Source organism: Streptomyces sp. NPDC003691 (assembly GCF_053981115.1).
On sequence record NZ_JBSFNQ010000057.1, the window covers coordinates 1 to 50,772 of the forward strand.

Sequence of the window (50,772 nt, forward strand, 5' to 3'; positions counted from 1 at the left end):
ATGTCGATCTCCTGCTGGGGCGCGTCCGCGCGGAGGCGGCGTTCCGTCTGGGCGATCGGCTGGAGGCCCGTACCCGAGGGTCCGGGCCGGGTGAACGCGATGGTCCGTCGGTCCGGCCCGGGCGGCGCCGGGCCGGGCCGACGGACCTCGCTCCGCCTCGAATCGTCCCTTCCGGACCCTTCCGGACCCTTCCGGACTCCGGTCCGGTCCGGGAGAAACCCGCTACGGCCGCAGGGTGGGCTCCCGCTCCAGCTCCTGCTTGTCGAGCCGGACATCGGCCTTCGACAGCCGCTTCGCCTTCGCCTCGTCCTGCTGGACCGCGGCCGGGGCGACGCCCGCCCACTTCAGGACCGACGCGGTCGCGGCGGCCCGCTGCTCGGCCGGCAGACCGTCGATACGGGCCCCGTGGTTGGCCCCGGGCACGGTGTGGACGAAGCTGTCGCGCGCCCCCTTGCCCAGCCGGAACGGCTCGGCGCTCCACGGGTCGTTCTCACCGTTGACGAACATCATCTGCCGGGCGTTGTTCCGCACCCAGTTGTCGATGTCCTTCATGGCGTTCTTCTTGAACTTCATCGGGATGTCCCGCGGCACGAAGTTCCGCGGCGGCTGGTAGCCGTACCGGCTCAGCCCGTCGAGGTGCGGCTGCTCGACGTCCGGCGAACCCAGCTCCGTACCGGCCTGGTAGTAGTACGGCGTGTACGGCGCCAGACCCTGGTCGGTGTAGAAGGAGAAGCCGGAGATGTCGTTGACGGTGTTCCAGAGCTCCTGGTCCGTCGCCGTCTTCGCGTCCGGGATCGTGCCGCAGTCGGCGACCATGCTGTACTGCCAGAAGGCCCAGGTGTAGTCGAGGACGACGGCCTCGAACGCCCGGTCCAGCGAACCCACCGTGGTGAAGGTGTAGTTGTTCGCGGCCGCCAGCTCCGCGTACTTCGCGGACAGCGCGTCCCGGCGGACCAGCGCCTCGCGCTGAACCCCGTTCAGCTTGTCGCGGCACTCCTGGGTGCCCACGTTCTCCAGGAAGTCGTCGTACGCCGAGTCCTCGTCGTTCCGGACGTCGTTCGGCGCCACATAGGCGACGACACCGTCCATGTCACCCGGGTAGAAACGCTCGTAGTACGTGGCGGTCATACCGCCCTTGGAGCCACCGGTGGAGATCCACTTGCGGTCGTAGATCTTCTTCAGCGCCCGGTGGATCCGGTGCTGGTCGCTGGCGGCCTGCCAGATGTCCAGCTTGGTCCAGTCGGCGGGAGCGGGCCGCGACGGCGTGAAGAAACGGTACTCCATGGAGACCTGGTTGCCGTCGATGATCGCCGTGGGCTCACTGCGCCGGGGGTTGGTGTTCAGCCCGTACCCGGAGGTGAAGAAGACGGTGGGGCGGCTGGTGTCCTTGTGCAGCAGGGTGATCCGCTGCTGGAAGGTCCCCTTGCGCGGATTGCGGTGGTCCACCGGCTGGGTGTAGTTGAGGACGAAGAACCGGTACCCCGGGGTCGGCTTCTCCTCGATGAGGCTCATCCCGGGTATCGCGAGGATCCGGTCCTTGATGTCCGCGGTCGCCGGTGCCCCGGCCGTCCCGGCCGCCGGCTCCGCGGCGGTGGCCGCACCTGCCGTCGCGCCGGTCGCACTCACGGTGCCGATGAGCAGCGTGAGAGACAGCACTCCTCTGAGCGCCTTACGCATGAACCCTCCCCTGGCTTCTACGTGGGTCGCCGTGAACCTAGCGGCGCGGACCCCGGACCCGCCAGACCCCAACGCCGATGACCAGGGAAAACTTTCCACGGAAGGCTCGTGAACCGGGATTTTTCACACCTCTTGGCGGCTTCCGGCGACAACTCCGGCGGCCCTGCGGCTCAGCACAGGATCCAGCCCGTCGAGGCACCGTGACCCGAGACGGAACCGGAGGCCCGGACACAGCGGTTGAGGGCGTGTACGGTCCGGGGGCCGGCGATCCGGCTGTACCGGCCGCGGTCGACGACGGGCCTGCCGCCATGCACCTGGATGGAGAGCGCCATCGGCCGCGGGGTGCCCGGGGACTTGGCGAGGGTGAAGGCGCAGGCGTACCGCCGGCTCTGGTAGACCCGCAGCTCCCCGGTACGGAACACAATCCTCCGGGCCAGTTTCCCGGAGCAGGGCCCGGCCGCGCGGACCTCGGCGGCGCCCGGGGCGGCCCCGGGAATCGCCCGGGCCGCGGTCCCGCCCCGGCCACGGTCGGAGTCCGCGGCCGCCGGGGACGACCCCGGACCCGCGAGGGTGAGCAGGGTGGCGGCCAGCACCAGCGCGAGCGTACGGGCGATCGTTCGCCGCAGCCGCCCCGCCGGACGGCGGCGTACGCCACCGGGGACTCCCGGCGGGGCCGGTGCCCCGGGGGGCCCGGAATCCGCGCGGAGCCTCCGGGCGGGCCCGGCCGCAGCCGCTCCGCCCGGCCGGGCCGCGGCCGCCCGGCCCCCACCGTCCCCCGTGCCCTTGCCGTCGCCCGTACTCCCGCCCGGGCCCGTGCCCTTGCCACGCGGTCCTCTGCCGGTTCCTCCGAGCGTCACCACAGCTGTCCCCCGCCTCTCGCGGCGTCGCCGCACATAGGTCGTATGTGCGTACGACGCTCAGGACCCGCGAAAGGGTTGTCGCCGCAGTGCGGGGAAACCGTGAAAGGCCGAAGACCCCCGGCGGAGAGCCCGGATCCGGCCGCCCGCGGGTGCCCGGCGGGGCCGGTGCCCGGCTGCCCCCGTGGGTGCCGGACCGCCCGCGGGTGCCCGGCGAAGCCGCCGGTGCCGGACCGCCCACGGCCGTTCCGTTCGTACGGCCCGGACCCACGCGGCACGGCACGGGTCCCGCGCCGGTGGGTCGGACCCCGCTACCGCACCGCGGCCGGAACCGGGTCGCCCTCGCCGTCCGGGCCGCCCCCGCCGGGCCCACCCGTCTCCCCCAACTCCTCCGCCTCACCGGTCTCGCCCGTAAAGGTGCGCCACAGTGTCGCGTACCGGCCGTCCCGGGCCAGGAGTTCGTCATGGGTGCCGTCCTCCGCCACCCGGCCGTCGGCCATCACCACGACCCGGTCCGCCCGGGCGGCCGTGGTCAGCCGGTGGGCGACGACCAGGGTGGTACGGCGGCCGGTGAGCCGGTCGGTCGCCTGGTTGACCTGCGCCTCGGTGGCCAGGTCCAGGGCGGCCGTGGCCTCGTCGAGCAGCAGGATGTCCGGGTCGACCAGCTCGGCACGGGCCAGGGCGATCAACTGGCGCTGGCCCGCGGACAGATTGCGTCCCCGCTCGGTGACCCCGTGCAGATAGCCGCCCTCCAGCGTGGCGATCATCTCGTGGGCGCCGACGGCCCGGGCCGCGGCCTCCACCTCGGCGTCCGACGCCCCGGGGCGCCCGTACGCGATGGCGTCCCGTACGGTCCCGGCGAAGAGGTACGCCTCCTGGGGTACGACGCCCAGCCGCCGCCGGTAGGCGGTCATATCGAGCCGGCGCAGGTCGACCCCGTCGGCCGTGACCCGGCCCTGCGTCGGGTCGTAGAACCGGGCGACCAGCTTCACCAGGGTCGACTTGCCCGCCCCGGTCTCCCCGACGAAGGCCACCGTCTGCCCGGCGGGTATCCGCAGGTCGATACCGGTCAGCGCCCGCTCGTCCGCACCGGGCGCGGACGGCGCGGCACCGCCCGCCAAAGCACCTCCCGCCGCGGCACCGTCCGCCAAAACAACTCCCGCCGCTGCACCACCCACCGGAGAGCCGTCCGCCGGGGAGCCGTCCGCCGGAGCGCCGTCGCGGCTGCCGTAGCCGAAGTCGACGCCCTCGAAGGCGATCTCGCCGCGCAGCTGCCGCACCGGTTCGGGACGGTCGGCGTCCCGGGTCGACGGCTTCTCCTCCAGCAGCTCCTGGATCCGGCCGAGGGAGACCGCGGCCTGCTGGTAGCCGTCGAAGACCTGCGACAACTGCTGGACGGGGGCGAAGAAGAGGTCGATGTAGAGGAGGTACGCCACCAGGGCGCCGGTCGTCAGGGTGCCCGCCTCGATGCGCTGGGCGCCGACGATCAACACGGCGACAGCCGCCACCGAGGAGAGCAGCTGGACGAAGGGGAAGTAGACCGAGATCAGCCACTGGCCGCGGATCCGGGCGCTGCGGTAGGCGTCGCTCCCGGCGATGTAGCGGGCCCGGCCTGCCTCCTCGCGCCGGAACGCCTGCACGATCCGCAGCCCGGTCACCGTCTCCTGGAGGTCGGCGTTGACCGTACTGACCCGCTCGCGCGCCAGCTCGTACGCCTTGACGCTCTCCCTGCGGAAGAAGTACGTGCCCACGATCAGCACGGGCAGGGTGGCGAAGACGACCAGGGCCAGCGAGGCGTCGATGACCACCAGGACCACCAGCACCCCGAGGAAGGTGACGACCGAGACGAAGGCCGTGACCAGACCGGTCTGGAGGAAGGTGGAGAGCGCGTCGACGTCGGTGGTCATCCGCGTCATGATCCGGCCGGTCAGCTCGCGCTCGTAGTAGTCGAGGCCGAGGCGCTGGAGCTGGGCGAAGATCCGCAGCCGGACCGAGTAGAGGACCCGTTCGCCGGTCCGGCCGGTGGCGCGGGTCTCGGCGGTCTGCGCGGCCCACTGCACCAGTACGGCGGCGAGCGCCAGCGCGGACGCGGCCCAGACCGCGCCCAGCGCCGCCTCCTCGACGCCCTGGTCGATGCCGTGCCGGATCAGGACCGGCAGCAGCAGTCCCATCCCGGCGTCGACGGCCACCAGGGCCAGGCTGAGCAGCAGCGGCAGCCCGAAGCCGGCCAGCAGCAGCCGGAGCCCGCGCCGCCGGGGGTCGGGCCGGACCGCCCGCTCCTCGTCGATATCGGGGGTGTCGTCGGCCGGGGGCAGTTCCGCGACCTTGGCGAGCAGTTCGGGCGTCGCGTCCGGAGCGGGCCGCGGGGTGACGGTCTCGTCCCGGACCCAGAGGCGGGGCGTGATGCCCCGCTCGGGGTCGTAGGCGGATTCGGCGTCGAGGCCGAGGGCCTCCCCGGAGCCGGGCGCGGGCTCCTCCTGCCCGGTGTCGAGCGCGGGCGCATGGCCCGGGGACACCCCGCCGAGCTGCTCCGGGTCGGTGAGCAGTCTGCGGTAGAGCGCGGAGCGCTCCACGAGTTCGTCGTGGGTGCCGATGTCGGTGAGCCGGCCGCCGTCGAGGACGGCGATGCGGTCGGCGAGGTTGAGGGTGGAGCGGCGGTGGGCGATGAGCAGGGTGGTGCGCCCGGCCATCACCGTGCGCAGCGCTTCGTGGATCTCGTGCTCGACCCGGGCGTCGACGGCGGAGGTGGCATCGTCGAGGAGCAGCAGCCGGGGGTCCGTGAGGATGGCGCGGGCCAGGGCGATCCGCTGGCGCTGGCCGCCGGAGAGGGTCAGGCCCTGTTCGCCGACGCGGGTGCCGTAGCCGTCGGGCAGTTCGGCGATGAAGCCGTCGGCCCGGGCCGCGCGGGCGGCGGCCGCGATCTCCTCGTCGGTGGCGCCGGGCCTGCCGTAGGCGATGTTCGCGCGGACGGTGTCGGAGAACAGGAAGCTGTCCTCGGGGACCAGCGCGATGGCGGAGCGCAGCGAGTCCAGGGTCAGCTCGCGGACGTCGTGGCCGCCGACGAGCACGGCCCCGCGGTCGACGTCGTAGAACCGGGGCAGCAGCAGCGAGACGGTGGACTTGCCGCTGCCGGAGGCGCCGACGACGGCGACGGTCTCGCCCGCGCCGATCTCCAGCGAGAAGCCGTCGAGCACCGGCGGCCGGCCGCTCTCCGTCCCGTAGCCGAAGGTGACGTCGTCGAACTCGACGGTGGCGGGGGCGTCCGCGGGCAGCTCCCGCCGGCCGTCCGCCATCGAGGGCTCGGTGTCGATCAGCTCCAGCACCCGCTCGGCGCCCGCCCTGGCCTGCTGGCCCACGGTGAGCACCAGGGCCAGCATCCGGACCGGGCCGACGAGCTGGGCCAGATAGGCGGAGAAGGCGACGAACGTGCCCAGGGTGATCTCGCCCCGGGTGGCGAGCCAGCCGCCGACGGCGAGCATCGCGACCTGCCCGAAGGCGGGGATGGCCTGCAGGGCCGGGGTGTAGCGGGAGTTCAGCCGGATGGTGCGCAGCCGCCCCGCGAAGAGCCGGCGGCCCGCGTCGCGCAGCTTGCCGGACTCCTGCTCCTCCTGCCCGAAGCCCTTGACGACCCGGACGCCCGACACCGCGCCGTCGACGACGCCCGCGACCTCGGCGGCCCGGCTCTGCGCGTACCAGGTGGAGGGGTGGAGCCGGGTGCGGCTGCGCCGGGCGACCCACCAGAGGGCGGGGCCGACGGCGAGGGCGATCAGGGTCAGCGGCAGCGACAGCCACGCCATGATCACCAGGGAGACGGCGAAGAGCAGGACGTTCCCGATGGTCATCGGGAGCATGAAGAGCAGGCCCTGGATCAGCTGGAGGTCGCTGGTGGCACGGCCCACGACCTGGCCGGTGGAGAGCTCATCCTGGCGGCGCCCGTCGAGCCGGGTGATCGTCGCGAACATCCCGGTACGCAGATCGTGCTGGATGTCGAGGGCGAGCTTGCCGCCGTAGTAGCGGCGGACGTATGTGAAGGCGTAGACGACGACCGCGGCGGCGATCAGCAGTCCGGTCCACAGGGCGAGGGAGCCGGATCCGGAGCCGCCCTCCCCGATCACATCGTCGATGACGATCTTGACGATGAGCGGGACGAGGGCCATGACGGCCATACCGCCGAGGGAGGAGCCGAGCGCGAGGACGACATGGAGGCGGTACCGCCAGGCATATCCCCAGAGCCGCCGCGCCCACCCCTGGGCGGGCCCGGACGCCGGGCCGGGCACAGCAGCTCCCCGGGCCTCTTCCGGACCGCGCTCGTCCGGCCGGTCCGCCGTTTTTCGTTCCGCCCCTCGGGCCGCCGCCACGTGATGCCTCCCCGTTCCGTTCCACAACGCTGGTGCCGGGCGGCCACGGGCCCGTGCGCCCCGGCCCGGAGGCCGGTCCGCACCGCTCGTCCGATGCCGCCGGATGTGGTCAACACGGACCGGTCCGGATTTCATCCCGTCGTAACAATCGGCGACCGCGGGTGACGAAGCGCGGCCGGGGACGCAAAAGCGCCCGGCGTGCGCGGAGGGCGCACACCGGGCGTGATGCGCCGGGGTGCCGGCGCGGGGCCGACCCGACCGCCGCGGGCGGGCAGCGTGACGAGCCGGCGATCAGGGGAGCGGCGGTCAGCGGGTCGCCGGAATCGCTTCCCTCGCCGCCAGCTCGGGCGTGGCGGGCACCGACTCGTACGGCACCGCGGTGGGCACGAAGGTGCTGCGGGGGGCGACGGCCGGGTTGATGTCCTTGTGGATCGCCCGGGCCACGGCCTGGATGGTGTTGACGCCGTCCTGCATCGTCTTGTTGTTGTGGGTCAGCACCACCATCGAGTAGTTGTGGCCGCCGCCCGTGAAGGCGCCGATGCTGTGGACCCGCCAGCCGAGCGTCTTCCGCGGCAGCCAGCCGTTCTTCACCTGGACGGCGGCGGTGCTCGGCGCCCCGGCCGGGGTGCCCCAGCGCTGCGAGCTGACGACGGCGCGCATCAGCTTCAGGGCGTAGGCCCGCGAGGCGTCCGTGAGCAGACCGTTCTTCTCGGTCAGCCGGCCCAGCAGTATCTGCTGGTCACGGGCGGTTATCTGGGTGAGGCCCCAGTAGCCGCCCGCACCGGGCACGGTCTGGGTCATTCCGGCCGCGGTCAGGAAGCGCTGGACCTTGGCGGTGCCGAGCTGCTTCCACAGGGTGGTGGTGGAGTTGTTGTCGGACTTGGTGATCATCGCGGTGGCGAGGCTCTTCTCACGGGCGGTGAGACTGCGCTTGGCCCGGTCCGCCTCGTGCAGCAGCACGGCCAGGACCGTGGACTTCACGATGCTCGCGGAGTCGAACTTCTGGGTCGCCCGCAGCTGGCAGACGGTCCCGCCGACCCGGTCGTTGAGGAAGATCGCCGTGGTCGACGTACGGCCCTTGAGCGCCGCGTTGATGTCCTTGGTGAGCTTGGCCGCGAGTCCGGCCTTCTTGGAGACGCAGGTGACCTGGGGCGTGGCGGCGGCGGCCGGTGCGGCCGTGGCGGTGAGCAGTGTCGGCACCATCGCTGCGGCGGCGATCGCCGCGGTGACGGCGGTGCGCTGGCGAAACATGGAAGGGTCCTCCCTGGGAGCCAAAGCGGCAGGCGCACACCCGTTCGGTACGTCCACCGTTGGAGAGGACAGCCGGGGGCCCGAATGGTTGCCCTCCCGGGGCGGCAAGGACCGAACAGTTACCTTTCGGTGACACACCCGTACGAATAGGGCGCGTCCGGCGACGGACGGTGATTCCGGCCCCGCACTCCGACAGCCCGGCAGCCAGGCGGCCCGGCAGCCGGACACCCCGGCAATCGGACGACCACGCGCGGTCGGTCAGCAGGCTCCGCGGTCCACCCCGGCCAGGCTCCGGTGCACCGCGCGGGACACCGCCTCCACCGCGGCGATACCGTCCCCCATCGCCGCGCCGCCCTCGGTCAGCACGGTGAGGCGGTAGGTGCACCGGCCGGTGGTGAAGACACCGCTGCTGTTCACCCGCCAGCCCTGCCCGGCCCGCGGCAGCCAGCCGTTCTTCAGCCGTACCTCCAGCCCGGCCGGCGCCCCGGCCGGGATCCCCCAGCGCTGCCCGTCCACCACCGCGCCCATCAGCCCGAGCGCCCGGCTCCGCGAGGCGTGCGTGAGTACGGGGCCGGGGGCGGTCAGCACGCCCAGCAGGGTGTTCTGGTCCCGGGCGGTGATCCGGGTCAGTCCCCAGTAGCCACCCTTGCCGAGGACCGTTCCGGTCATTCCGGCGGCCTTGCGGAACGCGTCGATCCGCCGGAGCCCGAGCGACTGCCACAGGGCGCTGGTCGCCTCATTGTCCGAGCGGGTGATCATGGCCCTGGCCAGAGATTCCTCCCGGGCGGTCAGCTCGCGCCCCTGCTTCTCGGCGGCCATCAGCAGGGCTCCGAGCACGGTCACCTTGACCACGCTGGCCGAGTCGAAGTGCCGGTCGGCGCGGAGTTCGCAGTGGGTACCGTGCGAGGGGTCGTCGACCTGGACGGCGACGGTCGGGGTCCGGCCGCGCAGGGCGCCGGACATGCCGTACAGCAGCGCGAAGCCGAGTGCGACGTCCGGGGTGGTACAGGAGGCGGTACCCCCGGCCACCGGCGCCCGTAAGACCGATGCCCGTACGACCGATGCCCGGACGGCCGCCTCCCGTACCGCCGGCGCGAGCGCCCCCGCCCCCGCCTCCGCAGCCCTCGTCTCCGTCACCGGTACGGGACCGGCCGCCGCGGCGGGCCGGGCCGGGCCGAGCAGCACGGGCAGCAGCAGCACCCCGAGCGGCAGCACCCGCCGCGCCGTGACCCCCGTCCGCGGCGCGGCCGGTCGCCGCCGTACTCCGTACCACCGCACTCCGTACCACCGGCCCCGCGGCACCGCCTCGCCCCGGGCACCGGCCCGGGGACACGGGTCCGCCGGGGCCGTCCGCGTACGCATCACAGGCATGCCGCGTATTCACCCACACGTTCCTGTGAACAGCCGTACGGATAACGGCTGTTGACGCCCGGCCGCCCCTCCGGCCGGGGCCACGGCCCGCGGGCTGGAGATGCGTGGGCTACAGATGCGTGGGCGCGAACATCCTGAGCAGCGCGGGCAGCACCACCACCGAGGGCCCCGGCTCCGCCAGTGCCTTCGCGAGATCGTCCGCCAGCGTCTCCGGCGAGGTCCGGACCGCCGGTACGCCGAAGGCCGCGGCGAGCGCGGTGAAGTCGGGCCGGGCCAGCTCGGTGGCGGTCGCCTCGCCGAAGGCGTCCGTCATGTACTCGCGCAGGATCCCGTAGCCGCCGTCGTCGACGATCAGCCAGGTCACCGGCAGGTCGTACTGCCGGGCGGTGGCGAGTTCCGCGATGGAGTACATCGCGCCGCCGTCGCCGGAGACCGCGAGCACGGGCCGGGACGGGTCGGCGGCCGCGGCGCCCAGCGCGGCCGGGAAGCCGTAGCCCAGGCCGCCCGCGCCCTGTGCGGAGTGCATGGTGTTGGGCCTGCGGGCGTCGAAGGCGGACCAGGCCCAGTAGGCGAGGATCGTCATGTCCCAGAAGCTGGGCGAGGTGTCGGGCAGCGCCTCCCGGACGGCGGCCAGCACCTGCTGCTCCAGCGTCCGGTCCTGGGCCGCGATCCGCTCCCGGACCCGGGCCAGCAGGGTCCGGACCCGCTCCGGCGCGGCCGGGTCGGGCCGCTCGGGCACGGTCTCCAGCAGGGCGGAGAGGGCGAGCCTGGCGTCCGCGTGGATCCCGACGGCGGCGTGGTTGGACTCCAGTTTGCCCGCGTCGGCCTCGATCTGGATCACCCGGCCGCGGGGGGCGAAGGTGTGGTAGTTCGAGGAGAGTTCACCGAGGCCGGAGCCGACGACGAGCAGCACGTCGGCGTCCTCCAGCAGATCGGTGGTGTGCCGGTCCTCCAGCCAGGACTGGAGCGAGAGCGGGTGCTCCCAGGGGAAGGCGCCCTTGCCGCCGAAGGTGGTGACGACGGGCGCGTTCAGCCGCTCGGCGAGCGCCAGCAGCTTCCCTGAGGCGTCGGCGCGGACGACCCCGCCGCCCGCGATAACCGCGGGACGTTCGGCACCGGCCAGCAGATGGGCGGCGAGCGCGGTCAGCTCCGGGCGCGGCAGGACGTCGTCCGGGGTGGCGTCGACGGCGGTGACGACCGGCAGCAGGGTCTCCGCGAGCAGGACGTCCTGCGGGATCTCGACCCAGACCGGCCCGTGCGGGGCGGTCAGCGCGGAGCGCCAGGCGTCGGCGATCGCGGACGGGATCTGGGAGGCCGTACGGGCGGTGTGCACCGATTTGACGATGTCCCGGAACGACGCCTGCTGGTCGCGGAGTTCATGGAGGTAGCCGTGGCGGCCGCCGCCGAGCCCGGCGGACGGCACCTGGCTGCCGATGGCGAGCACGGGCGCGGAGGCCGCGGCCGCCTCCTGGAGCGCGGCGAGCGACATCAGCGCGCCGGGCCCGGTGGAGAGCAGCAGCGGGGCGACCTGCCCGGTGATCCGGCCGTAGGCGTCGGCGGCGAAGCCCGCGTTGTTCTCGACGCGCAGTCCGACGTACGAGAGCGGGGAGCGCCGCAGCGCGTCGAACATGCCCAGGGCGTGCTGTCCGGGCAGGCCGAAGACGGTGGTGGCGCCGAGCCCCCGGAGGGTCTCGACGACGAGGTCGCCGCCGGTGCGGCCGGGCGGCGGGTTGAGCGCCGCCTCGGTCTGCCGGGCGGTCGGCTTCAGCACCACGTCGTGGTCGTGCGTCACTTCCCCGTCCTCCCGGCGGCGATCTGCCGGCTCATGATCGTGGTGAGTTCGTACGCCGTGTGGGAGGCGGCGACCGAGGTGATCTCGGCGTGGTCGTAGGCGGGGGCCACCTCGACGACATCGGCGGAGACCAGATTGCAGGAGGCCAGGCCGCGGAGGATCTCCAGGAGTTCGCGGGAGGTCATACCGCCCGCCTCGGGGGTGCCGGTGCCGGGCGCGTGCGCCGGGTCCAGGCAGTCGATGTCGATGGAGATGTAGAGCGGCCGGTCGCCGATGCGCTGGCGGAGCTGGTCGGCGACCTCGTCGGCGCCGCGCCGGTAGACGTCGGCGGAGGTGACGATGCCGAAGCCCAGCTTCTCGTCGTCGGTCAGGTCCTGCTTGCCGTAGAGGGGGCCGCGGATACCGACGTGGGAGAGGGCGGAGGTGTCGAGGATGCCCTCCTCGACGGCCCGCCGGAACGGGGTGCCGTGGGTGTACTCGGCACCGAAGTAGGTGTCCCAGGTGTCCAGGTGGGCGTCGAAGTGGAGAAGCGCGACCGGGCCGTGCTTCTTCGCCACCGAACGCAGCAGCGGGAGGGCGATGGTGTGGTCGCCGCCGAGGGTCATCAGCCGGGCGCCGGTGTCCAGCAGCTGCCCGGCGGCCTCCTCGATGGTCTCGACGGCCTCGTTGATGTTGAACGGGTTGGCCGCGATATCGCCCGCGTCGGCGACCTGGGCCAGCGCGAAGGGCGAGGCGTCCTGGGCCGGGTTGTACGGGCGGAGCAGGCGCGAGGCCTCGCGGATGGCGTTGCCGCCGAAACGGGCGCCGGGCCGGTAGGAGACCCCGGCGTCGAAGGGCACGCCGACGACGGCGACGTCGGCACGGCCGACCTCGTCGAGCCGGGGCAGCCGGGCGAAGGTGGCCGGGCCCGCATAGCGCGGGATCCGGGAGGAGTCGACGGGGCCGCGCGGCCCGTCGAGGCCGGTGCCGTTGGTGCCGTCGCTGTTCGGCGCAGTGCTCATGCCCGTATGCCCTCTTTCCTGCGTTCTTCCTGCGTGGGGGTGGCGCCGGTAGCGCCGGGTGGCCGCCGGCGGCCGCTTTACGCGGCCGTTCTTCCGCTGTCCGCGGCCGTACGTCCTGCCGGGCCGCTCGGCCGGCTTTCCATCCCTTGTGGGGGTCTATTGTCCATTTTTGCGATTTTCACGGGGTTCCCGTGTTTCCACGGTAACCAGCGGGCCGGGGTGTACGGCGGCCGGGCCCGGGGCCTGGTGGGCCCGGCCGCCGGGCCCCGGCCCGCCGGGGCTCAGACCGCGGCCCCGGTCCCGGGGGCCGCCGGAGCGCCCGCTCCGGCGTCCTCGCCGCCCCCGGCACCGTCGCCGCCGCGTCCCGCGAGGCGCTCGCGCCAGTGGGCCAGGATCGCCTCGTCCGTGGGCCGGGTCAGCAGGCTCACGACGACATACGCGGCGAGCGAGGCGAGCAGACCGTAGTAGACGGGCTCCGTGGCGAGGATGCCGTACGAGGCCATCAGCCCGATCACCGCGAGCCCGCCGACGGCGACCGCGGCCAGGGCGCCCTGGACGGTGCCGCGCTTCCACAGCAGCCCGCCGAGGATCGGCACCAGCAGCCCGCCGACCAGGAGGTTGTACGCCACGGTCAGCGCCTGGATCACATCGTTGAGCGCGATGGCGATCAGGATCACCGCGACTCCCATCACCAGGATGAACACCCGGTTGCCCTTGACCTCGTCGTGCGGTTCGTCCGCGGCGGGCCCCGACCCGGCCCCCGTAGCGCTCCCGGTCCCGGTATCGGTCCCGGCACCGCTCCCGCCCCCGGCGCCCGGGACCAGGCCCCGCAGCTTGGACCAGATGTCGTTGTTGGCCACCGTGGCACAGGCGATCAGCGCACCGGAGGAGGTCGACATCACGGCGGCGAGCGCGGCGGCCAGCACCAGCCCGCGGGCGCCCATCGGCAGCTCGTCCTTGACGATCAGCGCGAAGGCGTCGTCGGGGTTGGCGAGGTTCGGGTAGAGCACCTTGGCCGCGGTGCCGATCACGGCCCCGGCGACGGCGTACACCAGACAGTAGGTACCGGCCGCGGTGCCGCCCCAGCGGGCGACCTTGTCGCTGCGGGCGGTGAAGACCCGCTGCCAGATGTCCTGCCCGATCAGCATGCCGAAGGTGTAGATCAGCACATAGGTGAAGATCGTCTCGCCGCCGATGCCCAGCGGGGCGAAGTACTCGTCGGGCAGTTCGGCCCGCATCTCGCTCCAGCCGCCCGCCTTGACGACCGCGACCGGCAGCAGGATCAGCAGCACACCGACCGTCTTGACGACGAACTGCACCATGTCGGTCAGGGTGATCGACCACATGCCGCCGAGCGTGGAGTAGGCGACGACGACGGCGCCGCCGAGGACGATCGACAGCGTCCGGTTCACATCGAACAGGACATCGAAGATGGTGGCGTAGGCGATCGTCGAGGTGACCGCCAGCATCAGGGTGTACGCCCACATCACGACGCCCGAGATCAGCCCGGCCCGGCCGCCGTACCGCAGGTCGAGCATCTCCGAGACGGTGTAGACCTTCAGCCGGGCGATCCGGGCGGAGAACAGCACCGAGAGCGCCAGCAGGCCGAAGCCGATGGTGAGCACCATCCAGGCGCCGGAGAGACCGTGCTTGTAGCCGAGGCCGACACCGCCGATGGTGGAGGCGCCGCCGAGGACGATGGCGGCCATGGTGCCGGAGTACATCCCCGGGCCGAGCCGGCGCCCGGCGACCAGGAACTCGCTCTTGGACTTGGCGCGGCGCATACCCCACCAGCCCATACCGAGCATTCCGGCCAGATAGGCCACGATCACCGCGTAGTCGACAGCCATCGGCTCTCCCTCCCGCCTTCCGTTTCCCGTCCCCCGGGTCCCTGGACTTACGTGGCACGGCAGCGCGCCGCCCCCTGACCGTAGGTGGCCGGAAAGAAACCATGAAGTGTACGTTTCATCCATTCCTGATGGCCGCAATGGATGGAATGCCTATGCCGACCGTGCCGGAGTACATGCCGGAACCCCCCGGCGAGGGCGGTGCCGCGGCCGCGGGTACGCCGCCGACACCGCCCGTCCCGCTGGGCGCGCTGCTGGCCCGCGAGGACCTCGGGCTCCGGCAGATCGCGGGCCCCCGGGACCCGGAGCCGGTGGTGCACTGGGTCCACACCTCGGAGATGGCCGACCCGTATCCGTATCTCCTCGGCGGGGAGCTGCTGCTGAGCGCCGGGGTCCAGCTCACCGATCCGGACACCTATGTCGCCCGGCTGGTGGAGGCGGGGGCGGCGGCGCTCGGCTTCGGGCTGGCCCCGGTGCACGACACGGTGCCCGGCGGACTGGCCGAAGCCTGCGAGCGGTACGGGCTGCCGCTGGTCGAGGTCCCGCCGCGGACACCTTTCACGGCCGTCGCCCGGGCGGTCTGGCAGCTGATGGCCCGGGCCCGCCACCACGAGCTGCGCCGGGTGGCCCGGGCCCAGCAGGGCCTGGCGACCGCGGCCGCCCGGCCGGACCCGGTCCCGGCGGTGCTGGGGCAGCTGGCGTCCCGGCTCGGCGGCCGGGCGGTGCTGCTGGCGGCCGACGGCACCGAAATCGCCGCCGCCGGACGCCCGCCGTCCGCCGCGGCCCGCCGGGCCCTGGACCGGCTGGCGGCCGTGGTGCGGCCGCCGTCGCCGGACGGCCCGGCCGCCGGGCCGGAGGTCCGCACCTCCGTGCCCGGCAGCGGGGACGGCCCGTCCGCGCGCCGCGCCGCGCCCGGCGGGGACGGCGCCCTCCCGGCAGGCCCCGGCGCGAAGGGTGTCACCGCCGCCTCGGACACCGCCGACGGCACCCGGCTCGCCGCGTACGCCGTCGGCGGCCGCGGTCCCGGCCTCGTGCTCGGGCTGGCCACCCCGCACCGGGAACCGGGCGACCACACCGTCGCCGGGGTCGCCGTGGTCCTGCTCTCCCTGCTCACCGCCCCCGGGCCGGCCGGCGGGGGCACCGGCCGTGACGCCGCCCTGGTCCGGCTGCTGCTGGGCGCCGACCCGGCCGCCACCGCCGCCGCGCTCGGCGGCGACCGGTGGACCGCGGTCCGGGCCCGCCCCGGCCGCGGCACCACCACCCCGTTCGCGACGGCCGCCCTCGGTGCGGCCCTCGGCAGCCCGCTGGTCGATCCGGCGCCCGACGGGACCGTCCGGATCCTGCTCCCCTATGCGGCGGACGGCGTACCCCCGCAGCCGGGCTGGGTGCTCGGGGTCGGCGGACCGGCCGGCCCCGGCGGTCTCGCCGACTCCGACGCCCAGGCGGCCCGGGCGCTGGACCGGGCGGTGGCCGCCCGCCGGGACACGGCCGTGCACCGGCCGGGTCCGCTGAGCGAGCTGATCCCGCCCGCCGAGGCCGCGGCCCGGGCCCGGACCCTGCTCGCCCCGCTGGACGGCGCGCCCGCGCTCCGCGAGACCCTGCGCACCTGGCTGTCGCTGCACGGCGGCTGGGACCGGACGGCCGCGGCGCTCGGCATCCACCGCAACACCGTCCGCCAGCGCGTCGCGCGCTGCGCCGCCCTCCTCGGAACGCCCGCTTCCGGCGGAGCCCCGGCCGTACCCGCCGATCTGGACGACCCGGACGTCCGCGCGGAGCTGTGGTTCGCCCTGCGCGCACTGCCCTGAACCGCCGCCCGCCCGCCCCCGCCCCGCGCCCGTACCCCGCCCCCGTACCACCGCGGTACCAGTGCGGCACCACTGCCCGGAGGGCTCTGGACAGCTCGGTGACCACCGGGTAACTTCGGCCACGGCAGCATATGAGCAAGCGCTTAGACAGGGACCGTCGCAGCCACCCGGCGAGAAGGAGGCGTTGATGCGCCGCACCGTGTACAACGAGGACCACGAGGCGTTCCGCGAGACCATCCGCGCTTTCATCGAGGCCGAGGTCGTCCCGGTGTACGACGAGTGGTACGCGGCCGGGCAGGCGCCCCGCGACTTCTACCACAAGCTGGGCGAACTGGGCGTCTTCGGTATCGAGGTGCCCGAGGAGTACGGCGGCGCGGGCGAGACGTCCTTCAAGTTCCAGGCGGTCATCACCGAGGAGACCGCCCGGGCCGCGGTCTCCTTCGGCGGCTCCGGGGTGCATGTCGCGCTCTGTCTGCCGTATCTGACGGCGTACGGCACCGAGGACCAGAAGAAGCGCTGGCTGCCCGACTTCGTCACCGGCGCCGCCATGTACGCGATCGCCATGACGGAGCCGGGCACCGGCTCCGACCTCGCCGGGATGAAGACCACCGCGAAGCTCTCCGAGGACGGCACGCACTACGTCCTCAACGGCGCCAAGACGTTCATCACCGGCGGCGTCCACGCCGACCGGGTCATCGTCTGCGCCCGGACCGCGCCGCCGAGCCCCGAGGACCGCCGCCACGGCATATCCCTGTTCGTGGTCGACACCACGCTTCCCGGGTACGCGGTGGGCCGCAAGCTCGACAAGCTGGGCCTGCGGACCTCGGACACCGCCGAACTCTCCTTCACCGACGTCCGGGTGCCGGTCGAGGACCTCCTCGGCGAGGAGCACAAGGGCTTCTCCTATCTGGGGCAGAACCTCCCGCAGGAGCGGCTGGCGATCGCCGTCGGCGCCTACGCCCAGGCCAGTGCCGCGATCCGGTTCGCCCAGCAGTACGTCACCGACCGCACCGTCTTCGGGCAGCCGGTGGCCTCCTTCCAGAACACCAAGTTCGAACTGGCCGCCTGCCGGGCCGAGGTGGACGCCGCCGAGGCCGTCGTGGACCGCGCCCTGGAGGCCCATGACGCGGGCGAGCTGACGGCCGCCGAGGCCGCGTCCGCCAAGCTGTTCTGCACCGAGGTCGCCCACCGGGTGATCGACCGCTGCCTCCAGCTCCACGGCGGCTACGGCTATATGAACGAGTACCCGATCGCCCGCCTCTACGCGGACAACCGCGTCAACCGCATCTACGGCGGCACCAGCGAAGTGATGAAGTCGATCATCGCCAAGTCCATGGGTCTCTGAGGCGACGGGACGCACCGCCCGATGAGCATCGCACCACCGGACCGGTCCGGGGACACCTCCCCGGACCGGGATCCCGGCGCCGCGCTGGACGATCTGCTCGGCCTGCTGGACCTGGAGCCGATCGAACGGGACATCTTCCGCGGCGAGTCACGTCCGACGATCGTCCCCCGGGTCTTCGGCGGCCAGGTCGCCGCCCAGGCCCTGGTGGCGGCGGGCCGCACGGTCCCCGCCGACCGCGGCGCCCACTCCCTCCACGCGTACTTCCTGCGCATGGGGGATCCCGGCGCGCCCATCGTCTACACCGTCGACCGGATCCGCGACGGCATGTCGTTCACCACCCGGCGGGTGGTCGCCGTCCAGCACGGGCGGCCGATCTTCCATCTCTCCGCCTCCTTCCAGGTGTACGAGGAGGGGCTGGACCACCAGGCGCCGATGCCGTCCGCGCCGGACCCGGAGACCCTGCCGACGGCGGCCGAGGCACTGCCCGGTTATGTCCGGCACTTCGCCGACCCGGCGGCCGCGGAGCGGCTGCTGGAGGCCAGGGCGGCCGTCGACCTGCGGTACGCCAACCCGCCGCCGTACGCCACGGCGGGCGAGGTCCGCGAACCCCGCTCGCAGGTCTGGTTCCGGACCGCGGGCAAACTCGACGACGACCCCCTGCTCCATGTCTGTCTGGCGACGTACGTCTCCGATATGACCCTGCTGGACTCGGTGCTGCTGGCCCACGGCCGCGGCGGCTGGGCGGTCGGGGACGTGATGGGGGCCTCCCTGGACCACGCCATGTGGTTCCACCGGCCGTTCCGCGCCGACGAATGGCTGCTGTACGACCAGGAGTCCCCGTCGGCGGCCGGCGGGCGCGGCCTCGGCCAGGCCCGGATCTGGACCCGGGACGGGCGGCTCGCGATCTCGGTCATCCAGGAGGGCGTCATCCGGGCCCTGGGCTGAGGGCGCCGGACCGGAGCCGCAGGATCAGAGGGCGCCGGACCGGAGACCCCGGGTCCGGGAGCGCCGGGCCCGAACCCCCTGCCCGGACCCCGCCGCGGCTCCCGGCCGGGCGGCGGCGTGGCGCACCGCCCGGGGCGGCCGTGCCGCATACGGTCCGCCGTATGACCGATCCGGAGACCCGGCCGCCGTCCGCTCCCCCGCCGGAAGGCGCGGAAGGCACGGAAGCCGCGGAGGGGACGGAGAGCGTCACAACGGTGCTGGTCGCCGCCTTCGCCAACCTCGGGATCGCGGCCGCCAAGGCCGTCGCGGGGCTGCTCGGCGGCTCCAGCGCGATGCTCTCCGAGGCCGCCCACTCGGTCGCCGACACGGTCACCGAGGTGATGCTGCTGACCGCCCTGCGCCGCAGCGAACGGCCGCCCGACGAGGAACACCCCCTCGGCTACGGGCCGGAGCGGTACATCTGGGCGCTGCTCGCCGCCGTCGCCACCTTCGTCGGGGGCGCGGTCTTCTCGGTGTACGACGGGATCCACACCCTCACCCACGGCGAGGAGCCGGGCGATCCGCTGCTCTCGTACATCGTCCTGGGTGTCGCCTTCGTGCTGGAGGCCTTCTCGCTGCGGACGGGGCTGCGCCAGGTCCGCGCGGCGGCGGCCGGTCTCGGCGTACCGGCGAAGCACTATCTGCGGCTCACCCCGGACACGGCGGTCAAGGCGGTGGTCATGGAGGACTCGGCGGCCCTGGCCGGTCTGCTGCTCGCCGCGGGCGGGCTGCTGGGCACCCAGCTCACGGGCTCGGCGGTGCCGGACGGGGTGGCGTCGGTGCTGATCGGACTGCTGCTGGTGTACGTGGCCTGGGTGCTGGGCCGCAGCAACGCCGGGCTGCTGATCGGCCAGCCGCTGCCGCGGGCGCTGCGGGAAGCGGTCCGGGACGAGATCCTGACCGTGCCGCACATCGTCGCGGTGCTGGAGCTGACGACACTCGTCCAGGGCCCGCGGGAGGTGCTGGTGGCGGCGAAGGTCGACTTCCGGGACGCGTCGAGCGCACGCCAGGTGGAGTGGGCGTGCGAGGAGGCGGAACAGCAGCTCAGGGAGTTGTTCCCGGCGATCCGGCGGGTCTATCTGGACCCGACACCGGGTATCGCGGCGGAACGGGACGGCAGCGGCCCGGCCGCGGACCCGGGAGACGGCGGCCGGGGGCCGGGCCCAGGCTGACCCGCCCGCCCGGGGCCGGTCCCGGGCGGAGGCGGCGCGGCGGGCCGCGGCGAGGGCCGCCGGTACATCCGGCGCCGGGCGCGGCCGGCGGCGGCTCCGGCCCGGCAGCCACGGGCGGCACCGGCGCCACGGGCCGTGCCGCCGCCCGCGGATTCAGACCGGCAGGCCCGCCGCGTCCAGCAGATAGTCCGTCATCGGCTCGTAGAACCGCGGGTCGTAGACGTGGTCGTCGAGCGGGACGGTGACCTGGAGGGTGCCCTCGGCCTCGCCGATGAAGAGCGCCGGGTCGTTGGAGTCCGCGTAACCGACGGTGTCGAAGCCGCGCTGCGCGGCACAGCCCGCCCAGCCGTGGTCGGCGACGACGAGTTCGGGGAGCGGGCTGCCGTCGCGGGCCAGCCCGTCCAGGATCGCGGCCATCGGCACCGGCGAGTGGGTGTGCCAGAGGGTCGCGCCGCGCTCCAGTACGGCGACCCCGCCGACCTGGAAGACCATGCCCTCGTCGGCCTGGAGGCCGCCCGGGATGGAGACGATCTCGCAGCCCGCGGCGCGCAGCGCGTCGGCGGTCCGGCGGTGGACGTCGAGCAGCCCGCCGGGGTGCCCGGTGGCGAAGAGGACCCGTTCGTTCCCGGCGGCGGCCTTGCGCAGCCGGGCGGCGAGCCGGTCCAGGGCGGCGACGGTCAGCTCGGGGTCGATGGTGTCCTGTCCGGCGCGGTGCTCCGGATCGTCGCTGACCCCGCAGCGCTCGGCCATCACGGCGAGCACGTCCTGCTCGTCCGTCCAGCGGTCGCCCAGTTCGAGGCCGAGCCAGTAGTGCCGATCGCCGTTGGCGAGCCTGCGGTAGTGGGAGAGGTTGTTGTCGCGGGGTGTGGCGACGTCACCGGCGATCCGGGTGCGGACGAGATGCTCGACGAGGGCTGCGCGGCTGGGTATCGGCATGGTCCCCATTGTGCCGTGAGAGGGCGGGCGGACGCCGGAGACAGTGGTCACGCCCGTGCCGTACGGCCGCCGCACGGGGTCGGGCACCCGGGGGGCGTACGACTGCCGCACCGGGACCGCCCTGACGCCACCCGGGCACCGGCACGGCCCGGCTCAGGGCGTGAGGGACCCGAAAGCGCCGTGCGCCAGCCGCCGGAGCAACGTTTCGGTACGGGTCCGCGCCCCCGGGCCCCCGTCGGCGCGCGCACCCAGGTGCGGGGTGGAGTTCAGCAGGCCGAAGACCGCGTGGACCGCCGCCCTGGCCTCGGCCTCCGGCACCTCGCGGTGCACCTCGCGGACCGCGGTCACCCACAGCTCCACGTACTGCCGCTGGAGCTGCCGCACCAGCTTGCGGTCGCTCTCCCGGAGCCGGTCCAGCTCCCGGTCGTGCAGGGTGATCAGCGGCCGGTCGTCGAGCGCGAAGTCGATATGGCCGTCGATCAGGGAGGCCAGCAGCGCCTCGGGGTCCTCGGCGGCCTCCTCGACCCGCAGCCTGCCGCCGCTCAGCAGCCGCTCGCTGATGCCGACGAGCAGCTCGGCGAGCATCGCCTCCTTGCCCGCGAAGTGGCGGTAGAGGCCGGGGCCGCTGATACCGACGGCCGCCCCTATCTCGTCCACGCCGACGCCGTGGAATCCGCGCTCGGCGAAGAGCCGCGCGGCCTCTTTGAGGATCTGCTCGCGGCGGGTGGGCGCGTCCGTCCTGGTGCTCATGGAAAGCAATTCTAGACAAGCTGGTTAGCGATCGTTAACCTGAAGGGCAGAGTGTTAACGGTCACTAACAAGCGTCGGTGGCCGCCGACGGCCGTCGTCCGGGCAAGGGGGCTCGATTCGATGCAGCAGACACCCGTGCCACCGCGGCAGGCGCCCGTGCTGGCGAGCACGGCGGAACCGGCGTCCGCGGTCTGGCAGGCCAACGAGGCGGCCCACCGGGAACTGGCCGACGCGCTGCGCACCACGCTCGCCGCGGCCCGGCTCGGCGGCGGCGAGAAGGCCCGCGCCCGGCACACCGCCCGGGGCAAGCTGCTCCCCCGGGACCGGGTGGACACCCTCCTCGACCCCGGCTCCCCCTTCCTGGAGCTGGCCCCGCTGGCCGCCCACGGGATGTACGACGGGCAGGCCCCGGCCGCCGGGGTGGTCGCGGGTATCGGCCGGGTCGCCGGGCGGGAGGCGGTGATCGTCGCCAATGACGCGACCGTCAAGGGCGGGACGTACTACCCCATGACGGTGAAGAAGCATCTGCGTGCGCAGGAGGTGGCCCTGGAGAACCGGCTGCCGTGCGTCTATCTGGTGGACTCCGGCGGCGCCTTCCTGCCCCTCCAGGACGAGGTCTTCCCCGACCGGGAGCACTTCGGCCGGATCTTCTACAACCAGGCCCGGATGTCCGCCGCGGGCATTCCGCAGATCGCCGCCGTCCTCGGCTCCTGCACGGCCGGCGGGGCGTACGTCCCGGCGATGAGCGACGAGGCCGTGATCGTACGGAACCAGGGCACGATCTTCCTGGGCGGCCCGCCCCTGGTGAAGGCCGCGACCGGTGAGGTCGTCACCGCGGAGGAGCTGGGCGGCGGCGAGGTCCACTCCCGGATCTCCGGTGTCACCGACCATCTCGCCGAGGACGACGCGCACGCCCTGCGCATCGTCCGGACCATCATGGAGACCCTGCCGGCCCGCGGCCCGCTGCCCTGGGCGGTCGCGCCCGTCGAGGAGCCCGCCGCCGACCCGGCCGGGCTGTACGGGGCGGTGCCGGCCGACCCCCGTACCCCGTACGACGTCCGCGAGGTGATCGCCCGGATCACCGACGGCTCCCGGTTCGCCGAGTTCAAGTCCGAGTTCGGGCAGACCCTGGTCACCGGATTCGCCCGGATCCACGGCCACCCGGTCGGCATCGTCGCCAACAACGGCATCCTGTTCGCCGAGTCCGCCCAGAAGGGCGCGCATTTCATCGAGCTCTGCGACCAGCGCGGCATCCCGCTGCTCTTCCTCCAGAACATCTCCGGCTTCATGGTCGGCAAGGACTACGAGCACGGCGGTATCGCCAAGCACGGCGCCAAGATGGTGACCGCCGTGGCCTGTACGAGGGTGCCCAAGCTGACGGTCGTCATCGGCGGTTCGTACGGCGCGGGGAACTACTCGATGTGCGGCCGGGCCTACTCCCCCCGCTTCCTCTGGATGTGGCCCAACGCCAAGATCTCCGTGATGGGCGGCGAACAGGCCGCGTCCGTCCTGGCGACCGTCCGGCGCGACCAGGCCGAGGCCCGCGGCGAGGAGTGGCCGGCCGCCGACGAGGAGGCGTTCAAGGCCCCCATCCGCAGCCGGTACGAGGAGCAGGGCAGCGCCTACTACGCCACGGCCAGGCTCTGGGACGACGGGATCATCGACCCGCTGGAGACCCGCCGGGTGCTGGGGCTCGCGCTCACCGCCTGCGCCAACGCGCCGCTGCCCGCCAAGGACCCCTCGGCGCCGGCCTTCGGCGTCTTCCGGATGTGAGGACCACCGTGACCATGTTCGACACCGTCCTCGTGGCCAACCGGGGCGAGATCGCCGTCCGGGTCATCCGCACGCTGCGCGCCCTCGGCATCCGTTCGGCCGCCGTCTTCAGCGACGCCGACGCGGACGCCCGGCATGTCCGGGAGGCGGACACCGCGGTCCGGATCGGTCCCCCGCCGGCCGCCGAGAGCTATCTCTCCGTCCCCCGGCTGCTGGAGGCGGCGGCCCGCACCGGGGCCGGAGCGGTCCACCCCGGCTACGGCTTCCTCGCCGAGAACGCGGCCTTCGCCGCCGCCTGCGCGGACGCCGGACTGGTCTTCATCGGGCCGCCGCCCGCCGCGATCTCCCTGATGGGCGACAAGATCCGGGCCAAGGAGACGGTCCGGGCCGCCGGGGTGCCGGTGGTCCCGGGCTCCTCCGGCTCCGGGCTGACCGACGGCGAACTGGCCGCGGCGGCACGGGAGATCGGTATGCCGGTCCTCTTCAAGCCCTCCGCGGGCGGTGGCGGCAAGGGCATGCGGCTGGCCCGGCTGGAGTCCGCCCTGGCCGACGAGATCGCGGCGGCCCGCCGCGAGGCCCGCGCCTCCTTCGGCGACGACACCCTGCTGGTGGAGCGGTGGATCGACCGGCCCCGCCATATCGAGATCCAGGTACTGGCCGACGCCCACGGCCGGGTGCTCCACCTCGGCGAGCGCGAATGCTCCCTCCAGCGCCGCCACCAGAAGATCATCGAGGAGGCGCCGTCCGTCCTCCTCGACGAGGACACCCGGGCCGCGATGGGCGAGGCGGCCGTCCAGGCGGCCCGCTCCTGCGGCTACACCGGCGCCGGGACGGTCGAGTTCATCGTCCCCGGCAACGACCCCTCGCAGTACTACTTCATGGAGATGAACACCCGGCTCCAGGTCGAGCACCCCGTCACCGAGCTGATCACCGGGCTCGACCTGGTCGAGTGGCAGATCCGGGTCGCGGCGGGCGAGCCCCTGCCGTACGAACAGCGCGACATCACCCTCACCGGACACGCCGTCGAGGCCCGGATCTGCGCCGAGGACCCCTCGCGCGGCTTCCTCCCCTCCGGCGGCACGGTCCTCGCCCTGCGCGAACCGGACGGCGACGGGGTGCGCACCGACTCCGGGCTGAGCCCCGGCACCGAGGTCTCCAGCCTCTACGACCCGATGCTCGCCAAGGTCATCGCGTACGGCCCCGACCGGCCCGCCGCCCTGCGCAGACTGCGGGCCGCCCTCGCCGAGACCGTCACCCTCGGCGTCCCGACCAACGCGGGCTTCCTGCGCCGGCTGCTGGCCCATCCCGCGGTCGTCGCGGGCGAACTGGACACCGGCCTGGTCGAACGGGAGGCGGACGGGCTGCTGCCCGGCGCCGTCCCCGCCGAGGTGTACGCGGCGGCCGCGGCGGTACGGGCGGCGGCGCTCGCCCCCGTACCCGACGCGTCCGGCTGGACCGACCCCTTCGGCGACCCCGGCGGCTGGCGCCTCGGCGGGCCCCCGGCGCCGCTCGCTTTTCCGCTCCGAGTAACGGGACTTGAACCCGTCACTCAGCAGGCACCCGCGACCGCCGCGGTCACCGCCGACGAGGTCACCGTCACCATCGACGGCATCCGGCACGCCTTCCACCGGGCGGGCGAGTGGCTCGGCCGGGACGGCGACTCCTGGCACGTCCGCGACCACGACCCGGTCGCCGCCTCCCTCTCCGCCGCCGGACACACGGGCGCCGACACCCTGGCCGCGCCCATGCCCGGCACGGTCACCGTGGTCAAGGTCGCCGTCGGCGACGAGGTCGAGGCGGGCCAGAGCCTGCTGGTCGTCGAGGCCATGAAGATGGAACACGTCATCTCCGCCCCGCATGCGGGAACCGTCACCGAACTCGATGTCACCCCCGGGGCCACCGTCGCCATGGACCAGGTACTGGCCGTCGTCGCACCGGCGGAAGGCGAGGAACGATGAGCGCCCCCGGACTGCCGATGGTGTTCCCGGCCGCGGGGCTGCCCGCCCGGGTGACGATCCACGAGGTCGGTCCCCGCGACGGCCTCCAGAACGAGAAGACCACCGTCCCCACCGAGGTCAAAGCCGAGTTCGTGCACCGGCTCGCCGGGGCCGGGCTGACCACCGTCGAGGCCACCAGCTTCGTCCACCCCTCGTGGGTGCCGCAGCTCGCCGACGCCGAGGAGCTGTACCCCCTGCTCGGCGACCTCACCGGCATCCGGCTCCCCGTCCTCGTACCCAACGAGAAGGGCCTGGAACGGGCGGTGGCGCTCGGCGCCCGCTCCATCGCCGTCTTCGGCTCGGCGACCGAGACCTTCGCCCGGCGCAACCTCAACCGGACCGTCGACGAGTCCCTCGCCATGTTCGAACCCGTCGTCGCCCGCGCCAAGGGCGACGGGATCCGGGTCCGCGGCTATCTCTCCATGTGCTTCGGCGACCCCTGGGAGGGGCCCGTCCCCCTCCCCCAAGTGGCCGGGGTCGCCCGGCGGCTGCTCGACCTCGGCTGCGACGAACTCTCCCTCGGCGACACCATCGGCACGGCCACCCCCGGCCATGTCCGGGCCCTGCTCGCCCTGCTCGGCGAGGCGGGCATCCCGGTCTCCGCGCTCGCCGTCCACTTCCACGACACCTACGGGCAGGCCCTCGCCAACACCCTCGCCGCCCTCGAACACGGCGTCACCACCGTCGACGCCTCCGCCGGCGGGCTCGGCGGCTGCCCCTACGCGCGCAGCGCCACCGGCAATCTCGCCACCGAGGACCTGGTGTGGATGCTCCACGGCCTCGGCATCGAGACCGGCGTCGACCTCCGCCTCCTCGCCGCCACCAGCACCTGGATGGCGGAGCGGCTGGGCCGCCCCAGCCCCTCCCGCACCGTCCGTGCCCTGTCACCCAAGGAGTGACCCCATGCCTCTGGACCACCGGCTCGCCCCCGAGCACGAGGAACTCCGCCGCACGGTCGAGGAGTTCGCCCACGAGGTGATCGCCCCCAAGATCGGCGACCTGTACGAGCGCCACGAGTTCCCGTACGAGATCGTCCGCGAGATGGGCCGTATGGGCCTCTTCGGGCTGCCCTTCCCCGAGGAGTACGGCGGCATGGGCGGCGACTACCTCGCCCTCGGCATCGTCCTGGAGGAGCTGGCCCGGGTCGACTCCTCCGTCGCCATCACCCTGGAAGCCGCGGTCTCCCTGGGCGCCATGCCCGTCTACCGCTTCGGCACCGACGAGCAGCGCCGCGAATGGCTGCCGAGGCTCTGCTCCGGCGAGCTGCTGGGGGCCTTCGGGCTCACCGAACCCGAAGGCGGCTCCGACGCGGGCGGCACCCGCACCACCGCCGTCCGGGACGGCGACGAGTGGGTGATCAACGGCTCCAAGTGCTTCATCACCAACGCCGGAACCGATATCACCGGGCTGGTCACCGTCACCGCGGTCACCGGCCGCGACGCCTCCGGCAAACCGCGGATCTCCTCCATCATCGTCCCCTCCGGCACCCCCGGCTTCACCGTCGCCCCCGCCTACTCCAAGGTCGGCTGGAACGCCTCCGACACCCGCGAACTCTCCTTCGACGGTGTCCGGGTACCGCTGGCCAACCTGCTGGGCGAGGAGGGCCGCGGGTACGCCCAGTTCCTCCGGATCCTCGACGAGGGCCGCATCGCCATCTCGGCCCTCGCCACCGGACTGGCCCAGGGCTGCGTCGACGAGTCCGTGAAGTACGCCGGTGAACGGCACGCCTTCGGCCGCCCCATCGGCGCCAACCAGGCCATCCAGTTCAAGATCGCGGACATGGAGACGCGGGCGCACATGGCCCGCGTCGGCTGGCGCGACGCGGCGTCCCGCCTGGTCGCGGGCGAACCCTTCAAGAAGGAGGCGGCGATCGCGAAGCTGTACTCGTCGACGATCGCGGTCGACAACGCCCGCGACGCCACCCAGATCCACGGCGGCTACGGCTTCATGAACGAGTACCCGGTGGCCCGGATGTGGCGCGACTCCAAGATCCTGGAGATCGGCGAGGGCACGAGCGAGGTGCAGCGGATGCTGATCGCCCGCGAACTGGGCGTGACGCCTCCCGCTGCGGGGTAACCCGGGGGCGCGCCTTGCCCCCTGGGACCCTGTTTCCCACGAGGTGCGGGCCCCCGGGGGCCGGGGGGGCGGTGTTGCCCGTGGGGTGCGGGGTCCCCGGGGGCGCGCCTTGCCCCCTGGGGGTGTGCCTTGCCCGCGGGGGCGCCTCCCGCTGGGGTTCCTCGCCCCCGGGGCCCGGGGGTGTGCCTTGCCCGCGGGGTGCGGGCTGCTTCTGCGCCTCAAACGCCGGCGGGGCTGAAAAGCTTGTGACCGTTGCTACGTGGGGTCGTGACCCGCCTTGTCTGGGTTCGGGTGGGTCGTGGGCCTCCGGGCTCACCTCCTCGCCGACGGCGATGCACCGCCACTGAAGCGCGTCCGGTCTTGTCGCCGTCGGCTGCGGGGGCGACCCTGCACCCCACTCCCACGTGATCCCGACTTGAGCAGCACCGCAAAGCCCCTGATGGTGTCGCCGTCACCGGGGGAGGACAAATCTTGCGGTCACCCGGGTCGGAGGGTGCGTCCCACTCGGGGTGCGGGCACACCCCGGGGGATGTGTTCACCCCGGAGGTTGGGCTTACCTGTCGGCGGCTTGGGGTTCGGGGCTTCCATGCAACGGGTCCGTGGGGAGGGGGGTGCAGGGTCGCCCCCGCAGCGGACTGCGACAAGCAAGGCTGCCCCCGGGGGCGGTGCATCGCAGGCCGCGAGGAGGTGAGCCCGGAGGCCACCGACCTGCCCGAACCAGACAGGACCGGGTGACGACCCCACGGAGAGCGGGACTCGACCACCCCGGGGCACCCGCGCCAGGCAAGGGCCGCAGGCACAGGTACCCAGGGGCGCGAGGAACTGCGCGACAAGCCACCAACGACCCGCGGCCGGACGCGCAGACCAGGGCCCCTGGGCCCCAGGCCCCCCAGCGGGAGGCGAACCCGCCCCCCCCGGTTAGCGCGCCGGGGGGGTGAGGGACTTGGAGAGGGCGGGGGCCGTCAGGGTGGTTTGCCAGGGGCGGGCGCCCAGTGCGGAGAGGGCCGCCGCGACCGCGTCGGGACCCGTGTCCGCCGGCGGCTCCCAGCAGATCCGGCGCACCGTGTCCGGCGCGATCAGGTTCTCCTGCGGAAGGTTCAGCTCCTCCGCGAGCGCCGAGATCGCCGCCCGGGCCGCGGAGAGCCGGGCCGCCGCGGCCGGGTCCTTGTCCGCCCAGGCCCGCGGCGGCGGCGGGCCGGTCAGCGGCTGGCCGGGCTGCGGCAGCTCGATGTCCGGCAGCGCCCGGGCCCGGTCGATCGCGGCCTGCCACTGTTCGAGCTGGCGCCGCCCCATCCGGTGCCCGAAGCCGCTGAGCCCGGCGAGCGCGTGGGCGTTCGGCGGTACGGCCAGTGCCGCCTCGACGATCGCCGCGTCCCCGAGGACCTTGCCGGGGGAGACGTCGCGCCGCTGGGCGATCCGGTCCCGGGTGGTCCACAGCTCCCGTACGACCGCCATCTGGCGGCGCCTGCGGACCTTGTGCATACCGGAGGTCCGGCGCCAGGGGTCCTTGCGGGGGGCGGGCGGCGGTGCGGTGGCGATGGCGTCGAACTCCTGGCGGGCCCACTCCAGCTTGCCCTGCCGGTCCAGCTCCTTCTCCAGCGCGTCCCGGAGGTCGATCAGCAGTTCGACGTCGAGCGCGGCGTAGCGCAGCCAGGGCTCGGGCAGCGGCCGGGTGGACCAGTCGACGGCCGAGTGGCCCTTCTCCAGGGCGTAGCCGAGGACGGACTCGACCATGGCGCCGAGGCCGACCCGGGGGAAGCCGGCCAGCCGGCCGGCCAGCTCGGTGTCGAAGAGCCGGGTGGGCACCATGCCTATTTCGCGGAGGCAGGGCAGGTCCTGGGTTGCGGCGTGCAGGATCCACTCGGTGTCGGCGAGCGCGCTGCCGAAGGGGGTGAGGTCGGGGCAGCCGACCGGGTCGATCAGAGCGCTGCCCGCGCCTTCGCGGCGGAGCTGGACGAGGTAGGCGCGCTGGCCGTAGCGGTAGCCGGAGGCGCGCTCGGCGTCGACGGCGACGGGGCCGGTGCCCGCCGAGAAGGCGGCGACCACGGCCGCCAGCGCCTCGGCGTCGGCCACGACCGGAGGGATGCCCTCGCGGGGCTCCAGCAGGGGAGTGGGGGGCTCTTCGGCTGCGACGCCGGCGTCCGGGGGAGCGCCCCCGGCGGTTCGCAGTGCGGTCTCTGCTGCGGGGTTATGGGCGTCGGTCACGTGTCAAGGGTATCCGTGAACCGCGCGCGCCTGTCGACGGAAACGATCCGCCGACAGGCGCGCGGGGGAGCGGAGGGGTCAGTGGATGATGCCCGTGCGCAGGGCGACCGCGACCATTCCGGCCCGGTCGCCGGTGCCGAGCTTGCGTGCGATCCGGGCCAGGTGGCTCTTCACGGTGAGCGCGGACAGGCCCATGGAGACGCCGATGGCCTTGTTCGACTGGCCCTCCGCCACCAGCCGCAGGACCTCGACCTCGCGGCCGGAGAGCTCCCGGTAGCCGCCCGGGTGGCTGGGGGCGCCCGGCGGGCGCCGGTGGCCCAGCCGGGCCGCGGCGGCGCCGATGGGGGCGGCCCCGGGCCGGGTCGGGTGGCCGATATTGGTGCGGGTGCCGGTGACGACATAGCCCTTCACTCCGCCCGCCAGGGCGTTGCGCACCGCGCCGATGTCGTCGGCGGCGGAGAGGGCGAGACCGTTGGGCCAGCCCGCGGCGCGGGTCTCGGAGAGGAGGGTGAGCCCGGATCCGTCGGGCAGGTGGACGTCGGCGACGCAGATGTCGCGGGGGTTGCCGATCCGGGGGCGGGCCTCGGCGATGGACGATGCCTCGATCACATCCCGGACGCCGAGCGCCCACAGGTGGCGGGTGACGGTGGAGCGGACACGCGGATCGGCCACGACCACCATCGCGGTCGGCTTGTTCGGACGGTAGGCGACCAGGCTTGCGGGCTGCTCGAGAAGGACGGACACCGGGCTCCTCCTGGGGGGAAGGTGCGGGGACGGGGCCGGCTCGGGGATGAAGCCGGGGCATTCCGTGAAGTTAGGGTCATTGACCTCTTCGGCAGCCCGTCCGGGGTCCTTTAGGGAATGATCACTATTCAGTGAGTAACAATTGGTGCAATTCGGACGTGTGATCGATCATCCTACGAGTGATCCCCCCGGCGCCTCGCACCACGGACGGAAACGGCCGCGCGGCCCGGGAGGAGTGTCCCAGGCCGCGCGGCCGTCTCCGTACGCGCGGACTCAGCGGTGCCGCGGCCCGCGCCGCTGCGGCAGGCTCACCACACCCGTCGCCGGCTCCGTCCCGCCCGCCGGCGCGGGCGGCAGCCCGGCGATCTGGCAGAGCAGATCGCACCAGGCCGCAAGGTGCGCGGCGGTGTCCGGCACCCCGCCCGCCCCCTCCTCCGGCGTCCAGGACGCCCGGATCTCGATCTGGGTCGCCGGGCGCCGCGGCGAAAGTCCTCCGAAGTAGTGAGAACCCGCACGGGTGACGGTCCCGCTCGCCTCCCCGTAGGTCAGCCCGCGCGCCTCCAGCGCACCGGTCAGCCAGGACCAGCACACCTCCGGCAGCAGCGGATCCGCCGCCATCTCCGGCTCCAGCTCCGCACGGACCAGCGTCACCAGCCGGAAGGTGCCCCGCCATGCCTCGTGCCCGGCCGGATCGTGGAGCAGCACCAGCCGGCCGTCCGCCAGATCCTCGTCGTCCTCGACGACCGCGGCCTCCAGCGCATACGCGTACGGCGCCAGTTTCTGCGGGGCGCGGGCGGGGTCCACCTCGATTTCCGGGCGCAGCCCGGCGCCCCTCAGCGCCTCCACCGCCCGCCGGAAGGCCCGCGGCACGGCGTCGCCCGCCGGGGTGCCGTCGTCCGGGTGTGAATGTTCAGCATGATCGGAAAAACGTCCCTGAGCCGCAGCCATGCGGGGAAGACTAGGCGGAACGGGGCTCCGGCGCAGTGAAGGACACCCTGGCCGGTCCGCCGCTTTTCCCGGCCGTGGGAGGATTCGGACCGTGAGCGCCTACGACCGCCCCTCGGGCCAGCAGCCTAAGACGTACGATTCCGCCTTTCTGAAGGCCTGCCGCCGGGAGCCCGTGCCGCATACCCCGGTCTGGTTCATGCGACAGGCGGGGCGCTCGCTGCCGGAGTATCTGAAGGTCCGCGAGGGCATTCCGATGCTGGAGTCCTGTATGCGGCCGGAGCTGGTCAAGGAGATCACCCTCCAGCCGGTGCGGCGGCACAACGTCGACGCGGCGATCTTCTTCAGCGATATCGTCGTCCCGCTCAAGGCCATCGGTATCGACCTCGACATCAAGCCGGGCGTCGGCCCCGTCGTCGCCGAGCCGGTGCGCAGCCGCGCCGACCTCGCCCGGCTGCGGGATCTGACCCCGGACGACGTCCGGTACGTCACCGAGGCCATCGGCCTGCTGACGGAGGAGCTGGGCAGTACCCCGCTGATCGGTTTCGCGGGCGCCCCCTTCACCCTGGCGAGCTATCTGGTCGAGGGCGGCCCGTCCCGCAACCACGAGCACACCAAGGCGCTGATGTACGGCGACCCGGAGCTGTGGGCGGATCTGCTGGACCGGCTCGCCGAGATCACCTCCGCCTTCCTCAAGGTCCAGATCGAAGCCGGCGCGAGCGCCGTCCAGCTCTTCGACTCCTGGGTCGGCGCGCTCTCCCCGGCGGACTACCGCCGCTCGGTGATGCCCGCGTCCGTGAAGGTCTTCGACGCGGTCGCCGGCTACGGCGTGCCGCGGATCCACTTCGGTGTGGGCACGGGCGAGCTGCTCGGGCTGATGGGCGAGGCCGGAGCCGATGTCGTCGGCGTCGACTGGCGCGTCCCGCTCGACGAGGCCGCCCGCCGGGTCGGCCCCGGCAAGGCGCTCCAGGGCAATCTGGACCCTGCGGTCCTCTTCGCCCCCCGCCCGGCCGTCGAGGCCAAGGCCCGCGAGGTCCTGGCGGCCGCCGCCGGGCTGGAGGGCCATGTCTTCAACCTGGGCCACGGCGTGCTGCCGAGCATGGACCCCGACGCGCTGACCCGGCTCGTCGAGTTCGTCCACACCGAGACCGCCCGCTGACCCTCGCGGGGGCGCCCGGCGGCGCCCCCGTACCGGCTCATCCCGGGGTGAGCGCCCGGACCGCCTTGCGGGCCGCGACCAGTACCGGGTCCCAGACGGGGGAGAACGGCGGCGCGTACCCGAGGTCGAGCATCGTCATCCGCTCCACGGTCATCCCGGCCGTCAGGGCCACCGCCGCGATGTCGACCCGCTTGGCCGCGCCCTCGCGGCCGACGATCTGGAGTCCGAGGAGCCGTCCCGCGCCGCGCTCCGCGATGATCTTCACGGTCATCGGTGACGCGTCCGGGTAGTACCCGGCGCGGCTGGTCGACTCGACGGTCGCGGTGACGTACCGGAGCCCGGCCGCGGCCGCGTCCTTCTCCCGCAGCCCGGTCCTGGCGATCTCCAGATCGCACACCTTGCTGACCGCGGTCCCCACCACCCCGGGGAAGGTGCCGTAGCCCCCGCCCGCGTTCGCCCCGATGATCTGGCCGTGCTTGTTGGCATGGGTGCCGAGCGGGATGTACCGCTCCCGGCCCGAGACCAGGTCCAGGACCTCCACGCAGTCCCCGCCCGCCCAGACCGCCTCCTGCCCGCGGACCCGCATCGACAGGTCCGTCAGCAGCCCTCCGTACTCCCCGGTGGGCAGCCCCGCCGCTCGGGCGAGCGTGGTCTCCGGCTCCACCCCGATCCCGAGGACGACCACGTCCGCCGGGTACTCGGCGTCCGCCGTCGCCACCGCCCGCACCCGGCCGTCGTCGCCGGTGCGGACCGCCAGGACCTCGGCGCGGTTGACGGTCGTGATGCCGAGGCCGTCCATCGCGGTATGCACCAGACGGCCCATATCCGGGTCGAGGGTCGCCATCGGCTGCTCGCCGCGGTTGAGCACCGTGACCTCGAAACCGCGGTTCAGCAGGGCCTCCGCCATCTCGACGCCGATGTACCCGGCGCCCACCACGACCGCCCGGCGGCGCTCCCCGGCCGGACCGGCCGGGCCGAGTGCCTCCAGCGTGGCGAGAAGGGCCTGTCCGTCGTCGAGGGTCTGCACCCCGTGGACGCCGGGCGCGCCGATCCCGGGGATCTCCGGCCGGACGGGCCGGGCGCCGGTCGCGATCACCAGCTTGTCCCAGCCCGTCCAGCTCTCCGTACCGCTCTCCAGGTCCCGGGCCCGTACCCGCCCGCGGTCCGGGTCGATCTCCACCACCTCGGTGCGCATCCGCAGGTCGATCGCCCGGGCCCGGTGCTCCTCGGGCGTCCGGGCGATCAGTTCGTCCCGGTCGGCGACCTGCCCGCCGACCCAGTACGGGATCCCGCACGCCGAGTACGAGGAGAAGTGACCGCGCTCGAAGGCGACGATCTCCAGCTCGTCCGGCGTACGGAACCTGCGTGCCTGCGAGGCGGCGGACATGCCCGCCGCGTCGCCCCCGACGACCACCAACCGCTCTGCTGCCATGGGACACACGCTACGTCGGGCGCGGGGACGGGGAGTCAGGCCCGGTCCGTCCCCTCGCCGGTCGCCCGCCCGCCGGTGCCGTCAGTGCCGTCGGTGCTGTCGGTGCCGCCGGTGTGCTCCGTGCCGTCCGCGTCCGCGGCCCGCTCCGGGGCGGCCGTACCTCCCGGACGCCGGGACCGCTGCCACCGCCACCCGACGGCCCCCAGCGCCAGCAGGACCAGGAACGGCAGCATCGCGCTCAGCACGATCACAATCCACCGCACCACCGTCACCAGCGCGTCCCAGCCGGTCTCCAGGGCGTCCAGCACCCCGGGGTCGTCGTCCTGCTCGGGCCGCTTCTCGCGCGGCTCGGGCTCCCGGTAGTCCAGGGTGAGCGTCGACAGGGCCGCCCGGTCCTTCAGCGACGACTGCTGGGCCAGCAGCGACTCCAGATCGGCCTGCCGGCGGCCCAGCTCCGCCTCCAGCGACACGATGTCGCTGAGCTGCGACGCCCGGTCCATCAGCTCCCGGACCCGGGCCACGCTGGCCCGCTGGGTCGCGATCCGGCTGGTCACATCGACGACCTCGCCGGTGACGTCCTTCGTGGAGGACTCCACGGAGATCAGCCTGCCGCCCTTCGACAGCGACGCGAGCACCGCCCCGTACCGCTCCTGCGGCACCCTCAGCACGATCCGGGACGAGTCCGAGCCCTCGGCACCGGTGCCGTTCTCGTAGCCCGAGGACTCCTCGCTGACATAGCCGCCCTCGGCCTCGGCGATCCGCCGCGCGGCCGCCACGGCCTTCCCGACGTCCGACACCTCGACCTGGAGCTCGGCGGTCCGGATCCGGTGGGTGGCGGAGAGCAGCGGCTTCGGGCTGCCCGGCTTGGCGCCGGAGTCCTTCGCGGTACTGCCGGTCCCCGCTTCCGCCGCCCGGCCGCCGCCTGCCTCCGGTGCGGCCTGCTCCGCCCGGGCATCCGCGGCAGCCGGCTTGTCGGCCGCCGATTGCGCCGTATCGGAGGACGCCGAGCAGCCGGACACCGTCAGCACCCCCGCCACCATCAGCACGGCGAGCATTTGTCGAGCACGCATCTCTTCCCCCTGGCGCGGCACCGGCGTCCCGGCACCGCATCGTGTTCCGTCCCCGTCGTTCGGTGTCCCTTGGACGGAGAGCGGCCGCGGATCGTTTGCGGCCGGCGGTCCCGAACCGGTCACGTTCGGGACTCGGAACGGCATTTGAGAGAGTGGGGCCATGGACTCCGCGCACAGCGACGGCGCCGGTACGGCCGACGCCACCGGCACACAGACCGCCACGGGCACCGGCGGGGGTACGCCCCCGGGCCGCGCCGTCGTCGTCGGCGGCGGTATCTCCGGGCTGGCCGCCGCCCACCGGCTCGCCGGCGCGGGCTGGCGGGTCACCCTGCTGGAGACCGCCGCGGTCGTCGGCGGAAAGCTCGCCACGGGCGAGATCGCCGGTGTCCCCGTCGACCTGGGCGCCGAGTCGATGCTCGCCCGCCGCCCCGAGGCGGCCGATCTCGCCCGCGCCGTCGGCCTCGGCGACCGGCTCCAGGCCCCGGCCACCACGACCGCGTCCGTATGGACGGGAGGCGCCCTGCGGCCCATGCCCCGGGGCCATGTGATGGGCGTCCCCGGCGACGCCGGAGCCCTCGCCGGACTGCTCGGCCCCGAGGGGATCGCCCGCATCGCCCGGGAGCGCGAGCTGCCGCCCGCCGAACTCGGCGACGACGTCGCCATCGGCCGGTACGTCGCCGACCGGCTCGGCGAGGAGGTCGTCGACAAGCTGGTGGAGCCGCTGCTCGGCGGGGTGTACGCGGGCGACGCCTACCGCATCTCGATGCGGGCCGCCGTGCCCGCGCTCTTCGAGGCCGCCCGCAGCCACCCCTTCCTCCTCGACGCCGTCCGCGCCGTCCAGGAGGCGGCCGCGGCCCGGCAGCAGACCGGCCCCGTCTTCCTCGGGCTCGACGGCGGTGTCGGCACCCTGCCGTCCGCCGTCGCCGCCGCCGTCCGCGCGGCCGGGGGCGAGCTGCGCACCGGCACCCGGGTCCTCGGCCTCGACCGGGGCGCCGGGGGCTGGCGGGTCCGGACCGACCGGGGCGAGACCCTGACCGCCGACGCCGTCGTCCTCGCCACCCCCGCCTGGTCCACCGCCGAACTGCTGTCCGCGGAGTCCCCGGCCGCCGCCGCCGAACTCGGCCGGATCGCCTACGCCTCCATGACCCTGATCACCCTGGCCTTCCGCCGCGCCGACGTGGACGCGGCCGGTCTGCCCGCGGGCAGCGGCTTCCTGGTCCCCCCGGGCGAGGGCCTCACCATCAAGGCGTCCACCTTCTCCAGCCGCAAATGGCGCTGGACCGACGAGGCGTCGGCCGCCGAGGGACTGGCCGTCCTGCGGACCTCCGTCGGCCGGTACGGCGACGAGGACCACCTCGACCGGGAGGACGGCGAACTCGTCGACGTATCCCTCCGGGACCTCGCCGCCGCCACCGGACTCGCCGCCCGCCCCGTCGCCACCACCGTCACCCGGTGGATCGGCGGACTGCCGCAGTACCCCGTGGGCCATCTCGACCGCACCGCCCGGATCCGCGCCGAGGTCGCGAAACTCCCCGGGCTCGCGGTCTGCGGCGCCGCCTACGACGGCGTCGGGATCCCCGCCTGCATCGCGGACGGACAGCGGGCCGCGGACACGGCCGCCGCGATCCGGACCCGGTCGGCGGACGCCGGAAGCGACGCGGGACAATAGCCCCATGAGTGCGCCAGAAAAGATCCCGAACGCGGGCAAGAAGGCCAAGGACCTCAACGAGGTCATCCGCTACACGCTGTGGTCGGTCTTCAAGCTCCGTGACGTACTGCCCGACGACCGCGACGGCTGGGCCGACGAGGTCGAGGAACTGTTCGCCAAGCTGGCCGCGGAGGACGTCAGGATCCGCGGTACGTACGACCTCTCGGGGCTGCGCGCCGACGCCGATCTGATGATCTGGTGGCACGCCGAGACCGCGGACGAACTCCAGGACGCGTACAACCGCTTCCGCCGTACCCGCTTCGGCCGGGCGCTCGTCCCGGTCTGGTCGAACATGGCGCTGCACCGGCCCGCGGAGTTCAACAAGTCCCACATCCCGGCGTTCCTGGCCGACGAGCGGGAGCGGGACTGGGTCAGCGTCTACCCCTTCGTCCGCTCCTACGACTGGTACCTCCTGCCGGACGAGGACCGCCGCCGGATGCTCGCCGACCACGGCAAGATGGCCCGCGGCTACCCGGACGTCCGGGCCAACACCGTGGCGTCGTTCTCCCTCGGCGACTACGAGTGGATCCTCGCCTTCGAGGCCGACGAACTGCACCGGATCGTCGACCTGATGCGCCATCTGCGCGCCTCCGAGGCCCGGATGCACGTCCGTGAGGAAGTGCCCTTCTACACGGGCCGCCGGAAGTCCGTCGCGGCCCTGCTGGCCGACCTCGCCTGACGGACCGCAAGCACCGGCTCCGGGGCCCGGCCCGTCATCGGGCGGCCCCGGAACCGGAACGGCCGTACCACCCGGCGGCCCGTACCGCCGGGAAGAAGCCGGTTGCCGTCACGGCGGCGGCCGCGGCCTGAGAAGATGCTCCGCGGAGGAGGTCCGGGGGCGGCACCGCTCCCGGTGGTCCGGGGACGGGTCCGCACGGGACCCGGACTCCGTGACCCGGAAGATCAGACGGCGGGACGCGGCGGCTGCGGCCGCAGCGTCCGCTGCTCCAGCGACACCGGGTCGGGCTCCGGGTGCGGCGCGCACGACGCGCGCCGCACCGGCGCCTCGCCGCTCAGCAGATACTCCTCCAGATAGCGGTTGACGCAGTCGTTCGCGCCGCCGCCGACGCCGTGCGTCCCGGCGTCCTCCTCGGTGATCAGCACCGACCCCTTCAGCCTGCGGGCCAGCTCCTTCGCCCCTTCGTACGGGGTCGCCGCATCGTGCTCCGCCGCCAGGATCAGCACCGGCGGCAGCGCTCCCCAGCGGGTGCGCACCTCCAGCGGCTGCTGCCGGGGCGCCCGCCAGAAGGCGCACGGCAGATTCATCCAGGCGTTGTCCCAGGTCTCGAAGGGCGCCTTGCGGGCCAGCGCGGTGTTGTCCCGGTCCCAGACCCGCCACTCCGTCGGCCAGGGCGCGTCGTTGCAGAGGATCGCCGTATAGACGGCGTTGGAGTTCTCCGACTCCGCCGCCCACTGCTTCTTCGGTGACGCCTGCGCGATCAGCGGCTTGTCGTTGCCGCGCAGATACTCCGACAGGGCCCGGGCCCGGGACGGCCAGTAGTCGTCGTAGTAGGCGGCGCCGAGGAACGCCGACTGGAGCTGCGCCGGGCCGACGGTGCCGCCCGCGGGCTCCGTCGCCAGCCGGGTCTTCACCTCCTCGTAGCGCCGGGCCACCGCCGCCGCGGTGGTGCCGAGCCCGAAGACGTCGTCGTGCCGGGCCGTCCAGGCCCGGAAGTCCGCCCAGCGGCGTTCGAACGCGAAGGACTGGTCGAGGTTGTTGCGGTACCAGACCTTGTCGCGGGCCGGGTGCACCGCCGAGTCGAAGACCATCCGGCGTACGTGCGAGGGGAACAGCGTGGCGTACAGGGCGCCGAAGTAGGTGCCGTAGGAGGCGCCCATGTACGTCAGCCGCTCCTGGCCGAGCGCGGCGCGCAGCACATCCAGGTCGCGGGCGTTGTTGAGGGAGGTGTAGTGGCGCAGCGCGTCGCCCGACCGCCGCGCGCAGCCGTCGGCGTACGCCTCGGCGTCGGCGATCCGGGCCCGTTTGAACGCGGGCGAGGGATGGGTCTCGGAGGGGGTGGGCGCCTTGAGGAACTCGGCGGGCTCCAGGCAGGACAGCGGCGCCGAGCGGCCGACGCCGCGCGGCGCGTAGCCGACCAGGTCGTAGGCGCGGGCGATCCGCTTCCACTCGTCGAGCCCGCCGGCGAGCGGGAAGTACATACTGGAAGCGCCCGGGCCGCCCGGGTTGTAGACGAACGCGCCCTGGTACTCGGCGGGTTCCCCGGTCGCCGCGATCCGGCTGACCGTCAGGGCGATGCGTCTGCCGTCGGGGTCCGCGTAGTCGAGGGGTACTTCGACCGTGCCGCAGGTCACCGAGTCGGGGAGCCCTTCCGCGGCCGGGCAGTCGCCGAAGGCGATCCCCCGCTCGGCGGCGCGGGCGGCGGCCACCGCGGTGCCGCGCTCCTCCGGCGCCGGAGCGCCGCCGGGCCCGCGGACCGCGGTGCCGGTGGCGGGCGTCACGGTCAGCGCGGACAGGACCAGCGAACCGAGACCGGCCACCAGCCCGTACCCCACCCCTCTGTTCGTCACGTTCCGGGTTCCCTTTCTGCGGACGGACGGCACCTGCGCACATGCCATGCGGTCAAGGGATTTTTCGGGGTATGTGCCGAGCTGTAAAGCACCTTTGTGGGGTGTCGCGGTCAATGCCCCCGATGCGCCGTACCGGGATCCGCGCGCTGCCCGTGGCCGCCGGTGAGCGCCCGGCGCAGCAGAGGGTCCTCCAGGGCGGCGGGTCCGGCGACGGCGAGCGCCGTGAGCCGTCCCCGCTCGGTGCCGTCGGCCGTGCTGATCAGCCCGGCCAGCAGTCTGCGGCCCTCCGGCGAGGCCCAGCCCAGATAGGGCCGTACCTCCACCCGCCCGATCAGCAGGGCGCTCAGGGTGAGCAGCAGCGGCAGCGCGAACCAGGGGAGGAGTACGGCGGCGGGGGCGCCTCCGCCGGGCAGTACGAGGGCGGCGGCCGTCAGCACGGGTACCGCGAGGGCCGCGGCGCGTACGGCCCGGACGGCCGCCGCGGACCGGACCCGGGAGGCGTCGGGGACGGCGAGCCCGGCGCCGACCAGTGTGGCGGCGATGGCCCGTACGGCGTCCGCGGATCCGGCGGCCCGCCGTACCGCGTCGGTGCGGGCCTGGTGGCCCGCGGGCCCTATCGCCCGGATCACCGAACGCTCCAGCACGCTGTCGGTGTCCGGGTCGACCACGGTCGCCCAGCCGGTGTGCGCCAGCAGCAGCGCCCGGCGGCGGTGCATGGCGACCAGGGTCACATCCATGACCCGGCCGGGGCCGCCCGCGAGGAAGGCGGCTTCGTGGAGAGTGAGTTCACGGGCCCGGTGCCGGACGGAGCGGCGTCCCGGGTGCGGAGCGGCGGCCACGGCGGCACGGCAGAGCCGCACACAGGCGGTGCCCGCGGCGGCCCAGGCGAGGGCCAGCAGGATGATCCGGAGCATTGCCGTGTTGTACGTGACGAGGGGGCCCGGCCGCCAGGGGTTTTTCCGGCGGGGAGGGCGGTCCCGGCGGGTGCGGGGCTGGATTCCGCGCCGGCCGGACGGGGCGCGCGGCCCGGGCGGGTGACGCCCGGGGGCACGGGCGGGTGGCGGGACGGTACGGCTCCGGCCGCTCGCCCCGCCGTCCGGTCTCAGACGCCTCCGCCGCAGCCTCCGCCGCCGCAGGAGGAGCCGCCCCCGCAGGAGGAACCCCCGCCGCCCCCTCCGCCGCAGGAGGATCCGCCCCCGCCGCCTCCGCAGGACGACCCGCCTCCGCCGGAGGAGCCCCCGTGCCCTCCGCAGGTCGAGCCGCCGCCCATCCCGCAGGAGTGCCCTCCGTGGCCGCTGCCGCACCAGGCGACCGAGACGCCGCCACCGGGGTCGGGCACGATCAGGGACGGTGAGACGACGGCCGCGGCCACCATCAGGTCCCGGAGTCTTCCGTCGGTGACCTCCGAGGGGCCCCGGAGCGCCACCTCGACCCCTTGCCGGGGGTCGCGCCGTACCCGCGCGTACTCTCGGAACGCCTGTTGCCCGGCCGGGGTCACTCGTCCCCGGGTCCTTTTCGCGCAGTAGGAGGAGACCGCCGCCCCGGGCCCGGCGGAGAGCGCCACCAGAACGAAGAACCAGGGCCCGGACGGACGGGGGCCGGGGCCGGAGGCGAAGACGAAGGTGAGGACGAGGGCGACGGGAAGACCCGCCAGCAGAGTGCCGGTCTGGATCCGGGCCCAGAGGTTCACCCACCGCCGGGCGGCGGACGGCGGGTTCAGCAGTCCGCGCCGGGCGAGCGCGTTACCGACCCCCTGGACCGCGGGGGAGACCGCCGCGGCCGCCCGCAGGGTGGCCAGAGCGCTGTTGTCGGTATTCCGGGCCAGGTCCAGGACGGCCCGGGGCACCGAGCCCCGTGCGTCCGGTTTCCGCACCACGACGATTCCGGGAGCCACCACATCGATATGCCCCTGCCGGTGGAGCTCCGCGACGGCGGCGTCCACCACGCGCGAGGGGCCGCCGCCGAGGAACGCCGCCTCGTAGCGGTTGCGGAGCCGCCGGCTCCCTCTCCGCCGGCGCGGCCCCCGGAGGGTGGTTGCGGCCGTCGCCACCACGAGGAGCAGGGTGAGCGCGGCCACGGCGAGACCGGTGTACCAGGCGAGGTCCGAGGTGGTCATGGGTTTCCCCCCTTGCTGTGGCGGGTGCGGCCGGAGCGGTGGGCGGCGGCCCGGTGAAGGTCACCCGGCCGCCGCCCGGGCCCGGTCAGGCGCCTCCTCCGCCGCAGCCGCCACCACCGCCGCCACCGCCGCAGCCCCCTCCTCCTCCGCCGCCTCCACCGCCACCGCCGCAGCCCCCTCCGGCGCCGCCGCAGCCGCCGCTTCCGCAGCCGCCGTCACCGCCCCCGCCGTCGTCGGCGCTGCCGCACCAGGCGGGTACGAACGCCCCGGTCGAGGAGCCGTCCGTCGAGTACAGCGCGGGCTGGACGAGCGGGACCGCCGCCGCGGCGAGCACCAGGTCCCGCACGATGGGGTCCGGAATCTGCTTCGGCCCGCGTACGGCCACCTTGACCGCCACCCGCCCGTCGACGCGGTGCTCCCGGACGTACAACTGGAGCGAGGTGCGCCCTTCGGCGGTGAGCCGTCCCCGGGTGAGCTGTCCGCACCGGCCCGCGACGATCGCTCCGAGGACGGCCGAGGGGATCAGGAGTACGACGGCGCCCGGCTCGTCCGAGACGGCGAGGTAGATGGTGATACCGATGGCGGCGGGCACGGTGATGAACAGGACCAGGAGCTGGACCTTGGCCCAGAGGTGTACGGCCCGCCGGGCCGCGGACGGCTGTGCCAGCAGCCCCTTCGCATGGAGCCGGTCGCCGATCCCCTGCACGGTGGGGGAGAAGGCCACGGCCCGGCGCAGGGCGACCAGTGTGCTGTTGTCGGTCTCCCTGGCCAGGGCGAGGGCGGCCCCGGGTACCTCGCCCGCCGGGCCGCCGCGCAGCACCGAGACGGTGCCGGGGCGCACCACGGCCAGCTGCTTCTTGTCGTGCAGATGGGCGATGGCGGTGTCCGCGACGCGCAGCGGGCCGCCGCGCAGGAAGGCCGCGTCGTAGGTGTCGATGACCCGGGTCCGGGAGGCCCGGCCGCCGTGCGGGCGGGCGCGGGTGACGGCCGTCGCGACGGCCAGCGCGACGGTGAGGGCAATGATGATCACCACCGCGGTGGTGCCTATGGCCTGTGGGTCCATGGAGTGTCTCCCCGTGTGATGTGGTCCGGGCCGGGTTGGCGGCCCGAGTGGTCTGAAGGCGCACCGGAAGGTGCGAAAGTGAGCAAAAGGGTCTGCCGGGGGTGATGCGGGGGTACGCCGGTGCTGCGACGGGCGAATGACCGGGTCGGCGGCCGGGGCCGGGCGGTACGAGGTGGTGGTGCGCCGGAGCACCGGCCCCGGGGCACCACCACCGGTGGCGGCGCACCCCGGGCGCCGTGCGGTACATCGGTGTTGCGGCGGGTGCGGCGGGTGCGGCGGGTGCGGTGGTGCGGCGGGTGTGACGGCGCCGCGGTCAGCCGCAGCCGCAGCCGCCGCAGCCCCCGCACCCTCCGCCGTCACCGCCGCCGCCGCTGCAGGAGCCACCTCCGCCGCAGCTCGAACCGCCGTTGTCGTCCTTGCTCCCGCCGCAGCTCGTCGCGGTGCCGCCCCCGCCGCACCACGACACCTGCTCCCCGGCGAGCGCCGGCCCGGCCGCGACCGCGACGAAAGCCGTGGTGGCCGCGGCGACCATCACCGTGCGGAGCGTCTTGTCCTCGACGCCGCCCAGCCCCATACGGGCCACCCGCTCCGCCGGGGTGCCGGGTTCCTTGAACCCGGCCCGGTGGACGGAGAGCGCCCTGCTGCCGTTGCCGGTCACCCGCGCCCTGACGTTCACGCCCACGGCGGCGGCCACCAGCGCGCCCACCAGCAGCCCGGGGCCGACCCGTACCAGGAACAGATCGCCCACCGGCGTCCAGTCGCCGTCGTTGGTCAGCTGGGTGGCGATCAGGGCCGCGGGCACCGCCAGCAGGAAGACGATCTTCTGGAGGCGGGCCCACCGGGTGATGACCCGGAGATCGCGGCTGGGTGCGACCAGCAGCCCGCTGCGCGCCAGCCCGTGGCCGATCCGCTGGACCGTCTCCGAGCGGGCCGCCGTATGCCGCAGCGTGTTCAGCGCGCCGTTCGGCACCTCCTCGGCCGCGGTCAGCACGGCCCGCTCCACGGCGTCCTGGCCCTCGGCACGCTCCACGGTCACAATGCCGGGCTCGGTGATCCGTATCCGTCCGTCGGCGTGCATGGTCACCAGCGCGACGTCCACGGTCCGCAGCGGGCCGCCGCTGAGGAACGCGGCCTGGTAGGGATCGCCGATCTCCACCTGCCTGCCGTCGCCCTGCCGGTGACGGCGGCGCGATACGACACCTTCGACGAGCAGCCAGACCGTGAGCACGCCGACCACGGCGTTCACGAGCACGGCGACGGTACCGATGGCCATGCCGGTCACCTCCTGACGAGTACGGCCCGCGCCGCACGGACGATTCGGGCGGCCCGGCGCCGGGGCCGCAGCCCGGCACGCTCCTGCCACCAGTGGGTCAGTTCTCTGCGCGTCCGCTCGTCCTCCGGCTGCCCGGCGGCGAGCAGATGCTCCACGAACGCCATGGCGTCACGGCGGTAACCCGCGTGCATCGGACGGCCCTTGGCGTATGCGAGGAAGGTACCCCGGTAGTCGCGGCCGAGGATCTCCGGGAGTTGCGGCGCGATCTTCGCCACCACCTGAGCCCGCTTCGAGGCCAGCGCCCGGCTCTGCACCCGCAGCCGGTACTGGTCGAAGTCCTCGGGCGCGGGCGTCCCGGCGACCAGTGCCGACAGCAGCGCGGCCTGGGCGATGCCCAGCCGCTCCCGGGCCTCCGCGGGCGCCGGGGCGACGGACTCCGGCGCGGCCGCCGGAGCCCCGGTGTCCGGCCGGTCCGGGCGCGCGGTCCGCAGCACGGTACGAATGGAGTCCAGCTCCGATGCCAGCTCGGCCTCGGGCGGGAAGTCGTCGTCGCGCTCCAGCAGCACCCCGGGCGGCGAGATCCGGGAGGCCAGCTCGCGCAGTACGTCGAGCACGGGCTCGGGCACCGGATGGGCGTGGGTGTCGTGCCAGACCCCGTCGCGCTCCACGCCGCCCGCGACATGGACGTACGCGATGGCCTCGACGGGCAGCTCGGCCAGGGCCTTCGCCGGGTCCTCGCCGCGGTTGACGAAGTTGGTGTGCAGATTGGCGACGTCGATCAGCAGCCGTACGCCGGTCCGCTCGACCAGCTCCGCCAGGAACTGCCCCTCGGTCATCTCCTCGCCGGGCCAGGAGATCAGCGCCGCGATGTTCTCCAGCGCCAGCGGGACCGGGAGCGCGTCCTGGGCGATCCGGACGTTCTCGCAGAGCACGGCGAGGGCGTCCCGGGTCCGCGGCACCGGCAGCAGATGCCCGGCCTCCAGCCGCGGCGACGCGGTGAGCGGACCGCCCGCCCGGACGAACGCGATGTGCTCGGTGACCAGCGGGGAGCCCAGGGCCTGCGCGCGCTCCGCGAGGTCGGCCAGCTTCTTCCCGTCGGGCCGGTCGGCACCGCCGAGTCCGAGGGAGACACCGTGCGGTACGACGGTGACACCGCGGGCGCGCAGCCGCTCCAGCGACGCGGACAGATGGCCGGGGCAGACGTTCTCGGCCACCACCTCGACCCAGTCGACGCCGTCGAGGCGCTCCACCGCGTCCGCGATCTCGGGCCGCCAGCCGATGCCGGTACCGAGTGTGCCGTGCGTACCGTGCCGCATGGTTCCTCCCCCTGGTCCCTGTTCTGTACGTCCCCCCGGACGTTTGCGAAGGCGTGTACGAGGGACATGGCCCCGCCGGGCGGCGGTGAATCCCGCAAGGGGGACGTTCAGAGCTGGAATTGAGGTTCCGGCTCGCGCGGAAAGCGACCGAACCGCAATCCGAAGGTGACCGGGGCGCTCCGGAAGGGGCCCGGGGGAGGGCCGCGGAGGGTGTTACGGAGACGGCGGCGCGGGGCGGTTGGTGTCGATCGCGGTCGGTGGGCCGGGCCGGGGCGACGGCCGGGAGGTGAAGCTCAGATCCCCCGTGGGCACCGCCGGGTCCGGGGCCGCCGGGGTGTTCCCGTCCGGTGCGGGCGGACCGGTGGGGCTCGCCGTACCCCCGCCCGCCGCCTCGTGCGCGATGGCGTCGAAGTCGACCCGGCCGGTCGCCTCCAGCATGGTGATGTGGTCCAGCACGGTCTGGTTGGCGTCGGTCGCGAGCTGCCGGATGAGCGTATTGCGGGTGGTGTGCCGGACCTGGGCGACCAGGGCGAAGACCTTGCCGTGGGCGCTGCGCAGCAGATTGGCGAACTTCCGCTCGTACTCCTCGCCGCGGGCCGCCGACAGCTCCCGCAGCCACCCCTGCTGCTGCTCGTTGGGCTGGTTGGGCAGCTCGACCCCCAGTTTCGCCGCCACGTCCCGGGCCCGGGCGTCCAGATCGGCATGACCGACGACCAGATGGTCACCGGCGTCCCGGACGGCCCGGGTCGGAGCCCGCTCGACGGCCTGCTGTCCGGCGGGCAGCTCCCAGAGCCCGGCGAGCCGCACCCGGACCAGGAAGTCCCGGTCGGTCGCCGACAGCGGCCCCCACTGGGTGGGCACGCTGGAGGCGTCGAGGTTGTCCCGGGCCGTCCCGGAGCGGTCCGCGTACGACCACACCGGGAAGAGCAGGGCGCCCAGGGTGGCCACGATGCCCGCGATGATCAGAACCGTCCCGTTGACGCGCCGCACCACATCCGCCTCCCGTACCGGTATGCCCGTGGCATCCCGACCGCCGGCGGTCGGGATGCCGCCGGCGGTTCGCTGCCGGAGAGGGGTACGTACAGCGGGACCCGCGCGTTCAGCACGGATCCGGTACGGGAGCGGCGGAGCCGGGACGTGTCCGCGGGGCGCTCCCGCAGGCACTCCCGGCATCCGGGGGCACCCCCGGATCCGGCCCGGAGGACACCGGGGGAGAAGCTGCCGGACCGGGTCCGGGCCCGGCGGGATCCGCGGGCGGCGGTCTACCGGGCCCGCAGCGCCGGATGGTCCGCGACGACCGTCGCCGAGCCCGCGGGGATCTCCGTGAAACCGGCGTCCCGCACCACCGGCAGCCCGGCCGCCGCCAGGGCCGCGAACCGTTCCCGCGGTGCCGTGCGGACGGCGAGCGCGAAGCCGTTCGCCGCCCAGGCCCGGCGCTCCGCACCGCCCAGCTCCCACCAGGCGAGCTGGGCGCCGTGCCCGGCCTGGGCCATCGCCTTGCCCGCGGACATCGCCACATCCGGATTGAGCCAGAGCACCGGGCCGTCCGGGCCGGGGTCCGCCGGGGGCGCCGGATCGTCCAGTTCGGTCCCCGACACCTGGAGCTTCACCAGCTCCTTCGGCCAGCCGTCCAGCGGCACCGGCGGAAAGACCCGGACCTCGGCCGCCGCGCCGGTGACCGTGATGCCGGGCAGCTCCCCGGCCCGCCGCCACTCGGCGCCGCGCGCCCGCCGCACCACCTTGCGGATCCGGGCGTCCTGCCAGTCCCGCATCGCCGTCGCCCAGGGACCGTCGCCGTGGGAGCGCTCGTCGGCGAGGATCGTGAGGACCGCCCTGGCGGCGGTCTCCAGCGCGTCCGTACGGGCCGGGGGAGCCGCCTTCTCGATCCGTGCCACCAGCGGCAGGACGAACTGCGGGGCCTCGTCGCGCTCGGCGTTCTCGTGACGGAAGGGGCTGTCGGGGCTGAGGGGTTCGCTGCTCACCCCGTCCAGTCTGCCAGCCCGGCTCTCCGGCCCGTGACCGGCCGCCGGTGCGGCACGGGCGGGCCGGTGAGCGGCTGCGGGCTGACTCCTGAGAGGCGCCGGCGGCCCGGCCACGAGTCCACCGCGACTCCGCCGCGAGCCCACCGGGAGTCCTCCGGAAGCCTTTGCCGGACAGATGGTTCGGACACCTGTCCGATAATCTTGGCGGATTACGCCCATCCGGGTGAGGATGCGGCGTATGAAGAGCGACCTTTTCTCCTCCGACAGCCTGGCCCAGCCCGCGACCGCCCCGGGCCTGACCCTGCAGAACGCCAAGTCGGTCAAGTACGCCGTCAACGGTGAGATGCACGCCCGGCAGGGCTCGATGATCGCCTACCGGGGCAACCTCCAGTTCGAGCGGAAGGGCCAGGGCCTCGGCGGCATGCTCAAGCGCGCCGTGACCGGTGAAGGCCTGGCGCTGATGGCGGTCAAGGGGCAGGGCGAGGCCTGGTTCGCCCACGAGGCGCAGAACTGTTTCATCGTCGAGATCGAGCAGGGCGACGCGCTCACCGTCAACGGCCGCAACGTCCTCTGTTTCGATGCCACCCTCAGCTACGAGATCAAGACGGTGAAGGGCGCCGGCATGACCGGCGGCGGCCTCTTCAACAGCGTCTTCACCGGCTACGGAAAGCTCGCGGTGATCTGCGAGGGCACCCCGATCGTCATCCCGGTCTCCCCGCAGCAGCCCGTCTTCGTCGACACGGACGCGATCGTCGGCTGGAGCGCGAGCCTCCACACCTCCCTGCACCGCTCCCAGTCCGTCGGCTCGATGATCCGCGGCGGTTCCGGCGAGGCCGTCCAGCTGAAGCTGGAGGGCGAGGGCTTCGTCATCGTCCGCCCCAGCGAGCTGGTGCCGCAGAAGACCGGCAGCTGAACCCGCCGCCGCACCGGAAGCCGGGCCCGGAAGCCGGGTCCGGACCCGGATCCGTCCCGCGCTGCCGTCCGTGGCGTGCCCCGGCCCCCGCGGCCGGGCCGCCCGCGGCCGTACTCTGGAGCCATGGATCCCTCGCTCGCCTCTGACGCCTCTGACGTCTCCGACGCCGCACAGGCCATGGACGGCTCGTCGTACTGCGCGGACGCCGGAGCCGGAACCCGTGCCGGGCAGGCCGGACCGGAGCCGGGCGGTCCGCCGTACGCGGAGTGCGTGCTGTGCCGTGAGCCCACCGAGTATCCGGAGTCCACGAAGGGCATCACGCTCTGTCCCGTCTGTGCCTGGCAGGAGGCCCAGCGCACGGCCTGCTCCGGCTGACCGGCCCGCCGCCGCACGGGGCCTCCCGGCGCCGGGAGTTCAGCGCCCGGCGCGCATCAGGTCCGACACCTTCACCATGCGATAGCCCCGCCGCCGCAGCTCGGGCACGATCGTCCTGATCGCCGCCTCCGTCGTCGGTGCCGCGCTGCGGGTGCAGTGCAGTACCACCACCGAACCGGGGCGCACCCCTTCCAGTACCTGCTCGGCGACTGCGTCCGCGTCGGTCGCGAAGGCGTCCCCGCCGACGACGTCCCACTGCACGGCCGTCACCCCCGCCGGGCCCAGGGCCCGCAGCGCCGCCGCGTCGTAGCAGCCGCCGGGGAAGCGGAAGTACGGCACCACCTGTCGCGCGCCCGCCGCCCGGATGGCGGCGAAGGCCCGGTCCACATCGGCCCGCATCCGGCTCCCGGCCACGGCGGGCAGCCCGTAGCAGGGCTCCTTGAAGGCATGGTGGCTGTAGGAGTGGTTGGCCACTTCGAAGAGGGGGTCGTTGCCGATCGCCTTCGCCTGGTCCGGGTACTCCTCCGCCCAGCGTCCCGTCATAAAGACCGTGGCCGGGACGGAGAGCGAGCGCAGGGTGTCGATGAGCGCGGGGTTGTCGAACCGCTCCCCGGCCGCGGCCCGCGGCCCCTGGTCGGCCGTCATATCCGCGTCGAAGGTGAGGGCGACCGTCTTCGCCGCCCGCTCGGGGGGCGCGGCCGACCGGAAGAAGACCGGTGCGGCCCCGCCGGGTCCGGCGGCGAGGGTGGGTGCCGCGGCGCCGGGCGGGGGAACCGCCTTCGTACGCTGCGGGGCGGCCCCGGTCGCGGGACCCCGCTCCCCGGCGCAGCCCACGAGAACCGCACCGGCCACCGCCAGGGCCGTCAGCCAATGCACTCTGATCATCACAAAAGTGAACGTAAGTGATGATCAGTCCGGAGGGTGGACGTCTTGCCGTTGTGTCGGCATCCCGGTCAGGCTGTCCACCCGAGCGGGTGCGCGAGCCGTACGCCCGCACCCCGGTGACACCCCTTCAGGGAGGTACCCCATGCCCCCGGCACCCGTGCCGTCCGGTCGTCCGGGCCCGCCGGACTCGGAAGCGGACCCGGAAGCGGAAGCGGACCCGCGGGCGGGTGCCGCGGCGTACGAGCTCGACCAGGGCGGCGAGGCGGCCTGTCTGCTGCACCTGATCTGCCCCGGCTGCGACCTCCCCGCCGACGGCACCGGCCCCGGGTGCTGTGCCCGCTGCGGTACAGCGCTGCCGTCCTGATACCCGGCCGGGCGCGGGCCCGCGGCGGCCCGCGCTGAGTACGACGCGCTCCTGAACCGTATGGAGGGGCGGACGCTCCCCCGCCCGCGCCCGGCGGGCGCCGGGGGACCCACACCGGTGCCCCTCGGCAGCGGAGTCCGCACCCCCCCGTCAGGAGGCCACGAGTTGAACCACAGGCGCATACCGAAGAGGAAGGCCGTGATCGCGGCGGCCGGAGCGGCCGGCATCGTGGCGGCGGCCGTGGTGCTGCCGCAGGCGTACGCCTCCCACGACGGGACGGCCGCCGAGCCGCGGCCCCGCACGCTGAGCGCGGAGTCCGCCGCCGTACTGGCGCGGCAGCTCGGCGACCGCCTCGGCGCCTCCTACGCGGGGGGCTACTACGACGCCGGGAAACAGCGGCTGGTGGTGAACGTCGCCGGAGGCGGCCCCGCGGCCCGTGACCGGGTCCGGGCGGCCGGAGCCGTACCGAGGACCGTACGGAACACCACCAGGACCCTGCTGGCCGCCCAGACCGCCCTCGGACGGCGGGCCCCGGTCCCCGGCAGTGCCTGGGCCGTCGACCCCCGCACCAACCGGGTGCTGGTCACCGCGGACCGCACGGTCACCGGGGCGGACTGGGACCGGCTGACGGCGGCGGTCGGAGCACTCGGGTCCGGGGTGGCCCGGATCGGCAGGTCCGCGGGCGAGTTCCGGCCGTATCTGGCCGGCGGCGACGCGATCTTCGCGGGCGGCGCCCGCTGCTCCGCCGGGTTCAATGTGACCACCGGCGACGGCAGGCCGGGCTTTCTGACGGCCGGTCACTGCGCGGTCGCCGCGGACCGCTGGTCCGACCGCCCGGGCGGGCCGCCCGTCGGCACCGTGGCCCGGGCGGTGTTCCCCGGGGACGGCGATCTCGCCCTGGTGACCTACGACGATCCGGCGGCCGCCGCGCCCGGTGTCGTGGACACCGGCGGCGGCCGGAACCTCACGGTCACCGGCGCGGCCGACGCCGCCGTGGGCTAGGAGGTCTTCAGAACCGGCAGCACCACGGGGCTCCGGGCCGGCCGGGTCACCGGTCTGGGCGCCACCGTCAACTACCCGGAGGGCACGGTCTCGGGGCTGGTGCAGACGGACGTCTGCGCCGAGCCGGGGGACAGCGGCGGCCCGCTCTTCACCCGGGACGGCGCCGCGATCGGACTCACCTCCGGCGGCAGCGGCGACTGCGCCTCCGGCGGGGTGACCTTCTTCCAGCCCGTGACATCCGCACTGGCCGCGACCGGCGCCGAACTGGTCACCGGAGGGGCGCCGGACCCCGGGGCGGACCCGGGCGGCCCGGACGGCGGAGCGCAGCCCGGGGGAGCGGAGTCCGGCGGTCCGGACGACGGCGCCGGGGGTACGGGGGACGGCGAGGGCGGTGGGACGCCGCGGGCGCCGTGGGACGGCGGCGCGGAGGGGGCCGTACGGCCGTACGGGGACGGCTGACGCCGGGCTCCGTGGGCGCCCTGCCGGGACGGCCGCCGGCGAACCGGCCCGTACGGGTACGGGCCGTGCCGGGGCACCTGTGCGGAGACTGCCGGCGTCCGGCCGGAGGGCGTCCCTTCCCTCCGGCCGGACGGACCGTGAACCGGCCGCGGACGCGGTACCGCCTGGCAGGCGGCACCGGTGTGGCTCTCGCCGTCCCGGTTCCCCTCTCCGTTGGCCTCGTTGTGCTTGGTGTCGTAC

At 74.1% G+C, this 50,772-nt stretch carries 40 protein-coding genes; 16 read left to right on the forward strand and 24 right to left on the reverse strand.

Going from position 1 to position 50,772, the window contains the following annotated elements; genetic code table 11:
- Nucleotides 1-222: 222 nt before the first annotated feature.
- From ACWDR0_RS24200 to ACWDR0_RS24235, 8 genes are all read right to left on the reverse strand, one after another.
- Nucleotides 223-1,677: a S28 family serine protease gene (locus ACWDR0_RS24200; protein WP_456353847.1), complete on the reverse strand. Its 1,455-nt coding sequence runs from the start codon at nt 1,675-1,677 to the stop codon at nt 223-225.
- Nucleotides 1,678-1,847: 170 nt separating this feature from the next.
- Nucleotides 1,848-2,270: a hypothetical protein gene (locus ACWDR0_RS24205; RefSeq protein ID WP_456353848.1), complete on the reverse strand. Its 423-nt coding sequence runs from the start codon at nt 2,268-2,270 to the stop codon at nt 1,848-1,850.
- 575 nt (nt 2,271-2,845) lie between these two features.
- The gene (locus tag ACWDR0_RS24210) at nt 2,846-6,811 is read right to left on the reverse strand and encodes an ABC transporter ATP-binding protein (RefSeq protein ID WP_456353849.1); all 3,966 of its coding nucleotides are present in this window, start codon (nt 6,809-6,811) and stop codon (nt 2,846-2,848) included.
- 387 nt (nt 6,812-7,198) lie between these two features.
- Complete coding sequence (locus tag ACWDR0_RS24215) at nt 7,199-8,143, reverse strand: serine hydrolase (RefSeq protein WP_456353850.1); 945 nt, start codon at nt 8,141-8,143, stop codon at nt 7,199-7,201.
- 258 nt (nt 8,144-8,401) lie between these two features.
- Complete coding sequence (locus tag ACWDR0_RS24220) at nt 8,402-9,358, reverse strand: serine hydrolase (protein ID WP_456353851.1); 957 nt, start codon at nt 9,356-9,358, stop codon at nt 8,402-8,404.
- Between the two features lie 265 nt (nt 9,359-9,623).
- The gene (locus tag ACWDR0_RS24225; RefSeq protein ID WP_456353852.1) at nt 9,624-11,306 is read right to left on the reverse strand and encodes a thiamine pyrophosphate-binding protein; all 1,683 of its coding nucleotides are present in this window, start codon (nt 11,304-11,306) and stop codon (nt 9,624-9,626) included.
- Nucleotides 11,303-12,307 (reverse strand): agmatinase, encoded by a 1,005-nt coding sequence (gene speB, locus ACWDR0_RS24230; protein WP_456353853.1) that lies wholly within the window; start codon nt 12,305-12,307, stop codon nt 11,303-11,305. Before speB ends, ACWDR0_RS24225 begins: the two co-directional genes overlap by 4 nt.
- A gap of 281 nt (nt 12,308-12,588) precedes the next feature.
- Complete coding sequence (locus tag ACWDR0_RS24235; RefSeq protein WP_456353854.1) at nt 12,589-14,157, reverse strand: sodium:solute symporter; 1,569 nt, start codon at nt 14,155-14,157, stop codon at nt 12,589-12,591.
- Nucleotides 14,158-14,303: 146 nt separating this feature from the next.
- Between ACWDR0_RS24235 and ACWDR0_RS24240 the strand changes: the two genes are divergently transcribed.
- The 4 genes from ACWDR0_RS24240 (at nt 14,304) to ACWDR0_RS24255 (ending at nt 19,460) form a co-directional block, all read left to right on the forward strand.
- Nucleotides 14,304-15,959, forward strand: coding sequence for a PucR family transcriptional regulator ligand-binding domain-containing protein (locus tag ACWDR0_RS24240; protein ID WP_456353855.1), 1,656 nt, complete (start codon nt 14,304-14,306; stop codon nt 15,957-15,959).
- Between the two features lie 187 nt (nt 15,960-16,146).
- Complete coding sequence (locus ACWDR0_RS24245) at nt 16,147-17,304, forward strand: acyl-CoA dehydrogenase family protein (protein WP_456353856.1); 1,158 nt, start codon at nt 16,147-16,149, stop codon at nt 17,302-17,304.
- A gap of 21 nt (nt 17,305-17,325) precedes the next feature.
- Nucleotides 17,326-18,249, forward strand: a complete 924-nt coding sequence (locus tag ACWDR0_RS24250) for an acyl-CoA thioesterase (RefSeq protein ID WP_456353857.1) — start codon at nt 17,326-17,328, stop codon at nt 18,247-18,249.
- A gap of 161 nt (nt 18,250-18,410) precedes the next feature.
- Nucleotides 18,411-19,460 carry a cation diffusion facilitator family transporter gene (locus ACWDR0_RS24255; protein WP_456353858.1) on the forward strand — a complete coding sequence of 350 codons (1,050 nt, stop codon included), beginning with the start codon at nt 18,411-18,413 and terminating at the stop codon, nt 19,458-19,460.
- A gap of 153 nt (nt 19,461-19,613) precedes the next feature.
- On the opposite strand, the gene ACWDR0_RS24260 is transcribed toward ACWDR0_RS24255, so the two are convergent.
- Nucleotides 19,614-20,396 (reverse strand): phosphatase, encoded by a 783-nt coding sequence (locus tag ACWDR0_RS24260; protein WP_456353859.1) that lies wholly within the window; start codon nt 20,394-20,396, stop codon nt 19,614-19,616.
- Nucleotides 20,397-20,549: 153 nt separating this feature from the next.
- On the reverse strand, nt 20,550-21,146 hold the full coding sequence (locus ACWDR0_RS24265; RefSeq protein ID WP_456353860.1) for an SACE_7040 family transcriptional regulator: 597 nt from the start codon (nt 21,144-21,146) through the stop codon (nt 20,550-20,552).
- 120 nt (nt 21,147-21,266) lie between these two features.
- Between ACWDR0_RS24265 and ACWDR0_RS24270 the strand changes: the two genes are divergently transcribed.
- From ACWDR0_RS24270 to ACWDR0_RS24285, 4 genes are read left to right on the forward strand one after another with little or no spacing between them, the layout of a single operon-like run.
- The gene (locus ACWDR0_RS24270) at nt 21,267-22,919 is read left to right on the forward strand and encodes a carboxyl transferase domain-containing protein (RefSeq protein ID WP_456353861.1); all 1,653 of its coding nucleotides are present in this window, start codon (nt 21,267-21,269) and stop codon (nt 22,917-22,919) included.
- A 14-nt stretch (nt 22,920-22,933) separates the two neighbouring features.
- On the forward strand, nt 22,934-24,877 hold the full coding sequence (locus ACWDR0_RS24275; RefSeq protein ID WP_456353880.1) for an acetyl/propionyl/methylcrotonyl-CoA carboxylase subunit alpha: 1,944 nt from the start codon (nt 22,934-22,936) through the stop codon (nt 24,875-24,877).
- Entirely contained in the window at nt 24,874-25,815 is a 942-nt protein-coding gene (locus ACWDR0_RS24280) for a hydroxymethylglutaryl-CoA lyase (RefSeq protein ID WP_456353862.1), read from the forward strand. Before ACWDR0_RS24275 ends, ACWDR0_RS24280 begins: the two co-directional genes overlap by 4 nt.
- A gap of 4 nt (nt 25,816-25,819) precedes the next feature.
- Nucleotides 25,820-26,992, forward strand: a complete 1,173-nt coding sequence (locus tag ACWDR0_RS24285) for an acyl-CoA dehydrogenase family protein (RefSeq protein ID WP_456353863.1) — start codon at nt 25,820-25,822, stop codon at nt 26,990-26,992.
- 918 nt (nt 26,993-27,910) lie between these two features.
- On the opposite strand, the gene ACWDR0_RS24290 is transcribed toward ACWDR0_RS24285, so the two are convergent.
- The 3 genes from ACWDR0_RS24290 to ACWDR0_RS24300 form a co-directional block, all read right to left on the reverse strand.
- A complete protein-coding gene (locus tag ACWDR0_RS24290) occupies nt 27,911-29,197 on the reverse strand; it encodes an HRDC domain-containing protein (protein ID WP_456353864.1) in 1,287 nt (428 codons plus the stop codon).
- A gap of 78 nt (nt 29,198-29,275) precedes the next feature.
- Nucleotides 29,276-29,941: a response regulator transcription factor gene (locus ACWDR0_RS24295; RefSeq protein ID WP_006345827.1), complete on the reverse strand. Its 666-nt coding sequence runs from the start codon at nt 29,939-29,941 to the stop codon at nt 29,276-29,278.
- A gap of 273 nt (nt 29,942-30,214) precedes the next feature.
- Nucleotides 30,215-30,889, reverse strand: a complete 675-nt coding sequence (locus tag ACWDR0_RS24300; RefSeq protein WP_456353865.1) for a DUF3000 domain-containing protein — start codon at nt 30,887-30,889, stop codon at nt 30,215-30,217.
- A gap of 91 nt (nt 30,890-30,980) precedes the next feature.
- Between ACWDR0_RS24300 and hemE the strand changes: the two genes are divergently transcribed.
- Nucleotides 30,981-32,045, forward strand: a complete 1,065-nt coding sequence (gene hemE, locus ACWDR0_RS24305; protein ID WP_456353866.1) for a uroporphyrinogen decarboxylase — start codon at nt 30,981-30,983, stop codon at nt 32,043-32,045.
- A gap of 37 nt (nt 32,046-32,082) precedes the next feature.
- Here the strand turns inward: hemE and ACWDR0_RS24310 are convergent, their stop codons facing one another.
- Together ACWDR0_RS24310 and ACWDR0_RS24315 are read right to left on the reverse strand one after the other, a co-directional pair.
- A complete protein-coding gene (locus ACWDR0_RS24310) occupies nt 32,083-33,477 on the reverse strand; it encodes an FAD-dependent oxidoreductase (RefSeq protein WP_456353867.1) in 1,395 nt (464 codons plus the stop codon).
- 35 nt (nt 33,478-33,512) lie between these two features.
- Entirely contained in the window at nt 33,513-34,547 is a 1,035-nt protein-coding gene (locus ACWDR0_RS24315; RefSeq protein WP_456353868.1) for a DUF4349 domain-containing protein, read from the reverse strand.
- A gap of 160 nt (nt 34,548-34,707) precedes the next feature.
- Between ACWDR0_RS24315 and hemG the strand changes: the two genes are divergently transcribed.
- Nucleotides 34,708-36,216 carry a protoporphyrinogen oxidase gene (gene hemG, locus ACWDR0_RS24320; RefSeq protein ID WP_456353869.1) on the forward strand — a complete coding sequence of 503 codons (1,509 nt, stop codon included), beginning with the start codon at nt 34,708-34,710 and terminating at the stop codon, nt 36,214-36,216.
- A gap of 4 nt (nt 36,217-36,220) precedes the next feature.
- The gene (gene hemQ, locus ACWDR0_RS24325; protein WP_456353870.1) at nt 36,221-36,934 is read left to right on the forward strand and encodes a hydrogen peroxide-dependent heme synthase; all 714 of its coding nucleotides are present in this window, start codon (nt 36,221-36,223) and stop codon (nt 36,932-36,934) included.
- Between the two features lie 224 nt (nt 36,935-37,158).
- Here the strand turns inward: hemQ and ACWDR0_RS24330 are convergent, their stop codons facing one another.
- The 8 genes from ACWDR0_RS24330 to ACWDR0_RS24365 form a co-directional block, all read right to left on the reverse strand.
- The gene (locus tag ACWDR0_RS24330; RefSeq protein ID WP_456353881.1) at nt 37,159-38,769 is read right to left on the reverse strand and encodes an alpha/beta hydrolase; all 1,611 of its coding nucleotides are present in this window, start codon (nt 38,767-38,769) and stop codon (nt 37,159-37,161) included.
- A gap of 125 nt (nt 38,770-38,894) precedes the next feature.
- Entirely contained in the window at nt 38,895-39,698 is an 804-nt protein-coding gene (locus ACWDR0_RS24335; RefSeq protein ID WP_456353871.1) for a TIGR04222 domain-containing membrane protein, read from the reverse strand.
- 188 nt (nt 39,699-39,886) lie between these two features.
- Nucleotides 39,887-40,900, reverse strand: coding sequence for a TIGR04222 domain-containing membrane protein (locus tag ACWDR0_RS24340; RefSeq protein ID WP_456353872.1), 1,014 nt, complete (start codon nt 40,898-40,900; stop codon nt 39,887-39,889).
- A gap of 85 nt (nt 40,901-40,985) precedes the next feature.
- Nucleotides 40,986-41,963: a TIGR04222 domain-containing membrane protein gene (locus ACWDR0_RS24345; protein WP_456353873.1), complete on the reverse strand. Its 978-nt coding sequence runs from the start codon at nt 41,961-41,963 to the stop codon at nt 40,986-40,988.
- Nucleotides 41,964-42,276: 313 nt separating this feature from the next.
- The gene (locus tag ACWDR0_RS24350; RefSeq protein ID WP_456353874.1) at nt 42,277-43,236 is read right to left on the reverse strand and encodes a TIGR04222 domain-containing membrane protein; all 960 of its coding nucleotides are present in this window, start codon (nt 43,234-43,236) and stop codon (nt 42,277-42,279) included.
- A gap of 5 nt (nt 43,237-43,241) precedes the next feature.
- Complete coding sequence (locus ACWDR0_RS24355) at nt 43,242-44,552, reverse strand: DUF692 domain-containing protein (RefSeq protein WP_456353875.1); 1,311 nt, start codon at nt 44,550-44,552, stop codon at nt 43,242-43,244.
- A 213-nt stretch (nt 44,553-44,765) separates the two neighbouring features.
- The gene (locus tag ACWDR0_RS24360) at nt 44,766-45,542 is read right to left on the reverse strand and encodes a DUF4142 domain-containing protein (protein WP_456353882.1); all 777 of its coding nucleotides are present in this window, start codon (nt 45,540-45,542) and stop codon (nt 44,766-44,768) included.
- Nucleotides 45,543-45,814: 272 nt separating this feature from the next.
- Entirely contained in the window at nt 45,815-46,543 is a 729-nt protein-coding gene (locus tag ACWDR0_RS24365) for an aminoacyl-tRNA hydrolase (protein WP_456353883.1), read from the reverse strand.
- A gap of 229 nt (nt 46,544-46,772) precedes the next feature.
- Between ACWDR0_RS24365 and ACWDR0_RS24370 the strand changes: the two genes are divergently transcribed.
- Both ACWDR0_RS24370 and ACWDR0_RS24375 read left to right on the forward strand, forming a co-directional pair.
- Entirely contained in the window at nt 46,773-47,447 is a 675-nt protein-coding gene (locus ACWDR0_RS24370) for an AIM24 family protein (RefSeq protein ID WP_456353876.1), read from the forward strand.
- 177 nt (nt 47,448-47,624) lie between these two features.
- The gene (locus tag ACWDR0_RS24375) at nt 47,625-47,822 is read left to right on the forward strand and encodes a hypothetical protein (RefSeq protein ID WP_456353884.1); all 198 of its coding nucleotides are present in this window, start codon (nt 47,625-47,627) and stop codon (nt 47,820-47,822) included.
- A gap of 39 nt (nt 47,823-47,861) precedes the next feature.
- Here the strand turns inward: ACWDR0_RS24375 and ACWDR0_RS24380 are convergent, their stop codons facing one another.
- A complete protein-coding gene (locus tag ACWDR0_RS24380; RefSeq protein ID WP_456353877.1) occupies nt 47,862-48,707 on the reverse strand; it encodes a polysaccharide deacetylase family protein in 846 nt (281 codons plus the stop codon).
- Between the two features lie 142 nt (nt 48,708-48,849).
- On the opposite strand from ACWDR0_RS24380, the gene ACWDR0_RS24385 reads away from it, so the two are divergent.
- The 3 genes from ACWDR0_RS24385 to ACWDR0_RS24395 all read left to right on the forward strand — a co-directional run bounded on the left by ACWDR0_RS24385 (nt 48,850) and on the right by ACWDR0_RS24395 (nt 50,532).
- Nucleotides 48,850-49,071, forward strand: a complete 222-nt coding sequence (locus ACWDR0_RS24385) for a hypothetical protein (protein WP_456353878.1) — start codon at nt 48,850-48,852, stop codon at nt 49,069-49,071.
- 165 nt (nt 49,072-49,236) lie between these two features.
- Entirely contained in the window at nt 49,237-50,073 is an 837-nt protein-coding gene (locus ACWDR0_RS24390) for a S1 family peptidase (RefSeq protein ID WP_456353879.1), read from the forward strand.
- A 54-nt stretch (nt 50,074-50,127) separates the two neighbouring features.
- Nucleotides 50,128-50,532, forward strand: a complete 405-nt coding sequence (locus tag ACWDR0_RS24395) for a trypsin-like serine protease (protein ID WP_456353885.1) — start codon at nt 50,128-50,130, stop codon at nt 50,530-50,532.
- The last annotated feature ends 240 nt before the right edge of the window (nt 50,533-50,772 follow it).

What these genes read in the sequence shown, in the direction of transcription:
- ACWDR0_RS24200 (WP_456353847.1), bottom strand. Translation starts at nt 1,677, where the DNA reads ATGCGTAAGGCGCTCAGAGGAGTGCTGTCTCTCACGCTGCTCATCGGC.
- ACWDR0_RS24215 (WP_456353850.1), bottom strand. Translation starts at nt 8,143, where the DNA reads ATGTTTCGCCAGCGCACCGCCGTCACCGCGGCGATCGCCGCCGCAGCG.
- speB (WP_456353853.1), bottom strand. Translation starts at nt 12,307, where the DNA reads ATGAGCACTGCGCCGAACAGCGACGGCACCAACGGCACCGGCCTCGAC.
- ACWDR0_RS24235 (WP_456353854.1), bottom strand. Translation starts at nt 14,157, where the DNA reads ATGGCTGTCGACTACGCGGTGATCGTGGCCTATCTGGCCGGAATGCTC.
- ACWDR0_RS24240 (WP_456353855.1), top strand. Translation starts at nt 14,304, where the DNA reads ATGCCTATGCCGACCGTGCCGGAGTACATGCCGGAACCCCCCGGCGAG.
- ACWDR0_RS24245 (WP_456353856.1), top strand. Translation starts at nt 16,147, where the DNA reads ATGCGCCGCACCGTGTACAACGAGGACCACGAGGCGTTCCGCGAGACC.
- ACWDR0_RS24250 (WP_456353857.1), top strand. Translation starts at nt 17,326, where the DNA reads ATGAGCATCGCACCACCGGACCGGTCCGGGGACACCTCCCCGGACCGG.
- ACWDR0_RS24255 (WP_456353858.1), top strand. Translation starts at nt 18,411, where the DNA reads ATGACCGATCCGGAGACCCGGCCGCCGTCCGCTCCCCCGCCGGAAGGC.
- ACWDR0_RS24260 (WP_456353859.1), bottom strand. Translation starts at nt 20,396, where the DNA reads ATGCCGATACCCAGCCGCGCAGCCCTCGTCGAGCATCTCGTCCGCACC.
- ACWDR0_RS24265 (WP_456353860.1), bottom strand. Translation starts at nt 21,146, where the DNA reads ATGAGCACCAGGACGGACGCGCCCACCCGCCGCGAGCAGATCCTCAAA.
- ACWDR0_RS24270 (WP_456353861.1), top strand. Translation starts at nt 21,267, where the DNA reads ATGCAGCAGACACCCGTGCCACCGCGGCAGGCGCCCGTGCTGGCGAGC.
- ACWDR0_RS24275 (WP_456353880.1), top strand. Translation starts at nt 22,934, where the DNA reads ATGTTCGACACCGTCCTCGTGGCCAACCGGGGCGAGATCGCCGTCCGG.
- ACWDR0_RS24280 (WP_456353862.1), top strand. Translation starts at nt 24,874, where the DNA reads ATGAGCGCCCCCGGACTGCCGATGGTGTTCCCGGCCGCGGGGCTGCCC.
- ACWDR0_RS24285 (WP_456353863.1), top strand. Translation starts at nt 25,820, where the DNA reads ATGCCTCTGGACCACCGGCTCGCCCCCGAGCACGAGGAACTCCGCCGC.
- ACWDR0_RS24300 (WP_456353865.1), bottom strand. Translation starts at nt 30,889, where the DNA reads ATGGCTGCGGCTCAGGGACGTTTTTCCGATCATGCTGAACATTCACAC.
- ACWDR0_RS24310 (WP_456353867.1), bottom strand. Translation starts at nt 33,477, where the DNA reads ATGGCAGCAGAGCGGTTGGTGGTCGTCGGGGGCGACGCGGCGGGCATG.
- ACWDR0_RS24315 (WP_456353868.1), bottom strand. Translation starts at nt 34,547, where the DNA reads ATGCGTGCTCGACAAATGCTCGCCGTGCTGATGGTGGCGGGGGTGCTG.
- hemG (WP_456353869.1), top strand. Translation starts at nt 34,708, where the DNA reads ATGGACTCCGCGCACAGCGACGGCGCCGGTACGGCCGACGCCACCGGC.
- hemQ (WP_456353870.1), top strand. Translation starts at nt 36,221, where the DNA reads ATGAGTGCGCCAGAAAAGATCCCGAACGCGGGCAAGAAGGCCAAGGAC.
- ACWDR0_RS24335 (WP_456353871.1), bottom strand. Translation starts at nt 39,698, where the DNA reads ATGCTCCGGATCATCCTGCTGGCCCTCGCCTGGGCCGCCGCGGGCACC.
- ACWDR0_RS24340 (WP_456353872.1), bottom strand. Translation starts at nt 40,900, where the DNA reads ATGACCACCTCGGACCTCGCCTGGTACACCGGTCTCGCCGTGGCCGCG.
- ACWDR0_RS24345 (WP_456353873.1), bottom strand. Translation starts at nt 41,963, where the DNA reads ATGGACCCACAGGCCATAGGCACCACCGCGGTGGTGATCATCATTGCC.
- ACWDR0_RS24350 (WP_456353874.1), bottom strand. Translation starts at nt 43,236, where the DNA reads ATGGCCATCGGTACCGTCGCCGTGCTCGTGAACGCCGTGGTCGGCGTG.
- ACWDR0_RS24355 (WP_456353875.1), bottom strand. Translation starts at nt 44,552, where the DNA reads ATGCGGCACGGTACGCACGGCACACTCGGTACCGGCATCGGCTGGCGG.
- ACWDR0_RS24370 (WP_456353876.1), top strand. Translation starts at nt 46,773, where the DNA reads ATGAAGAGCGACCTTTTCTCCTCCGACAGCCTGGCCCAGCCCGCGACC.
- ACWDR0_RS24375 (WP_456353884.1), top strand. Translation starts at nt 47,625, where the DNA reads ATGGACGGCTCGTCGTACTGCGCGGACGCCGGAGCCGGAACCCGTGCC.
- ACWDR0_RS24380 (WP_456353877.1), bottom strand. Translation starts at nt 48,707, where the DNA reads ATGATCAGAGTGCATTGGCTGACGGCCCTGGCGGTGGCCGGTGCGGTT.
- ACWDR0_RS24385 (WP_456353878.1), top strand. Translation starts at nt 48,850, where the DNA reads ATGCCCCCGGCACCCGTGCCGTCCGGTCGTCCGGGCCCGCCGGACTCG.